The following is a 56,212-nucleotide window of genomic DNA, read 5'->3' on the forward strand; positions in this document are numbered from 1 at the left end:
GCACGCAATAGGCTTGCGAGCCGCCGTAGATGCGTGGGCGCGGCTGCCCGTCCGGGGGGAAGGCTGCGTTGTCCTCTCCGGCGTAAGGCATCCGCGTCATGGGCCGGTGGACGCCGAACGCGCCGAACAAGGCCGAGAAGAAGTCCTCCGCCAGCGCCTCCGTCGCGATCATGATGGCGATCAGGGTGATGACGCCGCCCAGTGCTATCCTGTTACGCTTGCTCATGCCCATGGCTTGCCCCCGGGGACGTGGCGCACTGCGCGATCATCCGCTGCTACAAACGCAGCACTGCCGCACCCGGTTCCCGCCTTGCGCATGGCCAGATTGTCGCTGTCAAGAATGACGCAAGACACATCTGCGCGATGGAACTTTTGCGGGCGCTCGCGGCTTATTTGCGCAAACTTGACGTGCGGAGACATCGTGCGACGGATTTTTGAATCGGAGCTCTAGTTGCGCGTGCTACCCAACGATCGTGCGCCGGCCAACGGCGACGCACGCGCGGCGCTGGCGGATCACGACACCAGGCCGTCGCCGATCATTCGGCGCACCGATCTCATCGCATATGTCCTGACCTCGCTGCTCGCCATCAGCGTCGTGGCCGTGCTTTACGTGGCCAAGGCGTTCTTCCTGCCCGTGGTCGCAGCGTTCGTGATCGGCACGATGTTGTCGCCGGCGGCGAACTTTCTCGAACGCCATCGCATTCCCCGCGCGTTATCGGCCGTTCTGATCGTGAGCTCGCTCGGCGCCGGCGTCACCTTCATTGTCGGGCTGATTTCCGCACCGGTCATGCAATGGACCGGGCGGTTGCCCGAACTCGCCGGTCTCCTCAAGGACAAGCTGCACATCTTCGATCGTCCGCTGGCGCTCTGGCACGAACTTCAAAGCATGCTCGGCGTCTCGAATGCCTTCTCGGCGGCGCCGTTCCAGATGCCGAAGCTCGACTGGGTGCAGCCGGCTTTGGAATTCCTGCCGCCGACCTTCACCGAATTCCTGGTGTTCCTGGCGACGCTGATTCTGTTCATCGCAAGCTGGCGCGACCTGCGGCGCGCGCTGGTGATGACCTTCACGAGTCACAACTCGCGCCTGCGCGCGCTTCGCGTCCTCAATGCCATCGAAGACCATCTCGGCGCCTACCTGATCACGGTGACGCTGATCAATATGGGCGTGGGCGCCGCGACCGGCCTGGTTTGCTGGGTCACCGGCATGCCCAATCCCGCGGGACTAGGCGCGCTGGCAGCAACGCTGAACTACCTGCCCATCATCGGGCCGGTCGCTATGTTTGCCGTGCTGGCCCTGGTCGGCGTGATGGCCATGCCGACGATTGGCAGCGGCGTGATCGCCCCCCTTGCCTTTGTCGGGATTGCGTTTCTCGAGGGCCATTTCGTTACGCCGACCATCATCGGGCGCCGGCTCGAATTGAATGCGCTCGCTGTTTTCCTATCGCTGGCCTTCTGGACCTGGCTCTGGGGACCAATGGGCGCGTTCCTCTCGTCCCCGCTTTTGATCGTGGCGCTGATCCTGCGCGATGATTTGTCCACATCGAGCTCGCCGCAACTGCCCTAAACCATCGCAAATGCATGCAAGTTTCGCTTCGGGAACTTCGACAATCGGCAAGCGTTTTTGTCTGAAGAGAAGATCATTCCGAAGGTGACGCATCGACGGAGAAATGGGAATGCAGGACATGATGGATAAGGCAAGCTACGAGCGCCTGGAGAAAGATATGGCGAAGGTCAAGGACGACATCAGCGACCTCGCCGAGCAAATCACCGACGCGCTCAACACCATTGCAGGCTCTGCGCGCAAGCAGGCGCGCAGCGGCTACAATCAGGCACGAGCCAACGTCGACCAGGTCGTCGGCGATATTTCCGAGCGCGGCAATGCAATGCTGAATGCCGCGCAGGATGCAGCCTCATCGGTCGAGGAAACACTGGAAGACGTCATCGCCGAGCGGCCGCTCGCCACGGTGGGCCTTGCGCTCGGGCTTGGCTTCCTGATCGGCGTGACGTGGCGCCGCTAGATGCGGTGAACCAAAGAAGCAGAAGCGGTGAGACACGCGATGCGGATGATCGAGGAACTGAAGGAATCCACCGGCGTCGCCATTAGAATGACGTCGCTCGCCGCGGCCATTGCGTTTGCCTTGTTCGTGACGATCTCGTTCTTATGCGCCGCCGCTTTCATCTACGTCTTGCAGACCAACGGCCTGGTTGAAGCCTGCCTGACGGGCGCCGCCATTTTCTTCATTGTCGCACTGGTCGGCATCATCGTTTATGCGATTCGAAAAAGTCAGAACCGGCATCACGCCGAGGAGACGGCGAAGTCTGCATTGCAAACGGCCCTCGCCGATCCCGTCGTCATCGCGGCCAGCATCCAGGCTGTGCGCGCGATCGGAGTCAAACGGCTGATCCCGCTTCTCGCCGTCGGTGGGGTGGCTCTGGGCTTGCTGGCTAACCGGCAGTCATCGCATCAGGCGCCGGCCGAATAGCGTTGAGATCTCAGGCGACGCAACGGCCTGGCTGCAGCCGTTTCGCGACTTCGGTCAGGACACTCACGACCGGCTCACACGCCACCATCAGCCTGCGCACGGCGGCGGGCCTTGCAGGCGCGTTAGAATTGGCGGCGGGAATGCGAACGAGGAAGGTCGTATCGGAAAAGGCTTCCAGCTGCAGTGAAATGGTTCGCGATGAGGCCGGGGAGCCGACCACGGCGGCGGTCCGGTCTGCCTTCGACCCGCGATTGACCGAAGGCGCACCTTCAGCCGACGCGGACAGGGATAATCCTTGAGTGGTTGGTGTGGAACTACCCGCGATTGGAGACTGGTCACGACCCCGGGCAAATCCGGCGGCGCCCGAAATGGCCGCGCCTGAAACCAGCGAGAGCGCGAGCGCGCCCGATATCCCCATGATCAGCCGTGACATTTTCCTGTCCCGCGCGGTCGGATTGACCTGTTGGCCCCTATTAACGCCGAGTTAACGCCAAAGGTTTCGTGGCGCCGCCGTCACGCCCGGAAAAAATCCGAAAAAAAGCCGGACCCGCTTGGAACGATCCATTGGGCCGAGAGTCATCCCGGCAGCCGGTTATCCCCCCTGCCCCATTGACCGGCGATGCGGGGCGCGGCTGTGGTGATGCCAGCCGCGCCCCCAATTTTTGGTCGCTTCCCGCCGATCGAAACCGGCGCCTCCGTCCGTTAGGAACGGAGAGGAATCGCTCACGTTCGAATCCTCGAACGTGCGCGCGAAGCTCGTGATCGGATCGACCGAACGCAGAAGGGCTCGCGCCGGCGCATTTATTCGGTGTGCGCCCATTGTCTCGACCTGTGCGAAAGGGCAAGCCACCCCGCAATGCTCGACCTCAATGAAACGGCGCATGCCGCCAGAGAGATTTGCGTAACGCTCGTGAGCTTTCGGTGCCCGATCTTGCAGACTGAAGGATAAGAGGCAGCGAGATGGATTCCCGCGCCAGGTTCGGCCTCTGGTACGTCATCGCCACGTTCATCGTGATCGCGCTTCTGCAAGGCTTCTACCAGGCCAACAAGCAAAGCTCGGCAATTCCCTACAGCGAGTTTCGGGCACTGCTCGATGCGAACAAGATCGACAAGGTCTGGGTCGCGCAAAACGACATTGAGGGCGTGCTCAAGCAGCCCGACAAGAACGGAACCAGGCGATTCAGCACGACACGGGTCGACCCGGCGCTGGCGGCCGAACTCGACAAGCACAAGGTCACCTATTTCGGCGAGGCACCGAACACCTGGCTACCGGACATTCTGTCCTGGATCCTCCCGACGCTGCTGTTCTTCGGCGTCTGGATGCTCGTCATCCGGCGTTTCTCCCAGCAGGGCGGCGGGCTGATGTCGATCGGAAAGAGCCGCGCCAAGATCTATGTCGAGAAAGATACCAAGGTCGCCTTCGCCGACGTGGCGGGCGTGGACGAGGCCAAGGAAGAGCTGAAGGAAGTCGTCGACTTCCTGCGCGATTCCAAGGCGTATGGCAGACTGGGAGCGCGCGCGCCGAAAGGCGTGCTGCTGGTCGGCCCGCCCGGTACGGGCAAGACCTTGCTCGCGCGCGCCGTCGCAGGAGAGGCAGGGGTCAAGTTCTTCTCGATCTCCGGGTCCGAATTCGTCGAGATGTTCGTTGGCGTCGGCGCAGCCAGAGTGCGAGATCTTTTCGAGCAGGCCCGCAAGGAAGCGCCGGCAATCATCTTCATCGACGAGCTCGATGCGCTTGGCGGGGTCCGCGGGGCCTATGCGTTTGGCGGTCACGCCGAAAAGGAGCAGACGCTCAATCAGCTCCTGGTGGAACTGGACGGCTTCGATCCGTCGATCGGCGTGATCCTGATTGGCGCAACCAACAGACCGGAGATTCTTGATCCCGCTCTGCTCCGGGCCGGGCGCTTCGATCGCCAGGTGCTGGTCGACCGTCCGGACAAGAAGGGCCGCATCGCGATTCTGCAGGTCCATATGAAGAAGGCCGTGCTGGCAACCAATGTCGATCCTGAAAGGATCGCGGAACTGACGCCCGGTTTCACCGGCGCCGATCTTGCCAATCTCGTCAACGAGGCGGCGCTGCTCGCAACGCGGCGTCGCGCCGACAGTGTCGAGCTGCGCGACTTCACCGCGGCTGTCGAGCGCATCATCGCCGGCCTCGAAAAGAGAAACCGGATCCTCATTCCGAAAGAGCGGCAGATCGTTGCCTATCACGAACTCGGCCACGCCATCATGGCGATGAGCCTGCCCGGCCAGGATCCGGTTCACAAGATATCGATTATCCCGCGCGGGATCGGCGCGCTCGGCTACACGATCCAGCGCCCCACCGAGGATCGCTTCCTGATGACGCAGGAAGAACTCGACAACCGGATGGCGGTCCTGCTTGGCGGTCGTGCGGCCGAACTGGTGTTCTTCCAGCATCTTTCGACCGGCGCGGCCGACGACCTCGTCAAGGCGACGGACATCGCGCGCAGCATGGTGCTGCGCTTTGGAATGGACCAGAAGCTCGGCCATGTCGCTTACGAGCGCGAGCGACCGCCCTTATTCACAAGCCAGGATCCCCGCAGCGGGCAGCCGCGCGAGTTCAGCGACGAGACGGATCGGCTGATCGACCACGCCGTTCGCGATCTGGTTGGGCACGCGCTGGAGCGAGCGGTCGCGATCGTGACCGCGAACCGCGCGGTTCACGAAAAAACGGCGGAGCTGTTGTTGCAGAAGGAAACGCTCGAGGAAGAGGACATCGAGGCGCTGCGTTCGCAAGTCGCTTCCGTCGATGCAGCAACCAATGCCGACCCTGACGACAAGACGAAACGCCGCTTTGCCTCAACGCGGCCGCAAGCTTAGAAGCCGGCGCCGGGCAATTGATCCGAGGGCAGCGACATCGTCGCGCGGCCGGAGGCGATCAGGCGCTGAGCTGCTCGACTTCCGCTTCGTCAGGACGGCCGACGAGCTCGGAATACTCCAGGATCGGATGCGGCCGCCCCATCAGATAGCCCTGAACTTCGTTGCAGGATTCGGCTGCGAGAAATTCGAGCTGATCCCTGGTCTCGACGCCTTCCGCCAGCACCGGCAGATTGAGGCCGTGCGCCAGGCCAATGACGGCGCGCACGATCGCCGCCGACTGCGGATTGCTTTTGATGTTGGAGATGAACGACTGGTCGATCTTGATCTTGTCAAACGGAAACGCCTGCAGATAAGACAACGACGAATAGCCGGTGCCGAAGTCATCCATGGCGATGCGGACGCCAAGCGCTTTCAGGCGGCGCAGGATCGAAAGGCTTCGGCCGAAGTCCTCCAGCATTACACCCTCGGTTATTTCCAGCTCCAGCCGGCCCGGCGCAAGGCCGGTCTCCAGCAGCACCGTGTGGACCAGCCCCGGAAGATCGCCGTGGCGAAATTGGATCGGTGACAAGTTGACCGCGATGTGGAGCGGATGGGCCCACCCCGCCGCCTCACGGCAGGCTTCGCGAAGCACCCATTCGCCAATTCTCATGATGAGGCCGCTCTCTTCGGCGACCGGAATAAAGGTCCCGGGCGAAACCATGCCGCGCATCGGATGGTGCCAGCGGATCAGCGCCTCGAAGCCGACGACCTCGCCATCGATCCTGGCGAGCGGCTGATAGTGCAGACGCAGATGGTTGTCTTCGATCGCGGATGCAAGATCGCGCTGGATCGCGCGCCGCTCGCGGATCTTGTTGTCCATGCCGATTTCGAAGAAGCGAGTCTTGCCGCGGCCGGCGGCCTTGGCGCGATAGAGCGCGGCATCCGCGTTGTTGAGGAGCGTCGTGGCGTCGACGCCGTCGGCCGGAAAGATCGCAATTCCGACGCTGATGCCGACGCGCAGATGCTGACCGTTCAGCTCGCGATCCGTTGCGACCGCCGCGTGAATACGCTCGGCGAGACTTTCGGCAAGCGCCGGCTGGTCGCCGTTCGGCGTGATGATGCAGAACTCGTCGCCGCCAAGCCGCGCCAGGTAGGCATCGCCGGCCAACCCGCTGAGCTGCGACGTCAGCTCACGCAGCAAATCGTCGCCGACCGCGTGACCGAACGTATCGTTGATCTCCTTGAAGCGGTCGAGATCGATGCTCAGCACCGCAAACGATTCCTTGCCCGCGACGGCAGCCTCGATGGCGGCGGCGAGGCGCTCGGTGAAGGCGGCGCGATTGGGCAAATCCGTCAAGGCATCGTGATGCGCCATGTGCTCGATGCGGGCCTGCGCTTCCTTGCGCTCGGTGATGTCTTCCGCAAGGCTCAGCAGATAACGCTGCTCGCCGGTCTCGTCGGGAATTGACAGATTCCTCGTGGTCAGGATGCGGGCGCCGTTGTGCCGTGTGCGCACCGTTTGCTCGGCGATGGTTTGCAGGCTTTGTGTGTGCAAGGCCTCGTCCGCAAGTGGAAACAGGGCCTCCGCTATTACCTTGTCTTCGTGCGTATTCCTGCCGATCAACTCGCCGCGCGCGATCCCGAAAATGACTTCCGCAGTCCGGTTGATGAGCACATAGCACCGATCCCGCGCGTCCTTGACCGCAACCGAGACCGGCATGTTCTCGATGATATTGTCGAGAAATTTTTGCGTGCGGCCGAGTTTGGCGTTTGACGCATCCAGCGCCTCAAGCTGGTGGAAATGCATTAGCGAGATCGTCAGACCCGCCAAAGCCAGCGCCAGGAAAAGCCCGAACCCGATGCCGAGGCTCTGCCACAAAATGGTGTGGAGGAAACCAGCCGCCGGAATGTCGATGACGAAGGCGCCCATCAGATCGTGGAGATGCCACTGCGCCTCGCCCTGGAGCGCATTGTGGCAACTGACGCAACTCTGCTCGTTGGCGAAAGTCGGATAGATGGTGCGAAACACCCGGTCGCCGTTGACGTCGAGCATTTCCGAAACGGGTTTTGGATTGGCGCTTTGCGCAAACGCCTCGATGGCCTGAGCCATCCGGGTGTCGCTCGGGGCCGTTGCAATCTCGCGGCCGGGCCGGCCGACCGAGGCCAGACGAAATTCGGAATTGTCGCGGTTCTGCTTGTTGAAGGCTTCGATCGCATGCGCCCGGAATGTCGCAGGGACGGGTGCGGTCTCCCCAAATTGCGAACGGAGCGCCGAGTAGTTGGTGACGAAGGCGTCGACCAGCTGGAGCGCCGTGATCTTTTCGCTGCTCTTGTGCTGAATGAACCAGTTCAGGCTGAGATAGTAGTATCCGCAGCTCACTCCGACCGACAGCACGGCGCAGATGGCCAGATGCACGAGAAAGCCGCGGCCGGATCGCGACCCCATGAATCGCCAGAATTGCGATAATTCGTTCATCCGCCATGCTCTCTTTTGTGGGCGGCGGATGATCCATCAAAGGGCTTAAAGAGACCTTTAGCCCACGGTTGCATGGTGAACGCAATGCCACCGTCAGGCACCGAAACGCTACAATTTCAGACAAATATGCGCGCTATACCCCTGGTGTCGCGATATGACACGGGACATTTACCTCGCGGCCGACCACCTGCCGCTCTTTTTCGGCACTCGCGGCAATTCCCGGACCAATTGAGGGGATTTTAAACCGGGCTTGTTTCAGCCGGTACCGGAACTGAATCGCCCGCCAGCAGGTTCTCATCTTCGTTCTTCGTCGTATCGGAGGTCGAGATGAAAAAGGCCGCGGCGCTTTTCGCTTTCGCCGTCTTGCTCAATCTCGGTGCTCCGCCTTCTTTCGGTCGGGAGCCGAAGTTGAACATCGAGGCGATCTGCAAGTCGCGAGAAGCCGACGCCAGGATGTTGCGATCGACTCCGGCGCAAAGCCGGGACGACTGTATGCATGACGAGGAAGCGGCGAAACAGCAGCTTGGCAGCCTCTGGACATCGACCTCAGCCTTCGTGCGGAACCGATGCGAATCCGATGCTCGTTCATTGGGCACGACGAGCTATCTCGATCTCCTCATCTGCGTTCAGATGGAGCAGGAGATGAAATCCGGCTACAAAAAGCGGTGAGGACGTTTTCCACTGCTTTCTGCCGCTAAGTTACGCGCAGAAACCGCGCAAATGCGGCGGTTGGCAAAAATGAATTCGCAACTGTTGCGCTGCGTTCCTAGACGGCGCGTCGCTCCTTATCATAGGTGATCGGTGCAGTGGCACGGCTTTGAGTCGCGCCGCTTGCGCGTATCCATTGCAACCGACAGGAGCGGTTCCATGGCCTCCAGTTCCGTGGCGGATGACACGGCTGCCTCCGTTATTCCCCTTATCCCGCTGAAAAAGAGGGAGAAGCGGACAACCCGGCGCGCCAAGACCACCCGCCAACGCAAAAGAAAAGCGAAAGTCGACGTCCCTGCCGATGCGGAGGACGAATATCCCGGGTCTGCGACAGCGCTTCCGTCAGAGTTCCTGATTCCGCCGGAGTTCTTGTCGGCCGAGCATGCCGTTTCGGAGCCTCCGCTTCCGGAATCGCTGGTGACGCCGTCACCGTCGGCTGAGACAAACGATGCGAGCGAGACTGCGAAAGAGACGATCAAACCGACCACGCCCTCGCGGAGGTCGCTCGCCGCTATTCTTCTGTCGATGTCAGCTGTTGCCCTTGCGGCTGTCGGCATCACCATCAACGGCTGGTTTGCGCGATCGTTGGGATCGAGCGACGTCGCAGGATGGCTGTTTCTTGCCGTTGGCGTCGCCGCCGATCTGGTCGCGCTCGTGATGCCGTCCTGCGCCGCGGCGCTGTGGCAGACAAGCCAGCGCGCCACCGCGCTTGTTGGTTGGAGCATCTGGCTCATGACATTCGTGTTCGCGGTCACCGCGGGTATCGGATTCGCTTCCACCAATATCAGCGACGTGACGACGGCACGGGCCTCGCGCGTCACGCCGGCGATCACGAACGCGCAAGGCGCGCTGACGGATGCAATGGCTGCGCGCGACCGCGAGTGCAAGAGCGGGGTCGGGAAATTCTGCCGGGAGCGCGAAGCCGTCGTCGCAGAACGCCGCCAGGTCCTCGATCAGGCCCAGGCCTCCGTCGGACAAACCGCGGACCCGCAGAGCGCGGCGGCCATCAAGCTCGTGATATGGGCGTCCGGCGGCATGCTGCGGCCGACGGCGGACGACTTCGCGATGCTGCGCCTCGTCCTGCTGGCGCTGTTGCCGCAGATCGGCGGCATACTGCTTCTGGTCGGGCGCCATTCCGCGCGCAAGTAAGCGAACCGGGCACACAATAAAAAAACGGACGCGCTTTTGGCGCGTCCGTTCGCTCTCCCTGGGAGTTGATTTTTGTCAGGCCATTTCTTGTCGGGCCCCTTTTTTATCAGGCTACTTTCGGCGAGCGGTTGCGCGAGTTGCGCTGGAAGAACAACGCCTGGCTCGCCACCGCCGACACCATTGCGGGCTGGAACGGCTTTGAGATCAGGAACGCCGGCTCCGGCCGCTCGCCGGTGAGGAAGCGTTCAGGATAGGCCGTGATGAACACCACAGGCACCTCGAACGTCCGCAGCAACTCGTTGACGGCATCCAGTCCCGAACTGCCGTCGGCAAGCTGAATGTCGGCAAGGATCAGGCCGGGCCGCTTGTTCTTGGCCAGCGCCACCGCATCGGTGTGGGTGCGCGCAACGCCGATCACGTGATGGCCGAGGTTTTTCACCAGGCTCTCGAGATCCATCGCGATGAAGGTCTCGTCCTCGATGATCAGCACATCGGTCGCGATTTCCGCGGCCATTTCGCGCCCTGCCGTGTCGGCGAGCTTGCGAGCCTCGGCCACATCGACATCGAGAATGAACGCAACCTCTTCCTCCGAAAAACCTTCGAGCGACAATAGCAGAAAGGCCTGACGCGGCAACGGTGTGATATTCGACAGCCGCCGCTCCGGCGGCATCGGCAACGTTGTGACGTCGGGGTCTTCGTTGATCGCGACCGAATTCCAGATTTGCGTGAAGAGGCGGAAAAGTCCGGCGCGCGGGCCGTGACTTTCGTCAAGCAAAGACTGGTCCTGAAGCAGGGCCTCGAGCATGGCGCCGACATAAGCGTCGCCCGAAGCCTGATTTCCGGTCAGCGCGCGCGCATAGCGGCGCAGCAACGGTAGGTGTTCGGCAACAAGCTGTGAACGGGACATCCCCACTCCATCTTTCCTGGGTCGAACCTTCGAGACGGGGGCCGACCGACACTCCCCTAGCCCATGACCTACGCATGGACTTACGAAAAGTTCCCAACCTTTAAGGAACTTTTATGCTGAGTTCGAATTAGGCCTTCACACGGGAAAAACCGCCGCATGGGCCATTTCGAGGATTAGCCGTGAAAATACAAAAGCTTAACACTCGGGGGAGCGCGGGTCAGGACATGAAAGAAGCAAAAAAGCAGGGCGGGCTGAATGCCGAGATTCAGTCCAGAATCGGCCACCAGCTGCGCGCCATGTATGACGATGTCGTCCGCCAAGGAGTCCCAGACCGCTTTGTGGATTTGATCCGCAGGCTTGATGTCCCCGAGGGTGGTCCCCACTTGGGGGATGCGGGCGAAAAAAATCACGGAGGGGAATAATGCCTCTCACCGATCAACTCCGCGACGACATCCTGGCGTCGGTCCCAAGTCTGCGCGCCTTTGCCATCTCGCTCTCCGGTAACGGCGATCGCGCCGATGATCTCGTGCAGGAAACATTGCTGCGCGCGCTTGCCAACATCGACTCCTTCCAGCCGGGCTCGAACCTGCCAGCGTGGCTGTTCACGATCCTGCGCAACCTGTTCCGCTCCGACTATCGAAAGCGGCGACGCGAGGTCGAGGACGCCGAGGGCAGTTATGCGAAGACCCTGAAGACCCAGCCGGCGCAAAGCGCTCATCTGGAATTCGAGGAATTCCGCAACGCGCTCGACAAGCTGCCGCAGGATCAGCGCGAGGCCTTGATACTGGTGGGCGCATCGGGCTTCTCCTACGAAGACGCCGCTGCGATTTGTGGTTGCGCGGTCGGCACCATCAAGAGCCGTGTCAACCGGGCACGCTCAAAACTCTCTGCGCTGCTCTATGTCGAAGGCGCTGAGGACTTCGGCCCCGATGAAACCGTGCGCGCCGTGATCGGCGGCAGCGGCTAGATCGGATCAGCGGACCGGCTTGAGCGGTGCGGAAAACTGCTCGGTCCGGTCCCTTTCCGACATGTCGACGACGGTCTCCATCGGGGCCGTCAATTCGTAGACATAGCTCACATCCGTAAAATATCGCTTCGACGTTCCGCCGAGGGCTTCCGGCGCGACGCGATCGAGCAGAATGAGGCCGAAATCGCTGTCGGCGCGACGGGTCGCCTCGCTGGTGTTGAATTCCTCCCAGCGGAAGTGAAACACGGTCTCCGGTTCTTCGCCGGTGACTTCCCAATGCGCGACGATGTGCGGGTGTTTGCCCACCAACGAAAGACCTTCGTCGGAATGAGAGGCCAGTTCGAAGAACAACAGCGACAGCGACTGCGCGGCGCGGGCGCTGACGACGATATCCGGACCGCTGATAGCGATCCGTTCGGCATGCGGTATCGCGCGAGCCTCGAACAATCCCTTGAGGTAGACGCCCTGCCACTGGCTTTCGCTGAGCAGCGAAACCACGTTCGACATCGCGTGAATGCGGCCGATCAGGAGTTCGCGCGCGCTGTCGATATCCGAACCATGACGCAGCGTTCGCGTCACGATCGACTGGATCACCGCGAGGATGTTCTTGACGCGATGGTTGAGCTCATCGATGACTGCGGTCAGACGCCGCTCAAAGCCGATGCGCACCTGGATTTCGCGGCTTAGCCGCAGGTTGTTGTAGGCGACATATCCAAACAGACCGCAGACGATTGCGGTGAGCGCGAGCCCGATGGCCGCCACGATCGCCGCCGTCTGCCGCGCGCGGTTCATCGCATTGGTTTTAGCGTAATAGGTCAGCGTCCAGTCGCGCCCGCCGAAAAACACTTTCCGGATCAAGACTGAACCTTGCGAACTGGCCGATCGCGAGACGACGCTGCCGCGCTCGGTTGCGATCAGCTCGTTATCGTCATTACGCGGATCCTTCAGAGCCACCGAGAACAGCGAGAGGTCGTCGTTGGTCAGCATCAGAGGGCCGAGTTCGTAAGAGAAGATTACGAAGCCGACGGGCTGCGTGCCGTTGTCCTGAAGCACCGGCGCGGCAAGGACAAGGCCCATCGGACCGTCCTTGCGCAACAGCGGCAGCGGATCAGACGCCACCGGCGTCAATTCCGACATCGCACTCGCCAGCATCGGACCGAGAATGGGATGCCGGTCCAGACTGCGACCGGCAAAGCTCATCGTTTCCGCATTGCGCGGCTCGACGTCCATCACCACGTCGACCGGTCCGGACACGGTAGAAGCCTGCAGCGGGTTATCGTCGAAACTGCGGATGGTCGAATTCGGAAATCCGGCATTGGCAAGTTCGGTATGTGCGGCCGAAAGCTCTTCCGGCTTGAGCCGCGCGACCCAACCTGCCACCACGAAATCGGTCTTGAACGCATAAATCGATGAGCGCAACGGCTGCAGCATGTTTGCCTTGATCACCGAAGGCGAACGGAAGAGGCCCGCCGACACGCGCGCCAGCAACTCGCGCTCGGTCAGGCGATCCTGGACCAGGCTCGCATGAACGTCGATCGCCCGCGCCAGTGCGATGCCGTCAACCGTCAATTCCTGTTCATGAACGCGATAGGCCGCAAGACCGGAGAGCAGGACCCCGATCAGTGCAATAAAACCGGTGATGAAGCCCAGCCGAACCACTCGTTCACTCAAAAAGAAGGCGTTGGCAAACCAACTGAAGAACCATCTGAGGGTGGCCCGGATGGCCAGAGATCGCAATGCAAGGACAGCGGACCAGTCTGCGGGAAAAAGTGGTATTCATTGATCGCAGGAACGGTTGCAGCTCTTGGGTTTAACACGGCGGGCAAAGTGGCCACCACGCAAAAGAGGTTAACGGCGTCGGAGAAAGTTAACCGCCGCAACCCCGATTTTGTTCCGTGAGCTGCCGCTGGCGGCAGCGCTTTGGTTAAGCCCGCGGCTTGAGCCCGCCCTTTGCTTCGATGAAGCCGATGATGCGATCGAGACCGTCGCTCTTCTTCAGATTGGTCATGACGAAAGGCCGCTCGCCCCGCATGCGCCTTGCATCGGTATCCATCTTGTCCAGCGATGCGCCGACATAGGGAGCGAGGTCGATCTTGTTGATGACGAGCAGATCGGAGCGGGTGATGCCCGGGCCGCCCTTGGACGGGATCTTGTCGCCCGCGGCAACGTCGATGACATAGATGGTCAGGTCGGCGAGCTCCGGCGAGAAGGTTGCAGCGAGATTGTCGCCGCCGGACTCGATCAACACGACGTCGAGGCCGGGAAATTTCGCGCGCATGTCGGCGACGGCTGCCAGATTCATCGAGGCATCCTCGCGGATCGCGGTGTGCGGACAGCCGCCGGTCTCGACGCCGGCGATACGATCCGGCGTCAGCGATCCCGATCGAACCAGGAATTCGGCGTCCCATTTTGTGTAGATGTCGTTCGTGATGGCCGCGATGTCGTAGCGCTCGCGCATCGACTTGCACAGCAAATCCATCAGCGCGGTTTTGCCTGACCCTACGGGGCCTCCGATGCCGACGCGAAGCGGGCCATGTGACTTGGACATTTGCGAATGCCTCTCCATCGTCGTCCCCGCGAAGGCGGGGACCCATATCCACCGTATTCAGTCGTACAAGCACGCTCGGGCCCCAGCCGACATAACCACACCGATTTGTGGTTATGGGTCCCGGCTCGCGCTCGCTTCACTCGCTTGGCCGGGACGACAGCAGAATAACACCATCATGACCGGAACAACCGCGTGTACTGCGCCTCATGCCGCATGCTGGCGAGGTCGGCGCGAAAGGTCGCGCTGCCGAGATCGTCGAGTGAGGCTTTGAGCGCGCGCGTTGCGGTCGCCGATACGACCGGCTCGAGCTCCACAAGCAGGCGCTGGCTATCGGTCTGCCCTAACGGCACGAGGCGTGCGCCGGCAGATATCCAGTTCGACACCACGGCATGGAGAAAAGCATGAACGGTCGGCGCAAGCGGAGTAGCGTGCGCGGCGCTGACAAGGCCAACCGCGACCGGATAGACGATCGCGACCTCGCAAACAGCAATCAGCCGGTCGAGCGGCGGCGAGTTCCATGCGGCGCGCGCAATCTCGATGAACGCCCTGCCCTGCGCCGTGGTTTCGAGATGACGTTCGCGCGACGTAGCGAAGGCGGATGCAAGCTCGGCGACCTCCGCGAGCAAGACGTCATCGCCGGACGAGGCGGCACGATGGGTCTGCGCTAGAAAGATGCCGTCACATAAACCAGCGCCGTCCGCGAGCATCGAGGCGAGCCAGTGACGCAGGGATGTAGCGTCGACGATATCGCCGGCTTCGACCGCCCATTCGATGCCGCTGGAATAGGAGAACGCTCCGACCGGAAACGAAGGCGAAAGCCATGTCATCAGCCGGTAGAGGCTGGCGGCTTCGCTGTCCGACAGGCCCGTCTGGCCGCTGCCCACCGGCTCATTTGCCTTCATGAGCATGGGAATGGCCGCAGCTGTGGTCGTGACCACAATGCTCGTCGTGATGATGATGGTGGTCGTGTTCGTGCGCATGGTCATGACCATGGCCGTGATCATGATCATGATCATGCGACGAATGACCGTGATCGTGATCATGCGCTTCGTGCGCCGCGTGCGCGTGACCCTCGGCATAAGCGCCGCCCTCGGGATCGAACGGCGCTTCGATCTCGATCACTCGCGCGCCCAATCCTTTGACCATCGCTTCGATGACGTGGTCGCGCCGGATTCGCAGTGCCTTTCCCATGATCTGCGTCGGCAGGTGACGATTGCCGAGATGCCAGCCGAGCCGCACCAGATGCTGCGGATCGTGACCGCGGATCTCCAGAAGCGGCTCCGCCGCGGCCACGACCTCGACCAGCCGGCCATCGTCGAGCACCAGCGCATCGCCGCCGCGCAATGCGACCGCATTCTCGAGATCGAGCAGGAATTCCAGCCCACGCGTGCCCGTCATCGCCATCCGCCGCCGGTGGCGGTCGTCGAAATCGAGCACGACTGTATCGGCTGCCGGCTCGCTCCAGCGATGGTGAGGCTTGACCTGCGTTGCGCGGATCATCTTCGGGTCCTCTAGAACTTCTCGACCTTGCCGTCGCTGATGATCTCGATCACGGTCGAGACCTTCAGCGGCGTCGAAATCTCGCGCCACTTCTTCATATGCGGCGCGCGGGCATGCGAATTAAGATCGTCACGGGCTTCCCAGCGCTCCACCACGACATAGACGTTCGGGTCGTGGATGCTGATGTGCCCCTCATAGGACAGGCAGCCTTTTTCCTTCAGCGTCTCGGCGATGCATTCCTTGTGGCCCGCAAGGAAGGCCTCACGGCCCTCAGGCTTCATATGCGTGGTGGCAATCACGTAGATCACGAAACGTCCTCCCGGCTTTTGTTCAGATCGCTTTTGAGGGCGCGACCTTAGTACATGAAGTAGCGCTGCGCCATCGGCAGCACTTCGGCCGGCGCGCAAGTGAGAAGCTCCCCGTCGGCACGCACTTCATAGGTCTCCGGATCGACCTCGATATCAGGCGTCGCGCCGTTATGGATCATGCTCTTCTTGGAAATCTTGCCACGGGTGTTTTGCACCGCATAGAGCTTCTTGGTGATCCCGAGCTTGCGCGCAAGGCCGCCAGTGACCGCGGCCTTCGACGTGAAGACCACCGAGGACGCGGTCAACGACTTGCCGAAGGCGGCGAACATCGGCTGGTAATGCACGGGCTGCGGCGTCGGGATCGAGGCATTCGGATCGCCCATTGGGGCTGCTACGATCGAGCCGCCTTTGATGATGCATTCGGGCTTCACACCGAAAAACGCCGGCGACCACAATACGAGATCGGCAAGCTTGCCTTTCTCAACAGAGCCGATCAGCTTCGAGACGCCATGCGCGATCGCGGGGTTGATGGTGTATTTGGCGATGTAGCGTTTGACGCGGAAATTGTCGTTGTCCTTGCCTTTGTCCTCTGGCAAGGCGCCGCGCTGCTTCTTCATCTTGTCCGCGGTCTGCCAGGTGCGGATGATGACTTCGCCGAGCCGGCCCATGGCCTGCGAATCCGACGACATCATCGAGAGCGCGCCGAGGTCGTGCAGGATGTCCTCGGCCGCAATCGTCTCCTTGCGAATGCGGCTTTCGGCAAACGCGAGATCTTCAGCAATCGAGGGATCGAGGTGGTGACACACCATCAGCATGTCGAGATGCTCGTCGATGGTGTTGCGGGTGAACGGCCGCGTTGGGTTGGTCGACGACGGTAGCACGTTCTTCAAGCCGGCAATCTTGATGATGTCAGGCGCGTGGCCGCCGCCGGCGCCCTCGGTGTGGAAGGCGTGGATGGTGCGGCCCTTGAACGCTTTCACCGTATCTTCGACGAAACCGGATTCATTCAGCGTGTCCGAATGCAGCATCACCTGGACGTCGTAATCGTCGGCGACCGAGAGACAGTTATCGATCGCGGCCGGCGTGGTGCCCCAGTCTTCGTGCAGCTTGAGCGCGCAAGCGCCGGCCTTGATCATCTCGACCAGTGCGGCGGGGCGCGACGCGTTGCCCTTGCCGGAAATACCGAGATTGACCGGAAAGGCGTCGAACGACTGGATCATGCGCCCCATGTGCCAGGGACCGGGCGTGCAGGTCGTGGCGTAGGTGCCGTGCGACGGTCCGGTCCCGCCACCCAGCATCGAGGTGACGCCGGACATCAGCGCGTGCTCGATCTGCTGTGGGCAGATGAAATGAATGTGGCTGTCAAAGCCGCCAGCGGTGAGAAGCTTGCCTTCACCGGCGATCACGTCAGTGCCCGGCCCAATCACGATGGTGATGCCGGGCTGAATGTCGGGATTGCCCGCCTTGCCAATCGCGGCAATCATGCCTTCCTTGATCGCGACGTCGGCTTTGACGATGCCCCAGTGATCGACAATCAGCGCGTTGGTGATGACGGTATCGGCGGCGCCTTGCTTGTTGGTGACCTGCGACTGGCCCATGCCGTCGCGGATAACCTTGCCGCCGCCGAATTTTACTTCCTCGCCATAGGTCGTGAGATCCTTCTCGACCTCGATGATGAGATCGGTGTCGGCAAGCCGCACTCTGTCGCCAGTGGTCGGGCCGAACATGTCGGCATAGACGGAACGTTTGATTTTCACGGACATGTCGTGCCCCAACCTTTACGTCTCGGAGAGCCTGTTATTGTCTACGTTCGCTTCGATGGCGCTTGCAGAGTTCAAGAAATTTGCTCGCGCTCTCAATGCCCGGTTTGAATTCCTCGTGAACCGCCGCGCGCGCCAGCTTGAACTCGATCACGCCTTCGCGCCCAAAGCGCTCGAATGCCTTGCGGTCTTCCTGTGCCTTGTGGTCTTCCTGAAGATTGAACTTGTATCGCCATCCATCGACGAACGAGTAGAACAGATCGATGGATGCCGTTTCCGGCTTCGCATCCGGCGCGACCTGGATCCAGGGAGTTTTGTCAGCTCGGATCGCGTCGGCCATCGCAATGCGAAGACTTTCCTTGGCTTCGCCTTCGATGCTCACGGCGCCTACCCCCTTCTTGCAGGAGAGCGAAGGAAGCCCGAAATCGTCTGATGGCTCGTCTGTACCGGAGATAAGCAGCAGCACTTCGTCACCCCGATCGAAAACCCGCCAGCGGACGTTCTCGTCTGCGGAAGATCCCGGATTTGAGCTCAGTACGACCGACGCGGCGACGATCCAGGCAACAGCAATGCGGGTTTCGCTTAAGCGAAAAGGCGTTCCTCTCGTCACTGGAGAAATCACAGCTTGCCCATCACATCGCCGCGGAAGCCGTAGATGGTCTTCTTGCCCGCGAGCGCGACGAGGTGCACCTCGCGGGTCTGGCCCGGCTCGAACCGCACGGCGGTGCCGGCCGCAATATCGAGCCGCATGCCGCGCGCCTTTTTGCGATCGAACTTCAGCGCAGGATTGGTTTCGAAGAAATGGTAATGCGAGCCGACTTGAATGGGCCGGTCTCCGGTGTTGGCGACCGAGAGCGTGACCGTCTTGCGGCCGGCATTGAGCTCGATCTCGCCGTCCTTGATGAAGAGTTCACCGGGAATCATTGACACGCTCCTACCTGATCGGCTCGTGGACGGTGACGAGCTTGGTGCCGTCCGGGAACGTCGCTTCCACCTGAATGTCGTGAATCATCTCCGGGATGCCGTCCATCACCTGCGCGCGGGTCAGCACCTGCGCGCCGGCTTGCATCAATTCGGCCACCGTGCGCCCGTCGCGCGCACCCTCGACAATGAAGTCGGAGATGATGGCGACCGCCTCGGGATGGTTGAGCTTGACGCCGCGTTCGAGGCGCCGTCGCGCCACCATCGCCGCCATTGAGATCAGGAGCTTGTCCTTTTCGCGGGGAGAGAGATTCATGCGAGCACTCTGATTGATCCTAAAACTAATTGAGCCAAAGCCGCGGCAACGCTGAACCGCTGACACAACCCAGCACCGCCATCATATCGGCGCGCAACTGGCCCGCATCTTGGGCACAGAAGCGGGCCATTGCAAACCCATTCCACGCGGAGACGCCGACCTCGCCACTGAACGTCTGTGAAATTTCACGAATACGCTCGACCAGAGCCTCATCGCCGGGCACGATCAGCGCGGTACCGATCGCGACGCCGCCCTTGGCGACCGCGGGCCTGCCGAGCTTTTCGCCGATATCGCCGTCGAGGTGGATGTTCTCGGCAAAAACCAGCCGGCCGCCACGAGAGAGCCGCCAGCGGTCGGCAAATTTGCCGGCCCGAATTCGCTCGCCCATGGCGGCGCGGCCAAACACCACGATTTCGCAGAGCAGAAGCGAGGCCTGCTCCGACAAATCGATCTCGAAGCGCCGGCGGATTCGCGCGCGATCGAACAGGATCGTCTCCTGCGGTAGCCATGACAAATGCGAGCGGCCTTCGGCTGCGAGCTTGACATTCAATTCAGCCGCAGCGCCCTCGGCGCGATAGATCTTCTCCGCCGCCGCCGTCGTAACGGTCAGCCTTGCATCGCTCCTGCAGGCGATATCGACGTCGAAGCGATCGCCGCCGGCGATGCCCCCCGCGGTATTGACCAGCACCGCCGAAAGCCCCTGATCTTCCGGCGAGGGAAAACGCACCCGCAACGATCCCGCCTCGAACTGATCGCGACGGCGCGTTACGCCTTCGTTGGCGGCCACATCAAATCGCACGATGCCGCTGGCCCGGTTGGCCGCGAAAATCGCCAGCCTCTCGCCTGTCGTATCGGTCTTCATCCGCCCAACCTAACCCAACGGCGGCGCCTTGTTACAATGCCATCTGACGGCTGATTTCGCCCGGGTCGAGGTGAGTTCGATCGCAGGCATATTTCACGGCGCCACGGTCCATCACCGCGAAATTGTCGCCGAGCTCGCAGGCAAAGTCGAGGTACTGCTCGACCAGCACGATCGCGATGTTGCCGAGGCTGCGCAGATAGGTGATCGCGCGGCCGATATCCTTGATGATCGATGGTTGAATACCTTCGGTCGGCTCGTCGAGCAGCAAGAGTTTCGGCCGCATTACCAGTGCGCGCCCGATCGCCAGCTGCTGCTGCTGGCCGCCCGAGAGGTCGCCGCCGCGGCGTCCCAACATCGATTGCAGTACCGGAAACAGCGAGAACACGTCATCGGGGATGTTGCGGTCCTCGCGCTTCAACGGACCGAAACCGGTCCTCAAATTTTCCTCCACCGTCAGCAGCGGAAAAATCTCTCTGCCCTGCGGCACGAAGCCGATGCCCTTGCGCGCACGCTCGTACGGCCTGAGGGCGGTGATGTCGGCGCCGTCGAAGGTGATCGATCCGGAGGAAATCGGATATTGCCCGACCATCGCGCGGAGCAGCGAGGTCTTGCCGACGCCGTTGCGCCCGAGCACGCAGGTCACCTTGCCGGGCTCAGCCGAGATCGAGACGCCGCGCAGCGCCTGCGCCGCGCCGTAATAGAGGTTGATGTTGTCGACCTTCAGCATGAACGCGAGCTCCATTTCCCGTGTCCCGCGCGCGGTGCAATACGGAGTAGTGCACCGCAGATGCGGGACCCACCATTGGTCCCGGTTCTACGGCGCACCATTTCGCTGCGCTCGTGCTGCGCCGTGCCCGGGACACGAAACTGAAATTGCGCTTCCATCCCTATCGTCCCAGATAAACTTCAACCACGCGCTCATTCGCCGAGACCTGATCGATGGTGCCTTCGGCCAGCACCGTGCCTTCGTGCAGGCAGGTCACCTTGACGCCGAGCTCGCGCACAAACGTCATGTCATGCTCGACGACCATCACGGTCTTGTGCTTGTTGATTTCCTTCAAAAGCTCGGCTGTCTGATGCGTTTCGACATCGGTCATGCCGGCGACCGGCTCGTCGACCAAGAGCAGCTTCGGATCCTGCGCCAGCAGCATGCCGATCTCGAGCCATTGCTTCTGGCCATGCGACAAGCTTCCCGCCAGCCGCCCCCGTGCGTCCTTCAAGCGGATGGTCTCCAGCACACGGTCGATCCGTTCGGCTTCGGCCCTGCTGCCGCGCCAGAACAGCGTGCCCTTGACGCTGTGATCGACATTGAGTGCAAGCAGCAGGTTGTCCTCGACAGATTGGCTTTCGAACACCGTCGGCTTCTGGAATTTGCGGCCGATCCCGAGTTCGGCAATTCGCGTCTCGTCGAGCCGCGTCAAGTCCGTGACGCCGTCGAACAGGACAACGCCTTCATCCGGCTTGGTCTTGCCGGTGATGATATCCATCATGGTCGTCTTGCCGGCGCCGTTCGGCCCAATCACGGCGCGCATTTCGCCGGGCTCGAGCGTCAGCGACAGGTTGTTGATGGCGTGAAAGCCGTCGAACGAGACGTGCACGCCGTCGAGATAAAGCAATGCCGAAGTGGCCCTGACATCCATCGCTCTCACTCCGCCATATGGGGTTCGCTGACACCGTCCTCGGCCGCCGCGCTCCCGGCGTTGTCAGTCATACGGTCGGCCTTCCGCGGCCCCCACCACGAATTGAAGGTGCCGACGATGCCCTTGGGCAATAGCAGCGTCACCAGGATGAAAAGCGCGCCGAGCATGAATAGCCAATAGGGCGCGAGCGGCCCCGAGGTGAAGTAGGTCTTGGCGTAATTGACCACGACCGCGCCAAGTGCAGCGCCGATCAGCGTGCCGCGGCCGCCGACGGCGACCCAGATCACGGCCTCGATCGAATTTCCGGGTGCAAATTCGGACGGATTGATGATGCCCACCTGCGGCACATAGAGCGCGCCAGCGACGCCGGCCATGCAGGCCGACAGCGTGAACACGAACAGCTTGTAGGACTCGACGCGGTAGCCGAGAAAGCGCGTGCGGGACTCGGCATCGCGCACCGCGATCAGCACCTTGCCGAGCTTGGAGGTGACGACCGCGCGGCAGATCAGGAACGCGACGATGATGGCGAGGCAACTCAGCGCGAAAAGTGCGGCGCGGGTGCCCTCGGCCTGCACGTTGAAGCCGAGAATGTCCTTGAAGTCGGTCAGGCCGTTATTGCCGCCGAACCCGAAATCGTTGCGGAAGAAGGCGAGCAGCAGGGCGTATGTCATCGCCTGCGTGATGATCGAGAGATAGACGCCGGTCACGCGGGAGCGGAATGCCAGCCATCCGAAACAAAAGGCGAGCAGGCCCGGCACCAGGACGACCATCAGCGCCGCGAACCAAAACATGTCGAAGCCGTGCCAGTACCACGGCAGCTTCGGGTAGTTCAGGAACACCATGAAGTCGGGCAGGATCGGGTTGCCGTAGACGCCGCGGCTGCCGATCTGGCGCATCAGATACATGCCCATGGCGTAGCCGCCGAGCGCGAAGAAGGCGCCATGGCCGAGCGAGAGAATGCCGCAATAGCCCCAGATCAGATCGATCGAGAGTGCGAGCACCGCGTAGCAGGCGTACTTGCCAAACAGCGCCACCAGATAGGTAGGCACCTGAAACACCGAGCCCGGTGGCAACAACAGGTTCGACAGCGGAATCAGAATGCCGCAGCCGGCAACCACCAGCACGAAAAGCGTCGCGCCGCGATCAAGCGAGCGCGTGAGGACGTGAGGCATCATGCTTCCACCGCCCGCCCCTTGAGCGCGAACAGGCCGCGCGGCCGCTTCTGGATGAACAGGATGATCAGGACCAGAATGGCGATCTTGCCGAGCACGGCGCCTGCGACCGGTTCGAGGAACTTGTTGGCGATGCCGAGCGTGAAGGCGCCGACCAGCGTGCCCCACAAATTGCCGACACCGCCGAACACCACGACCATGAAGGAATCGATGATGTAGCTCTGGCCGAGATTGGGACTGACATTGTCGATCTGCGACAGCGCGACGCCAGCAATCCCCGCAATGCCCGAGCCGAGCCCGAAGGTCAGCGCATCGACCCGCGAGGTCGCGATCCCCATGGAGGCCGCCATGCGCCGGTTTTGCGTCACCGCCCGCATCTCAAGCCCGAGCGCGGTATAGCGCAGCATCGCCAGCAGGATCGCGAACACCGCGAGCGTGAAGCAAAGGATCCACAGGCGATTATAGGTGATGGTGATCTGGCCGAGTTCGAAGGCGCCGCTCATCCAGGAGGGATTGCCGACTTCGCGGTTGGTGGGTCCGAACGCGGTGCGCACCGCCTGTTGCAGCACCAGCGAAATTCCCCATGTCGCGAGCAAGGTTTCCAGCGGGCGGCCGTAGAGGAAACGAATGATGGCGCGCTCGATCAGCACACCGATCGCGCCCGCGACAATGAAGGCGAGCGGAACGGCGATGAACAGCGAATAGTCGAACAGGCCGGGATAGCTGGTGCGAATGATCTCCTGCACGACGAAGGTGGTGTAGGCCCCGAGCATCACCATCTCGCCATGGGCCATGTTGATGACCCCCATGACCCCGAAAGTGATGGCGAGCCCGATCGCGGCCAGCAGCAGAACCGAACCGAGTGAAAGGCCATACCAGGCGTTCTGCACCGCCGACCAGACGGCGAGCCTGCTTTGGATCGAGGCGATCGCGCTCGCGATCGCGGTTGCCACCAAAGGCGGCTGGTCGCCGAGACCGGTCAGGAGCGCGAGCGCTTCCTGGTCGCCCCTCGCCTTGATCGTGGCGACGGCTTCCAGCCTGTCAGTATCGCTGGTGTCGGATTTATTGAGCAGGATCGCCGCGCGCGCCTCGGCGAACGCAGCCCTCACCGATTTGTTGGTCTCCTTCGCGAGCGCGCCTTCGATAACCGGCAGCGCGCTTTCCTCATGCGACTTGAAAACCGATTGCGCCGCCGCAATGCGCTTCGCCGGGTCCGGCGACAAAAGGGTCAGGCCGCCAAGCGCCGCCTCGACGCTGCGGCGCAAGCGGTTGTTCAATCGAACCTCGGCGGCGTTGTCCGGCAGCTTCTCGACTGCGGCCCCTGTCGCCGCATCGATGACCTTGCCGTCATCCTGGGTGATGTAGACCTTCTTGGTGTCGGGATCGGCTGACAAGCGGCCAGTCTGAAGCGCGCTGATGATGGGGAAGGCGAGCGGATTGCCCGACGTCGCAATCTCGCCGATCGCCTCGTCGGTATCGGAGAAGTCATCGTTGGCGAATTTGGCGACCGCATCCTCGAACGCGGCGGCAAACGCCGGCACGGCCATAACGACGATCAAGAGAACGGCAAGAGCGACCGAACGAAGACGGTCAAAGGCGTCAGCGACCACTGGAGCTCCGATTCCGAAGTTCGCAAGCTTTCGCGGCGCCTCTGATGCGAACTTCGGAATCAAGGGAGCTCCAGCAACTTATCGATTCAGTGCGGCTTTGAATTTGAAGTTCCTATGACGAACTTGCCGCGACATCGATAGGAACTTCAAATTCGCCGCACTGGATAACCCCAGCAGAGATAAATGGAAAGGCGGCGACTTGGCCGCCTTCCCGTCTTGCAGGCAGGTTCTAGCATGACCCGCCGGACAAACCGCGCCTTCTTGGAAAGGGCCGTTTGCCCGGGTCAGGTCGACCCTCGGAGATCAGGAGGACGAACCGAGGCACTTGTTGGTCTTGACGTTGAAGTTGCCGCACTTCTTGCCAACCCAGTCGCCGATCAGGTCCTTGGAGCCCTCGAGCTCCTTCGACCAGGCATCGCCGGGCACCAGGTCCTTGGTCTTGTACACGACGTTGAACTGACCATCGGCCTTGATCTCGCCGATAAACACCGGCTTGGTGATGTGGTGGTTGGGCAGCATCTTGGAGACGCCGCCGGTCAAGTTCGGCGCCTCGATGCCGGGAAGCGCGTCGATCACCTTGTCGGCGTCGGTCGATTTCACCTTCTCGACCGCCTTCACCCACATGTTGAAACCGATCACGTGAGCTTCCATCGGGTCGTTGGTCGTGCGCTTCGGGTTCTTGGTGTAGGCCTGCCATTCCTTGATGAACTTCTCGTTCGCCGGCGTCTTGATCGACTCGAAATAATTCCAGGCGGCGAGGTGACCGACCAGCGGCTTGGTGTCGAGGCCGGCGAGTTCTTCTTCACCGACCGAGAACGCGACAACCGGAATATCGGTCGCCTTGATGCCCTGGTTGCCGAGCTCCTTGTAGAAGGGAACGTTGGCGTCGCCGTTGATGGTGGAGACCACGGCGGTCTTCTTGCCGGCCGAGCCGAATTTCTTGATGTCGGCCACGATCGTCTGCCAGTCCGAGTGACCGAACGGCGTGTAGTTGATCATGATGTCTTCCTGGGCGACGCCCTTCGACTTCAGGTAGGCCTCAAGGATCTTGTTGGTGGTGCGCGGATAGACGTAGTCGGTGCCGGCCAGCACCCAGCGTTTCACCTTTTCTTCCTTCATCAGGTAGTCGACGGCAGGGATCGCCTGCTGGTTCGGCGCGGCACCCGTATAGAACACGTTGCGCTCGCTCTCCTCGCCCTCATACTGCACCGGATAGAACAGGATGCTGTTCAGCTCCTTGAACACCGGGAGCACGGACTTGCGCGACACCGAAGTCCAGCAGCCGAATACGACCGCGACCTTGTCCTTGGTGATCAGCTCGCGGGCCTTTTCGGCAAACAGCGGCCAGTTGGAAGCGGGATCGACGACCACGGCCTCAAGCTTCTTGCCGAGCACGCCGCCCTTCTTGTTCTGCTCGTCGATCAAGAACAGCACGGTGTCCTTCAGCGTGGTTTCGCTGATGGCCATGGTGCCGGAGAGCGAATGGAGAATGCCGACCTTGATTGTGTCGTCGGCGGCCTTCGCGTTCGAGAAGCCGGCGAGGCCAAAAACCAGTCCCGCAGCGGCCGCGAGCCACTGGCGACGGCTCAGTGCCGCGATGTTGTGCGTAATTTGTGTAGGCATGAAATGTCATCTCCCTGACGCAGGCGTTGACGCTTGCGAAACGGCCCCACGGCCGCCTCCGTTAACGGAATCGCAAGAACCATGCCACGCCCTTTCCTCGCAGTAAGCCAATGGCTTCATTAGAGAATTTGACCTTGCGGCTTGCGGAAGATGCACCGCCGACTATTTTTTATGCAGAAAAAATGTATGCGGTTTCTACAAACTGACCATTTTGTAGTCATTTTTGACGGCAACTGCGATTCTCGGCACAAAATTTTGGCAGCCGACGGGTTTTGTAGACCGGCCGGCAGCAAGTTCCTTGAGAGTTTTTCTTGCAGCGCCGAAGAAGATGCGCCGGCCGACCTTGAAAGTGCCGCCTTCCTGTTCCATATGCTTGTGGGAGACCCCGAATCATCGGGTCCGCGCGAGCTGCGTGTTCTTGGCCCTTGCGATACTGCAACGGCTTTTGGCTTGCCCCTTCAGCTAACAAGCACCGATGCCCCTATACACGCGGGTGTCTTTTGACCTCGCGCGCCGCCGGCCTCGACAGGCCGGGCGGCTGACGCCTTACAATGGAAAGTACCTATTTTGACCTCCTTTCAGGATTTCGGCCTTGCCGATCCCATTTCGCGTGCGCTTCGTGAAGAAAACTATCTGACGCCCACGCCCATCCAGGCCCAAACCATTCCCCTCGCACTCTCCGGCCGTGACGTGGTCGGCATCGCCCAGACCGGCACCGGCAAGACGGCAGCCTTCGCGCTGCCGATCCTCCACCGCATCCTGGCGAGCCGGACCCGCCCGCAGCCGAAGAGCTGCCGCGTGCTGGTGCTGAGTCCCACGCGAGAGTTGTCCGGACAGATCCTCGACAGCTTCAATGCTTACGGCCGGCACATGCGCCTGACCTCGGCGCTCGCCATCGGCGGCGTTCCGATGGGACGCCAGGTCCGCAGCCTGATGCAGGGCGTCGAGATCCTGGTGGCAACGCCAGGCCGCCTGCTCGATCTCGTGCAAAGCAACGGGCTGAAGCTTAACCAGGTCGAGTTCCTCGTGCTCGACGAGGCCGACCGCATGCTCGACATGGGCTTCATCAACGACATCCGGAAGATCGTCGCCAAGCTGCCGATGAAGCGGCAAACCTTGTTCTTCTCGGCGACGATGCCCAAGGACATTGCCGAACTCGCCGACGCGATGCTGCGGGACCCCGCGCGTGTCGCGGTGACTCCGGTCGCCTCGACGGCCGAACGCATCACCCAGCGGGTGATCCAGGTCGACCATTCGGCCAAGAGCGCGTTTCTCGCCGAGCTCCTGAAGCAGGAAGCGGTCGAGCGTGCGCTGGTCTTCACCCGCACCAAACACGGCGCTGACAAGGTGGTGAAGGGCCTCGCGCGAGCCGGCATTACCGCGGACGCCATCCACGGCAACAAGTCGCAAAATCACCGCGAAAGGGTTTTGGCGGCGTTCCGCACCGGCGCCATCCGCACGCTGGTCGCGACCGATATCGCGGCCCGCGGCATCGACGTCGACGGCGTCAGCCATGTGGTGAATTTCGACCTTCCCAATGTGCCCGAGACCTATGTCCATCGCATCGGCCGCACCGCGCGCGCGGGCGCCGAAGGCATCGCCATCTCGCTGGTCGCAGGCGGTGAGGAACTCGCGTATTTGCGCGACATCGAGAAGCTGATCCGCATGGCCTTGCCGAAAGAGGACCGCCGCACGCCCGGCCAGCGCGATGCGGCGCCGGCCCAGGCACACCATCGCGGCGGACGGCCTGCGCCCCGCGCGCATGCTACTCGCGCAAATGATGCGGGAGGAGGATCGAAAGGCCCTCGCCGACACCACCGCGGCGGTGATAATAATGGCGCTTCAAAAACCAACCGGAACGAGGTCAATCGGCAACAGCCGAACCGCCCCGCACATAGCGGGGGCAAGGCCGAAGGATTGCAGGGGGTCGCCTTCCTCTACCGCGAAAGCCGCCCGAAGAGCCAACCCAACCGCAACCAACGGTCGCGCTAATCGCCGATCGACCTGGAGAATACGATGGCTAAAGAAGAGCTGATCCAGTTCGAAGGACTGGTCACCGAAATCCTTCCCGATGCCCGCTACCGAGTTCAGCTCGACGCGGGACATGAGATCGTCGCCTATACCGCCGGCAAGATGAAGAAAAACCGGATCAAGACCCTGGCGGGCGACCGGGTGACGATCGAAATGTCGCCCTACGACCTCGAAAAGGGCCGGCTGATCTTCCGCCACAAGGACGAGCGTCCGGGCGGCGCAGGCGGCCCGCCCGGCGCCCAACGCGGCGCACCGCAGCGTGGCCAGTTCCGACGTCGATAAATATTGCCGCAATTTTGACGCATGAGAGGATGGTGTCGGCGCGCGCCACGCGTGGCACGCGCCCCTTCGGCACGACCAAAAATCGCGTGCGTTGAGGATTGTTTGAGGCGCTACTTTGGAATAATATGAGCTTATCGATTTTCGGCCGGACGACATTAGCTATCCACCGGTACAGCCGGTTTAGACGCTGACGACCCTTCCAAAAATTCGATCTCACCAGCCCGCGTTAGTGGGCTTCGTTATGTCTATCTTGAGAAGGGACTATCCCGTGAGCATGGGAACAGTGAAGTGGTTTAACGCAACCAAGGGCTACGGCTTTATCCAACCGGACGACGGCGGCAACGACGTGTTCGTGCACATCAGCGCTGTTGAACGCGCCGGCCTTGGAACACTGCGTGAAGGCCAGAAGATCAGCTACGAAATCGTCGCCGATCGCCGTTCCGGCAAGTCTTCCGCCGACAACCTGCGCGCAGCCGGTTAAATCCGCCGGCTCGCACCGAAGATCGCGCCGGCCGCGCCGCCAGCGCGATTTCGATTTGTGTGTAGGCAGATCTTGTACAAACAAGAAAGGCCGCGCTTGATGCGCGGCCTTTTTGTTTTGGAGAATGCTGAAGGGGCGGCGCCTGGACGCGCGCCAGCCTCATTCACCTATTTGTTGGTTCCGGCGCTGCTTGCGGCCTGGCTGCTCAAGCTTCCGGCCTGATCCATCGCGCCCTTGAAGTAGCTGTCGCCGTCGCCGAGCGTGACGCGGCGCTGACAGATCGGCATGCAGCTGTAGGATTCGCGATCGACCCCGCGATAGACAGTGATGAGTTGATCGGTCGGACCCTCGACCTGGATCTGGCGGTCGACGAGCACCTCGCCGGCGCGATCCATCGCAATGAAATTGGTGGCGCCGTAACCCTTGCCGGTCACGACCAGCACGCCGCCGGCTTGCAGCGCGACGTCCGCAATCAGCGGATTGCCGACGACGATAGTGGCGACACGGGCCGGCAGCTTCACGAGCCGGGCCTGATCGACATTCACCGAAATGGTATTGACTGAGGGTTCCGCCATGACCGCGAGCGGCCACATCAGCATTCCCGCCACAAGGGCGCGGAATGCGGAACGAACGGAAAAACGCAAGGACTGAGACGACATACGATACCCCGGGACGTGAACAAGCCGGCTTAAGCGATACGCAGCGGAACCGGCGCCCGACGGGGCAAATCTGACCTTAATTAGTGAATGAACTGCAAATGGAGGCAGGATTCGGACGGCCCCGCACGCCTACTGGCGAAAAGGGTAAGCGAGTTGCCCAACAATTTCGTTAGGAATGCGCGGATCGTCCGCACCGTAGTCCTGCGGCAGCCGACCTTCCGGCATCCGGAACGTGCCAAACATAATATCCCAGATCGGGAAGGTGCCGGCGAAGTTGGTATCGCCGCCTTCTTCCAGCGACGTGTGATGCCAGCGATGAAACACCGGCGTCGCCAGCACATATTTGAACGGCCCGAGCGTCCAGTTCAGGTTGGCGTGGACGAAGGCGGAATGGAAGGTGGTGAACGGGCCGACCCACAGCATGATATTCGGCGAGATGCCGGCCATCAGCAGGATGACATCCACCGCAATCGTTCCCAGGAACAGATTGACCGGATGGAAGCGTGCCGCCGAAATCCAGTCCAGTTCTTCCGACGAATGATGGATCGCGTGATACTTCCAGAACGCGCCGCCATGAAACAGCCGGTGCAGCCAGTAAAGCATGAAGTCCGATGCCGCGAGAAACAGCAGACCCTGGATCCAGAGCGGCAGATGCGACAGCGGACCATGCCCGTTGTCGTAGAACGCGATCAGATCGTCGGCGTCGTGGATGTTGAAGACGAAGCCCGCCCCGACCACCAGCAGGCCGATCCGCAACACCCGGGCAAACATCGGCACGAAGAACCAGTAGCAAACGTCGGTGACAATCTCCCGCTTGCGCCACCACGGCGTTCCGGGATTGCAGGCCCAGAAATGCGTCAGCACCGAAAACACGAGAGCCAGAACGATGGTGATCGGCACGACCTTGGCAATCGTGTCGCCAAGCATTTTGACCACTTCCATCGTTGGATTGAACATGACGGCCTCATTTCATCGATGGACCAAGGCGTACGCCTCGCCGCTTAAAGAGCCGTAAAATAAAGCGTCTCGCGCGCTCAACTCTCTCTAATGCGACGCGGCGGTGCACGCCGAATTGTTCGAAACCTCCGAGATCGGTTAATGCCAAATTTACTGTGCTCAAGAACAGCGCCGTTTGCAGCTTTTTGCGTACGCGAATTAACCGTGCCGAAATCGGTTCCCCCGTAGCGTGCGCCATGGTCACGGTGCTGAGAACGCCGGCGAGACCACAGTTAGTTCGACCAGCCACGTGTCACATGGAGTTACCTATGAAGAATCTGATTGCGCGTTTTGTGAAGGACCAGTCCGGCGCGACTGCCATTGAATATGGCCTGATCGCCGCTGGCATTTCGCTTGCCATTATCGCCGTCGTTAACGGCCTCGGCAGCAACCTGAACACCAAGTTCAGCACGATCAACTCCTCGCTGAAGTAAGCGTCGGTTGACTTTGGAAATTCAGGCCCCGGTTGATCCGGGGCCTTTTTTTCATCCATTCGCGAGTTGCGTAACATCATGCGTATCGTTCCGGCCGCGCCGGCTCCGGCAAGGCCGCCGTCAGTTCCGCCCGCTCGCGATCACGCCTCGTCGGCGACGATCGTCTGTGCCGCGCTGATGCTGGCGCTTGCCTTTCTCGCCTTCCGGATCGCCGGCCACTTCGGCCCGAAACCGTTTCCCGATTGTTCATTTATCGGCGATAGCGTCGAGGCCAGCTGTCCGACCCCATAAATCCGCGCGGGCTTACTCCTCCATGATCCTCGATCTCGCTCGCCTGATGTTCTTCCCGGCCCTGATGGCGTTCGCAGCCGCGAGCGACCTCTTCACGATGACGATCTCAAATCGAGTATCGCTGGCGCTGGCGGCGGGATTTTTCGTGCTGGCCTTCGCGAGCGGCATGGCTCCCTCGGTCATTCTGATGCACGTCGCGGCGGGCAGCATCGTGCTGGTGGCGGCTTTTGCCTGTTTTGCTTTCGGATGGGTCGGCGGCGGCGATGCCAAGGTGGCAGCCAGCGCCGCGCTCTGGTTCGGCTTTGCCCATCTCTTGAACTACCTGGTCTATGCCTCACTGTTCGGCGGGGCGTTGACGCTGCTATTGCTCCAGTTCCGGCAGTGGCCGCTTCCTTACGCTCTCGCAGGTCAAGCCTGGCTGCTCAAGCTGCACGCCAAGGAAAGCGGAATCCCCTACGGCATCGCACTCGCTGTCGGTGCCCTCGTGGTCTATCCGGAAACGGAGTGGATCAAGGCCGTCGACCTGACGCACCTCATGATCGGCTGATCGACCTGGTGCCCACCAGGCGGCGCTGGAGAGGTAAACTCTCATTAACGCGATTTAGATACGCCTCATTAACCATGCTTTGACGAATAACTGGTCAACTCCCGTTACGGCGGCGGAAGCGCCGCGGCGTAATTGTGGAAAGTGAAGCGTATGAATAGGGCACGCATTATTGTCCTGACCATCGCAATTGGCGCTGGCGGTGTCGCGGCCTATCTCGCAAGCGGATCGGATAGCAAACCGCCGCCTCAAGAGCCTGTCGCGCAGTTGCCGACCGTCGATGTTCTCGTGGCCAAAGCCGATATCAACCTCGGCCAGACAGTCACGCCCAACGAGATGCAGTGGCAGACTTGGCCGGCAGCCACGGCCAGCAGTGCCTTCATCCGCCAAAAGGACCGCCCCGACGCGATGAAGGAGATCACCGGCTCGATCGCGCGCTCGCCCTTTATCGCAGGCGAACCGATCCGCGAGCCGAAGCTGATCAAGGCCGAAGGGTCGGGCTTCATGGCCGCGATCCTGCCGCAGGGAATGCGGGCGATCTCGACGGAAATTTCCGCCGAAACCGGCGCCGGCGGCTTCATCCTGCCGAATGACCGCGTCGACGTGATCCTGACCCGGCGCGAGAAGAATCCGGACCCGAAAGCCTCCGGCGATCTCGTCGTTCCCGAGGTTATTTTTACCAATATCCGCGTGCTGGCGATCGACCAGGCGCCGAAGGAAAAGGACGGCCAGAACTCCGTCCTCGGCAAGACCGCTACGCTCGAGCTGAAGCCTGAACAGGTGCCGCTGCTGGCGGCCGCGCGCCAGGCCGGCGTGTTGTCGCTGGCCCTGCGCAGCATCGCCGACGTCAACCAGGTGGAAGTTGCGGTCGACGACCGTTCCCGCCAGCGCAGCAACATCAATGTGGTTCGCTACGGCGTCACCAGCTCTACGCAGGTTCAAAAGTGACCAAGGGACCAGACCTTATGAAGTGCGGGGAAAAGCAGCTTCCGATGCGAGCCCTTTGGGTCCGCGCCCTGTCGTGTTCCGCCGCGGCCGCGATGGTGCTCAATCCCGCTCTGATGCCGGCGATCGCTGCCGACTACCGCCCGGCTCCGCAGGTTGCTGCCGACGGCCAGATGAACGCACATTTCCTCTCGCTCGGCATCGGCAAGTCGATCGTGATCGACCTGCCGCGCGACATCAAGGACGTGCTCGTCGCCGATCCGAAGATCGCCAACGCGGTCGTGCGTTCGGCGCAGCGCGCCTACATCATTGGCGCGACCGTCGGCCAGACCAACATCGTGTTTTTCGATTCGGCGGGCCAGCAGATCGCGGCCTATGACATCGCCGTCAAACGCGATCTCAACGGCGCCCGCGCCGCGCTCAAGCAGATCATGCCGAATTCCGACATCCAGATCGACGGCCTCGGCGACAGCGTGGTCCTGACCGGGTCGGTGGCGACCTCGATCGAGGCACAGCAGGCGGGCGATCTCGCCGCGCGGCTGGCGGGCGGCACCGACAAGGTCGTCAACTCGATCGTCGTTCGCGGCCGCGATCAGGTGATGCTGAAGGTCACGGTTGCCGAAGTCGCGCGCTCGGTCATCAAGCAGCTCGGCATCGACCTCTCCGGCCAGTTCAACTACGGCACCGCCGTCGTGAACTTCAACAACGCGAATCCGTTCACGGCGAACGGCCAGCCGATCACCAGCAACTCGATCGTGTCCCAGTTCGGCAGCACCCCGTCGGTCAAAGCGACCTTGCGCGCGATGGAGAGCGCCGGCGTGACCCGAACGCTGGCCGAGCCGAATTTGACGGCGATCTCCGGTGAATCCGCAACCTTCATCGCCGGCGGCGAATTCCCGATTCCGACCGGCGTGACCTGTCAAACGACGGCCGCTGGCTCAGTCGGACAATGCGCGCCGTCGATCGCTTACAAGAAATTCGGCATCTCGCTCAACTTCACGCCGGTGGTGCTGACCGAAGGCCGCATCAGCCTGCACGTCATGACGGAAGTGTCGGAAGTCTCCCTTGACAACTCCATCAACATCACCGGGATCAACGTTCCTTCGATCAAGACCCGCCGTGCAGAGACGTCCCTCGAAATTCCGTCCGGAGGCTCGATGGCCATGGCCGGCCTGATCCAGGATCAGACCAAGCAGGCGATCAACGGTCTTCCCGGGCTTTCGCAGTTGCCGGTGCTCGGCACCCTGTTTCGCAGCCGCGACTTCCTGGACAGCAAGACCGAGCTGATGGTGATCGTGACGCCCTATGTCGTGCGCGCGGTCGCGCAAAAGGATCTGTCGCGTCCGGATGACGGCTTCGTCTCGGCATCCGATCCGCAGGCCGACCTGCTCGGCAACATCAATCGCATCTACGGCGTTCCCGGCCGCAACGAACCGGGCCAGAGCTATCGCGGCACCTACGGCTTTATCACGGACTAAGGCGGGACGAGGACGAGAGAATGATATCGAGGACACCCGTCGAATACCGGCGCGCTCTCCGCTTCGCGGGGGCGCTTCTGGGTCTCGCAACCGCGCTTGGCGCCTGCACGCATACCGATGAGGTCGTGACGACGACGGCGAGCATCCCCGATGACTATCGCCTCCGGCACCCGATCGCAATCCAGGAAGCCAATCGTTCGGTCGTGATCTTCGTTGGCCAGGCCCGTGGCGGCCTGTCGGCGGAGCAACGCGCCGACGTGATGGGACTGGCCCAGGTCTGGCTGCACGAAGGGACCGGCGCGATCGTGGCCGACGTTCCGGTCGGCACGCCCAATGCGAGGGCTGCCGCCGACGCTTTCCACGAAGCGCAGTCACTGCTTTCGGCGGCAGGCGTGCCGCCGCGCGGCGTCACCATGCATCAGTATCATCCTAGCGATCCGCGCCAGCTCGCGACGCTGCGGCTCAGCTATCCGAAAATCACCGCGGTGGCGGGCCCATGCGGATTGTGGCCCGAAGACCTCGGTCCCTCGATCAAGAACAAGGGCTATCTCGACAACAAGCCCTACTACAATTTCGGCTGCGCCTATCAGCGCAACATGGCTGCGATGGTCGATAACCCTGCGGACCTCGTGCAGCCGCGGCCGGAGTCGCCTGCCTATACCGTGCGGCGGACCGAGGGCTTCGATAAATATCGCAAGGGCACGAACACCGCGACCACCTACTCCGAGGCGGATAAGGCCAAACTCAGCGACACGGGCAAATGATCAGTTACGCGCGTCAGAACGAAGAAGCACAGTCGGAGACTGCTCCGCCACCGGCGGAAGACCACATCGCGCCCGCGCCACGGGTGTCGGTGCAGGCCTTCTGCGAAACGGTCGAAACCGCCGCTGCCGTGCAGTCGGCGGGCGAAGACCGCCGGCTCGGCAAGGCACATCTGAAGATTCAGATGGGCGGCATGGCTGCGGCGATCGAAGCCTATCGCACCGCGCCGACGCCGAACGTGATCATCCTGGAAACCGAGGGCCGCAACGATATCCTGAGCGGCCTCGACCAGCTCGCCACCGTGTGCGACGCGGGTTCGCGGGTGATCGTCATCGGCCGGATCAACGATGTCACGCTGTATCGCGAGCTGGTGCGCCGGGGCGTCAGCGACTACGTGATCGCGCCGATCAATCCGCTGGATGTGGTGCGCGCCGTCTGCGGGTTGTTCTCCTTGCCGGACGCCAAGGCGGTGGGCCGCATCATCGCCATCGTCGGCGCCAAGGGCGGTGTTGGCGCATCGACGGTCGCCCACAATGTGGCCTGGGCGATCGCGCGGGACCTGGCGCTGGATTCGGTGGTCGCCGACCTCGACCTCGCCTTCGGCACCGCAGGCCTCGATTACAACCAGGACCCGCCACAAGGCATCGCGGATGCGGTGTTCTCACCCGACCGGGTCGATACCGCCTTCCTCGATCGCCTGCTGTCGAAATGCACCGATCACCTCAGCCTGCTGGCGGCGCCGGCGACACTCGACCGCGTCTACGATTTCGGCGTCGAGGCCTTCGATGCGATCTTCGACACGCTTCGCACCACGATGCCGTGCATCGTTCTCGACGTCCCGCATCAATGGGCCGGCTGGACCAAGCGCGCACTGATCGCCGCCGACGACATCCTGATCGTCGCCGCGCCCGATCTCGCCAACTTACGCAACACCAAGAACATTTTCGATCTGCTCAAGTCCGCCAGACCCAACGATCGCGCGCCGCTTTACTGCCTCAACCAGGTCGGCATTCCCAAGCGGCCGGAGATCAATGCGGGTGAATTCGCCAAGGCGATCGAAAGCGATCCGATCGTGTCGATCCCGTTCGATCCCCAGATGTTCGGCGCGGCCGCCAACAACGGCCAGATGATCGCGGAGATTTCCGAAAACCATCGCAGTACCGAGATGTTCCGGCAGATCGCGCAACGGCTGACCGGCCGCGGCGAGACCAAAAAGCCGCGCGCTTCGTTCCTGTCACCTCTGATCGATAAACTGCGGGCAAAGTAATCTGACCCGTCTGGAGTAAAAGTCGTGTTTGGTAAGCGTAGCGGAGCTGATGATCCGAGGACCATGCGGCCGCCGGCGGCCGCGCCGGAGCCGTCCGCCGTTGCGACGGTCGCCCCGCGCGCACCGACTGCGCCGACCGTCGCTTCGCCGCCATTGGCGCCCGCCAAGCCGCAAGCGCCCCCGCCGCCGGCGGAGACGCGGAAATCCGACAACTATTACCAGGTCAAGGCGACGATCTTCGGCGCGCTGATCGAAGCCATCGACCTTGCCCAGCTTGCCAAGCTCGACGGCGAATCGGCCCGCGAGGAAATCCGCGATATCGTCAACGAGATCATCGCGATCAAGAACATCGTGATGTCGATTGCCGAGCAGGAAGAGCTGCTCGACGACATCTGCAATGACGTTCTCGGCTACGGCCCGCTCGAGCCGCTTCTGGCGCGCGACGATATCGCCGACATCATGGTCAACGGCGCCGGCACGGTTTACATCGAAGTCGCCGGCAAGATCCAGCGCACCGGCATCCGCTTCCGCGACAACCAGCAACTGCTCAACATCTGCCAGCGCATCGTCAGCCAAGTCGGCCGGCGCGTCGATGAATCCTCGCCGATCTGCGACGCCCGTCTCGCCGACGGTTCGCGCGTCAACGCCATCGTCCCGCCGCTGGCGCTCGATGGCCCCGCACTGACGATCCGCAAATTCAAAAAGGACAAGCTGACCCTCGACCAGCTCGTCAAGTTCGGCGCGATCTCGCCCGAGGGCGCGGAAATCCTGCAGATCATCGGCCGCGTCCGCTGCAACGTGCTGATCTCCGGCGGTACCGGTTCGGGCAAGACGACGCTGCTCAACTGCATGACCAACTATATCGACGATGAAGAGCGCGTCATCACCTGCGAAGACGCCGCCGAACTTCAGTTGCAGCAGCCGCATGTGGTGCGGCTGGAAACCCGCCCGCCCAATATCGAAGGCGAAGGACAGATCACCATGCGTGAGCTCGTCCGCAACTGCCTGCGTATGCGGCCCGAACGTATCATCGTCGGCGAAGTCCGCGGACCGGAGGCGTTCGACCTGCTGCAAGCCATGAACACCGGCCACGACGGATCGATGGGCACGCTGCACGCCAACAATCCTCGCGAAGCGCTTTCGCGCTGCGAATCCATGATCACCATGGGCGGCTTTTCGCTGCCCTCGCGCACCATCCGCGAGATGATCTGCGCTTCGATCGACGTGATCATCCAGGCCGCGCGCCTGCGCGACGGCTCGCGGCGTATCACGCACATCACCGAGGTGATGGGCATGGAAGGCGAAACCATCATCACCCAGGACCTCTTTCTGTTCGACATGGTCGGCGAGGACGCGAACGGCAAGATCATCGGCCGTCACCGCTCGACCGGTATCGGCCGGCCGCGTTTCTGGGAACGCGCGCGCTATTACGGCGAAGAGAAGCGGCTCGCAGCCGCCATCGACGCCGCCGAAGCCGCCCCGCCGAACTAACGGAGAGCGCCATGAAGATGCAAGTTCTAGCTATGGCCTTTCTCGCCACCGCCGCGATCGGCGGTCTCGCGTGGGTTTTTCTCTATCCGCTTCTGTCAGGAGAAAAAAAGGCGCAAAGCCGGCGCGCTTCCGTCGCCAAGGCCGAGCCCGTTGCCGCGCGGCAGTCGCAAAAGGAACAGCGCTCCCGCCGTGAACAGGTCGAAGGAACGCTCAAGGAGGCCGAAGCCAGGCGCGCCAAGGACTCCAAGGTCACGATGGCGACCCGTCTGACCCAGGCCGGGCTCGAGTGGACGCCACAAAAATTCATGATTATTTCCGGCGTTCTCGGCGTCGCGGCCTTCGCGCTCGTCATGCTGGTGGGCGGTGGCCTGTTAGGGGCCGCTGGCATGGCTTTCGCCGCCGGCTTCGGCCTGCCCCGCTGGTTGCTGAGCTTTCTGAAGAAGCGGCGCGAGAAGGCCTTCCTGCGCGCGCTGCCCGATGCCGTCGACGTCATCGTTCGCGGCATCAAGGCCGGCCTGCCGCTGTTTGAATCGCTCAAGGTCGTTGCGGCCGATTCGCCGGAACCGCTAAGGACCGAATTCAACGCCATCATCGAGACCCAGGCCATCGGCATGCCGCTCGGCGAAGCCTGCGGCCGCCTGTTCGAGCGGATGCCGGTGCCGGAAGCGAATTTCTTCGGCATTGTGATCGCGATCCAGCAGAAGTCCGGCGGCAACCTCTCCGAAGCGCTCGGCAATCTCTCCAAGGTGCTGCGCGACCGCAAGAAGATGGCCGAGAAGATTCAGGCGATGTCGATGGAAGCCAAAGCTTCCGCGGGCATCATCGGCTCGCTGCCCCCGATCGTCATGCTGCTCGTGTACCTGTCGACGCCCCAATACATCTCGCTGCTATGGACGCATCCGACCGGCCAACTGATGCTGGTCGGCTGCGCGATCTGGATGTCGATCGGCATCCTCGTAATGAAGAAAATGATCAACTTCGACTTCTGATGGTGCCGTATGATTAGCTTCCTGGTCGACAAGCTTCACGATGCCCATTTCATGACGATGCTGCTTGCCGCGATCGCGGCAGGCGCCACCGCCTACACGCTGATCATGCCGCTGTTCGCGGGCGAGGGGCTCGCCAAACGCATGAAGGCGGTCGCCAGCGAGCGCGAGCGGATCCGGGCGCGAGAACGCGACCGGCTCAACAAGAGCGAGAAGGTGTCGCTGCGGCAAACGCCGAAGCAACTCGTCTCCAGGGTTGTCGAAGACTTCAATCTCACCAAATACCTGGCGCAGGAGGCTGCGCGCGACAAGCTCACGCAAGCCGGCTACCGCGGTCAGGCGCCCTATATCACGTTCCTGTTCTTCCGCGCGATCGCGCCGATCGTGCTGTTCGTCGCCGCCATCCTCTATGTTTTCGTGATCTCGCATATGGAAAAATCGCTTCCGGTCAAGATCGGCATGTGCGTCGGTGCAGCCTGGCTTGGCCTGCAAGCTCCGATGCTGTTCCTGAAGAACGCGATTTCGAAGCGTCAGCTGTCGATCAAGCGCGCCTTTCCGGACGCACTCGACCTGCTTCTGATCTGTATCGAGTCGGGCATGTCGATCGAGGCTGCGTTCCGCAGGGTCAGCGTCGAGATCGTGACACAGTCGGTCGCGCTGGCGGAAGAATTCACGTTGACCACAGCGGAACTGTCCTACTTGCAGGACCGCAAGGTCGCGTACGAAAACCTTGCCAAGCGGACCGGCACCGAAGGCGTCAAATCGGTCTGTCTCGCGCTGCAGCAGTCGGAACGCTACGGCACACCGCTCGGCCAGAGCCTGCGCGTCATGGCGCAGGAAAATCGCGACATGCGCATGACCGAGGCCGAGAAAAAGGCTGCCGCCTTGCCGCCGAAACTGACGGTGCCGATGATTCTGTTCTTCCTGCCGGTGCTGTTCGTCGTCATTCTCGGGCCGACGGGCATCAAGATCGCCGCCATGCAGTAAGGTGATCGGGGCGCAACGCGCTCCGCAATCACAACCATCATTGCGGCATGCTCCCAACGGGTCGCGCGTACGCGCGCCCGATGGCAGGCTCCGGACCAGACCCTGAATTTTGAGATTCTCAGGTGCGCAACTGCGCACCATAGTTCGATGCGGAGTTTATCATCGGACCGGCCAATTGGGCCGGACCCGATGGCTCGCCCCGGAATGACCGCAAACGGCTACTCCGGACGGGTGAGCGAGGCCACAGGCAGTTTGCCCGCTCTGGCGGTGCGCGGATCGTCCTTGCGGCTCAGCATCTGCTTGAGATAGGCGACGTTGGCCGCGGCTTCCTCGGGAGGAAGATCGGCACGGACGATCTGTTCGGCTTCGGCGAAGCGGCCCTGGAGGCCGATCACCAGCGCCAGATTCTGCCGCACCCGCGCATCTGCCTTGCCGCTCGCATAGGCCTGGCGGAGCACTTCCTCGGCCTTGGGCAGGTCTTTTGACAGCATGTAGGACAGGCCGAGATTCGACAGCACCGAAGGCTCACCCGGCGCGATTTTCAGGGCGCTCGCGTAATAGCGGCGGGCTTCGTCATGACGGCCAAGCTGATCGAACGCGGTCCCCTCGACCGAGAGAATCCGCCAATCGGGATTCTCGGGCGAATGGGCGCGGCCGAGCACATCAAGGGCCTGCTGGAAGTTGCCGTTGTCGACCAGCGCCCGGCCATAGGCGGCAAGCAGCGCCTTGTCGCCGGGATGGGCGATGGTGGCCTGCTCCAGCATCGCGGCCGCCTGGCTGCGCTGTCCCGAGGCGCGCAGCGCCTGGCCATAGGCCAGCGCCGCTTCCGCACTTTTGGGATCGGCGCGATAGCGTTCGCCGGCGACTTCCGCCGCCTGATGCGGATCGGCTTCGGCGCTGGCGGTGGTCTTCGACGCGATTGATCCCGTGACGTCGGACATGGTCTGGCAGCCGCCCAGCCCGGCGGCGAAAATCGCCGTCACGGCCACGGATGCAAGAAGCCGGGCACGACTAGATCGCTGACGCATGGGGACAGGACTCACGGGTAGGCGGCGCATGACGCCGGATTTGACCCAGCAATAGTCTGTTAACCCTAATGCCGGGTTAATGCGGCCGCTTCTGCGACCGAAAGCAGGCAATCATGGCGCGCCCAAAAGCTGTTATTGGCCCGCCTCATTCCGGCTGGTTCAGCCGCCTATCTCATTGTAGAACTTCAACAAGCGCCAACGGCCGCTTGACCAACATTTCAACCCAAGAGCGCCAATGACCTCCGCGTTCGAGACCCGACCGGCAACACCGGCTGTTCCCATCACGTTCGTGACGAAGGCAACATGGGATGCGATCTCCGCCGATCTTGCCGAACCGGCGCGGCAATTCGCCCGCTCATCCGGATTTGTCGCCAAAGTGGGAGGGTATCTCGCATTGCCCGATGCCCGCGGCGAGATTTCGCACGTGGTCTTTGGGTTGGAAGACGACACCGCCAAATTCCGCGATCCCTTCAGGGCCGGCCAGTTGCCGGGCCTGCTGCCGCCTGGCGTCTATCGCTTTGCCAATGTCGCGCCCGACCATGCCCATCTCGCGACGCTCGCCTTCGCGCTCGGCGCTTACCGTTTTGGCCGATACCGGAAATCGGAAGCGCCTGAGGCCAAGCTGGTGCCGCCGGATGGCGTCGATATCGCCGACATCACGCGGATGGCGGAGGCTGCGGTACTTGCCCGCGATCTCATCAACACGCCGTCCAACGACATGGGGCCGGAAGAACTGGCGCTCGCGGCGCAACACCTCGCGCAGCGCTTCGATGCCAAATTCAGCTGCATCGTCGGCGAAGAGTTGACGCGGCAAAACTTCCCCTTGATCCACGCGGTCGGCATGGCCTCGCCCCGCGCGCCGCGCCTGATCGACTTCTCCTGGGGCGATCCGTCCCATCCCAAGGTGACTTTGGTCGGCAAGGGCGTGTGCTTCGACACCGGCGGGCTCGACCTGAAACCTTCCTCGAGCATGCTCTTGATGAAGAAGGACATGGGCGGCGCGGCCAACGTGCTCGCTCTGGCGCAGATGGTAATGGCGGCCAGCCTCAAGGTGCGGCTGCGGGTTCTCATTCCGGCGGTGGAGAATGCCGTCGCCGGCAACGCCTTCCGCCCGCTCGATATCTTCACCTCGCGCAAGGGCCTCACGGTTGAGATCGGCAATACCGACGCCGAAGGTCGACTGGTGCTGGCCGATGCGCTCGCGCTCGCTGACGAAGAGAAGCCTGACCTCTTGATTGATCTCGGCACGCTGACGGGCGCAGCGCGTGTCGCACTCGGTCCGGATTTGCCGCCGTTTTACACCAATGACGACCCGCTGGCCGAGGCGCTTTCGGCTTGCGCGAGACGAGAGAACGATCCGCTGTGGCGCCTGCCATTATGGCCGCCTTACGATAGCTGGCTCGATTCAAAAGTTGCTCATCTCAACAACGCACCATCGGGCGGCTTTGCCGGCTCGATCACCTGCGCGCTCTTCCTTCAACGCTTTGTCGAAGCGGCGAAGAGCTGGCTGCACGTCGATATCTTCGGATGGACGCCGAGCGCCAAACCGGCTCGCCCCGAGGGCGGCGAATGCCAGGCCGCGCGCGCCATCTATTGCCTGTTGAGCGATCGCTATGGACGCTGATCCGCGCGTTACGCCGGCAAGAGGCGACATTGCCGCAAAATATCTCGAAGGCAAGGTCAAGGCGGCGCGCTTTGTCGCCGGCGAGGAATTCGAAATCACGGCACCGCTCGCGCCCCTCCGTCGCGCGCCTTCCTCAGACGCAGAGGTGATGACGCAGGCTCTGAAGGGTGAACGCGTCACGATCTATGACCGCAACGATGAAGGCTGGGCCTGGGGTCAGCTCATCAGCGACGGCTATGTCGGCTGGCTCGCGGATCAGGCGCTAACAAGACCCACCGCGCCGGCGACCCACAAGGTCACAGCCTTGCTGACCTTTGCCTTTCCGGGACCGTCGATCAAGCTGCCGCCGGTGGAAACGTTGGCGATGGGAACGCAGCTCGCGGTCGCGCGCGATCAGGAGTCCTTCGCCGTGACGCGCGAAGGCTGGTATCTGCCGCGGCAGCATCTTGGCGCGTTCGATAGCCGGGCGCCGGATTTCGTCGCGGTCGCCGAGCAGTTCGTCGGCACGCCCTATCTGTGGGGCGGCAAAAGCGCCATTGGAATCGATTGCTCGGGGCTGGTTCAGGTCTCGCTGACCGCGGCGGGGACAGGTTGTCCGCGCGACAGCGACATGCAGCAGGACGGGCTCGGCCGCGAACTCGACCCGAAGGACATCAAAAATCTCAAGCGCGGCGATCTGATTTTCTGGAAGGGGCATGTCGCAATCGCGCGCGATTCCGACACCATCGTTCACGCCAATGCGCATCACATGATGACGGCGATCGAGCGCACGCAAGAGGTGGTCGCCCGCATCAAGGCCTCGGGCAGCGCGATATCAGCGATCAAGCGGCTGGATTGAGGTCGTCGCCGCCGGCGACCACGCATCACTGAAATAATCGACCATCATCCATGCCATTTACGAAATGGTACGATGCGCCGATGCGCGCTATTTGAAGTGTCGAAACGGAACGATTCCAAAATGCCTCACCTCACCGCTTTGCTCGGCTTTGCCCTTGTCGCCCTCGGCATGGTGCTGACGCCCGGGCCGAACATGATCTACCTGATCTCCCGCTCGCTCACGCAGGGACCTGCCGCCGGCATCGTCTCGCTCGGCGGCGTCGCGCTCGGCTTTGTGTTCTACATGCTGTGCGCGGCCTTCGGCATTACCGCGCTGCTGTTCGCCGTGCCCTACGCCTATGACGCGCTCCGCCTGTCCGGCGCGGCCTATCTGCTGTGGCTCGCCTGGCAGGCGCTCAAACCCGGCGGCCGTTCGCCGTTTCAGGTCAAGCCGCTGAAGGTCGACGGTCCGCGCAAACTGTTCGCGATGGGCTTCGTTACCAATCTCCTCAATCCCAAGATCGCGATGCTTTATCTGGCGCTGCTGCCGCAATTCATCGATCCCGCGCAGGGCAGCATCCTTGTGCAGTCGCTGGTGCTTGGCTCGATCCAGATCGTGATCAGCGTCAGCGTCAACGCCACGATTGCGCTCGCCGCCGGATCGATCGCGCGCTTCCTCGGCGCACGGCCGACCTGGCTATTGGTGCAGCGATGGTTGATGGGCACCGTGCTTGCCGGCCTTGCCGTGCGGATGGCGCTGGAAACGCGACGGGCGTGAGGCCCGCCTCCTCTTCCCGCTTGTGGCAGAGCTATCCGTTTACGCGGGGTACTTCTTATCTCTTCCCCTTGCCGGGAGAGATAGGAAGCACAGCCCACATCGGTAACAGCGCGAGACCCAGCAGCCCGCGTTGCAGTTTCCGGTTCACGTTTCAAACAGCGCCGTCATTGCGAGCGCAAGCCAACGGGTCGCGCGAATGCGCGCCCGATGACAGGCTCCGCAATCCAGTCTTCGGTTTTATTTTGCTGGATTGCTTCGTCGCTCCAGCGCAAAATTGCTGCGCAATTTTGTCGCGGGCTCCTCGCAATGACGAGTCCCTCTCAGGACATGCCTCCGCAGGCTCGCGGCATGGTTTGCCCGAGTTGCGAGAAAATCTTGTCCCTCGAAAGAACAGAGGGCGCAGGGAATGCCAGGTGATCAGGCTCACCCGCAGCCTCGTATGCGAAAGTAGAAAGCATACGAGTTAGTCACCACAGGTTCGCCGAACATCCCGGCATTCCCTGCGCAATGGTTTTAACGGCTTCCTTCGTGCTCTCTCTGGTGATCGGGCTTTCTTGTCACCATCCGCCGCGTGATGCGAAGCATCATCGCGACGTTGATGCCGGCGTCGAGGCATCAAGACCACACGACTTCGCCGTCCGCGACTTTCACCGCTCGTCTGGCGGCACCAGCGCGTCCATCGCATCCCGCCCTCAACGTTCGTGACGATCGCGAAACGCCCCTCTGACGAGGTGCGGGATGGCGCGGGCTTGTAGAGATGATTTGCCCGACGGGGTGAGCGAAATATTTTTCGCTAATGGCCTTGCGCCTCCGCGCAAATCAGCCGCGGCAAATTCACAATCAGAGGCCAACCCAGTTCGGTTCGAAGGTCGCAGCGGTTCGTGCCTTGTCAGCACAGTCACATCGCATTTTGACCCGATGCGGACTTTGACTTCTGGCAATTTTAACTTTTATCGGCCATCTATGTAGCCTAGCAGTTGAAACTGTCGCGCGCCTATGCTGCCGCGCTCGAGAATCTTTGTTGGGAGACCGTTGATGGCTCAAGAAAGTTCGAGGCCGCGTATCGGCGAGGGGCGCATCGGCAGTTCTCTCTGCGCCGCGATCGGTGTGCTCAGCGTCGCTGCGGTGATATGCCTGCGCTACCCCGCCTTTCTCACGACGCCTGAGCTGCGCGTCCATTACGACGTCGAGCTGCTCCGCCTCACGCTCGCGATCGCCATGGTCGTCGGCGCCTGGCTCGGCGTCATCGGGATCGTGCTTGGCGGCCCGCGGTTGAGCGCTGCGATCGGCCTCAGCGCGCTTTTTCTCGCCACGCTGCTCGGTGGGCCCTACGTGCCGACACCGGATTTTCTCCAGCCGCGCTTCTATTTCGGCCTCGACTGGCTGGTGCTCGATCTCTTCTTCACCGGCGCAGCATTCGTGCTGCTCGAGTGGACCTTCCCACGGGTGCGGCCGGAGCAGGGGCCGCTCAGCCCCGGCTGGAAGCTCGATCTCGCCTATTTCGGCGTCAACCACCTGCTGATCGGCGTCTTCCTGGTGGTCTCGACACATTTTGCCCATGACTATTTCGCCTGGGCGATCAGCCCGTCGCTGCAGGCGCATGTCGTGGCCCTGCCGGCGATCGTCCGCTTCGTGCTGGTGATTCTGGCAGCCGATGCAGTCGAATACGTCTCCCACCGCGCCTATCACGAGGTGCCGTGGTTGTGGCGAATCCATGCAGTCCATCATTCGCCGGAACACATGGACTGGCTCTCGGGATCGCGCCTCCATTTCTTCGAGCCATTGGCAACGCGCTCACTGGTGCTGGTGCCGATCGTCTTGCTCGGCTTCCCCCAAGACACGATCTTCGCCTATCTCATTTTCATCTCTGTGCAATCGGTGCTGATCCATTCGAACATCAAGATGGATATCGGCTGGCTGCGATACGTAATCGTCACGCCGCAATTCCATCATTGGCACCACGCGTCGGACGCCGAGGCCATCGACAAGAACTACGCGGCACACACACCGCTGTTCGATATGCTGGGCGGTACTTGGCACCTGCCCAAAGACCGCTGGCCGGTCAACTACGGCACGGTGAAGCCGATCCCCGGCGGCATGCTCGGCCAGTTCCTGCACCCCTTCGTCGGGCCGGTGAAGGAATTCCTCGAACATCGGAATCCATGAAGCGGCGTGTTCCGCTGTTGACAGCATGAGAGTCACAGCGTGTTCGCTCACTGAAGAAAATCGGGTGAGGTGCGGCTGAGGTCTGCTTGGCCCACAAGCGAAGTCAAGTTCGGCTCCGAAATGGTCTGCTTATCGGGGCCGAGCTGACGCTAATGACCTGACGCCCTGACGCTCTAAACGTCGTTCATGACCCGAAGCGGGCGTCTATCAATTCCTAAAGTTGTCGCGGGCAAAAGTCCTCAATCCAGCTTGGCGTCCATACCGCGCTTGACGCCCGGCCGCGCCATCAGCGTCTCGTACCAGCGCTTGACGTTGGGAAAATCGGCAAGATCCACCTTGTGGCGTGGATGGCGCCAGGCCCAGCCAAGAATCGCAAAATCCGCAACCGAGAGGGCGCCAGCGACAAATTCATGATTGGCCAGACGCCGGTCCAGCACGCCATAAAGCCTGATCGTCTCGGTCATATAGCGCTTGAGGCCATAGGCCCGATCGTGCTCGTTCTCCAGCGCAATGAAGTGGTGCACCTGCCCCGGAAACGGCCCGAAGCCGCCCATCTGCCACATCAGCCATTCATAGACCGGAATGCGCTCGGCGAGCGGCACGGGCAAGAACTTGCCGGTCTTTTCGCCGAGATAGAGCAGGATCGCGCCGGATTCGAACACGCTGACGCGCTTGCCGCCGGGCCCATCGGGATCGACGATGGCTGGAATCTTGTTGTTGGGGCTGATCGCCAGAAACGCCGCCGCCATCTGCTCGCCCTTGGAGATATTGACGGGAAAGACCTTGTAGGGCAGCCCCATTTCCTCCAGCGCAACGCTGATCTTGCGGCCATTCGGCGTATTCCAGGTGTGCAGTTCGATGGTCATTGCGGATTCCTTGGGCATTGGCGCGAAAGGCCGTCTGTAGCATCACCGGATAGGCCCGGAAACGGCCTCTCGTGCGGCATGCCCTGTTGACGGTGGGGGTTCCGCACCAGTGCGGTGGATTTGACATTCGCTCCAACATCGCCGCGAGCCCTCAGAGCGAATGCCAAATCCAAAACCGCACTGGAATCTTATATTTGCCAGGGCCCCTGTGGCTCTGACATTCGCAAACGAATCCGCTGTGAACTGGTGCGAATGTCAGAGCCGGGGCACTGGAATTGGGGGCCGTCCACGCATAGATTGCGCCACCCGAACTGGAGATCCCTGTTGTCCAAATCCGCTTCCCGCGCCCGCCTCGTCGAGATCATTCGCAAGCGCTCCTTCGGACGCGGCGAGATCACATTGGCCTCCGGGCGCAAAAGCGATTTCTACTTCAACCTCAAGCCGACGATGCTGGACCCCGAGGGCGCCGCGTTGCTGGCCGAATTGACCTATGAGGCGCTCAAGGACGACGGTCTCGACTATATCGGCGGGCTGGAGATGGGCGCGGTCCCGCTGGCCGGGGCGGTCGCCCAGATCTCCTGGCTCAAGGGCCATCCGATCGCGGCCTTCTTTGTCCGCAAGAAGCCGAAGGAACACGGCGCGCGGCTTGCGGTCGAAGGCCTCGCCAGGAACGAGAGCCTGCAAGGCAAGCGCGTTGTGATCGTCGAGGACGTCACCACGACCGGCGATTCAGCGCTGAAGGCGGTCGACGCCGTGCGCCACGCCGGCGGCGAAGTCGTTCTGGTGCTGACCATGGTGGACCGCCAGGAAGGCGCCGTCGAAAATTTTGCGCAGGCCGGCCTGCCCTTCCGCTGGCTGTTCCAGGCGAGCGAGTATCTGAAAGACTGAAGCTCGCCGACCACGAGGCTGCACTTTCTTTTGCCTCATTGCTGCCTCGCTCAATCCCTCGTTTACCAACACACACTAATGTCGACAGCGCCGGGCAATAATCTGTTCTGGCGTTAAGATTTGCTATCCGGTGGAGTAAGCGTTGCGTAACGAGTTGACCGATCAGCGCCGTCGGCGCCGCAAAACTTCCGTTGCCGCTTTTGTCCTTGCCGGCATTCTCGCCCTTGTGTCGCGCGAAGCATCCGCCGAAGGGCTGTTTGACCTGTTTTTCGGCGGCCTTCAGAAGCAGCATCAGAGCTCACAGGCGAACTTTTTCGCCGATCCAAATCAGCAAGCGGCGCCGCCGCGGCCGGTCGCCTCAAGCAGCGGTCCCGCCTTTTGCGTGCGAAGCTGCGACGGCAAGTATTTTCCGCTGACACGAAGCAACGCCTCGCCGGTTCAGATGTGTCAGGCGTTTTGCCCGGCAAGCCCGACCAAGGTTTTCTACGGCAGCAACATCGACAGCGCCACCAGCGCGACCGGCGAGCGCTATGCCGATAGCGAAAACGCGTTTGCCTATCGCAAGGCGTTGCGCGCCGATTGCACCTGCAATGGCCGCGATGCCGCCGGTCTCGCGCCGGTCGATCTGACGCTGGATGCCTCGCTGCGCGCCGGCGACGTGGTCGCAACCACCGACGGGCTCGTCGCCTATTCCGGCATCAAGATCGGCAACAACGTCAGTCCGGAATTCATTCCGGTCGCTTCCTATCCCGGCCTTACGGCGGAGGTGCGCGCACGCCTCGGCGAGATGAAAGTGGCGCCGGTTGCCGCCGATGCGCTCAGCGGCGAAACCCTGACCGCAAGCGATGTCACCGCCTCAATCACGCCGGCGCCGAAGCCAGTGCGGCGCGACAAGCACGCCGCATCGAATTGACGGATTGTATTCAAGCCGTCATTCCGGGGCGCACGCAGTGCGAACCCGGAATCTCGAGATTCCGGGTCTGGTGCTACCGCACCATCCCGGAATGACAGCATCTATAACTCACCGCCCGACAATCACGCCGATGACGTTCGGCGCGGCGCGATATTTTTCCTCGATTTGCGCCCGCGCCGCTGTGCGGTTTTCCGGCGTGAGCAGGCCGCGCTTCTCGGCCAAGATCATCCAGCAGTAGCCCCACCAGTCGGTCAGCATGCCGTCATCGTCGACGAGGTCGTAGCCTTGTTCGGCCGCGAAGATGCGCGCATGCGCCTCATCGAGCGAATCCAGGAAGACGTGGTCCTCGTCGGAGAACAGATCGTCGCTGATGTCGTCGGTGGTGTAACCCCAGACCGAGTGGCAGACGGCGTTGAATTCCCGGTCGATGGCGTCGTCATCGACGAGCTGACGGCGGGAGGTTTTATGCAGGCGCGACAGCGATCGTGCGAAGTCGGCGATGCGTGTCAGGGCGAATTGATCGAAGGCGATGGTGGACATGTAGTCCTCGGCAAGCTCGATAGACCATAGATGTTGTGTCGGCGATGTCTCGAATCACTATGATATATCAAACACTTGCTAAAGTGTTCTTAATTCGTTCCATGGCGCCAAAGCGACCCGCTCCACGCTGCCCTTAAGTAGTGGCACTTGAAACGGAGCACCAAATGCGACGAAACGAGATCATCCGGAAAGCCATCGAACTTGGGCGCATGCGTGGCTTTGTCACCTTCGACGAGCTCAATGAGCTATGCCCATCGGACACGATGGCGCCAGAAGACATCGAAGGCATCTTGGAGGCGCTCAGCGACGAAGGCATAAACGTCGTGGAGGGCAACTAGGCCCCGCAACGAGCGTGTGGCCTTCGCCGGGACGACGACTGATGGGCCTTTTGGGCATCAAGTAGACGAACGAATAAACATACTCGAGGATGACTAGGCAGGGCCGCGGTGGGCGGCTTAAGTGGAACCCGGCCCGGTCCTTGCATGAAAACTGTGCATACCTAGTTGCCGCGAGCCCCCGGTTTCGATCCCGGTGCAAGGTGCGGTATCCTAGGGTTTGGTTGCGGGATTCTGAATTTGGCTGAGCCGTCACATCCAGTGCATCCGCCGGCGCCGGCTCAGCCCATCGATGAGCTGGCGCTGTCGGAAATCAAGAGCGCGATCCTTGCCAAGCTTCGCCTTGCCATCGGCAAGGACGCCGGCATGGCCACCAGGCGCGACTGGTACAAGGCGGCGGCGCTGGCGCTGCGCGACCGCATCGTGCATCGCTGGCTCGCCGCCGACAAGCAGAGCTACGACGCCGGGCGCAAGCGCGTCTATTATCTCTCGCTCGAATTCCTGATCGGCCGTCTCTTCACCGACGCCTTGAACAATATGGGGCTATTGACGGTGTTCGAGGCGGCGCTTGGCGACCTCGGCGTCGATCTGTCGGACTTGCGCAAATGCGAGCCGGATGCGGCGCTCGGCAATGGCGGCCTGGGACGGCTTGCCGCGTGCTTCATGGAAAGCATGGCGACGCTTGGCATTCCTGCGATCGGCTACGGCATCCGCTACGACTTCGGCCTGTTCCGCCAGATCATCAACAATGGCTGGCAGCAGGAATATCCGGACGAGTGGCTGAGCTTCGGCAACCCCTGGGAATTTCAGCGGCCGGAAGTCGTCTATCACATCCATTTCGGCGGCGGCGTCGAACACGTCGACGACAAGGGCCGCGACCGCGCCATCTGGCATCCGGCGGAGACCGTGCAGGCCGTGGCCTACGATACGCCGATCGTCGGCTGGCGCGGGCAGAACGTCAACGCGCTCCGCCTGTGGTCGGCACGCTCGCCCGACCCGCTCCGCCTCGACGTTTTCAACACCGGCGACTACATCGGCGCGGTCGCTGAGGAAGCGCGCGCCGAATCGATCTGCAAGTTTCTCTATCCGAACGACGAAAGCCCGGCGGGCCGCGAACTTCGTCTGCGACAGGAATATTTCTTCGTGTCGGCGTCGTTGCAGGACCTCGTCAAACGACACATGGAAGCCGACGGCCAGTTGCGCAGCCTGTCGCAAAAGGTCGCGGTGCAGCTCAACGATACCCATCCGAGCCTCGCCGTCACCGAGCTGATGCGCATTCTCGTCGATCTGCACAATTTCCGCTGGGACGAGGCGTGGAAGATCACGGTCGCGACGTTCTCCTACACCAATCATACGCTGCTGCCGGAAGCGCTCGAGACCTGGCCGGTCGAATTGTTCGAGCGGCTGTTGCCGCGGAATCTCGAGATCATCTACCGCATCAATGTCGGCCATCTCGCGCTCGCCGAGGAACGCTGCCCCGGCGACATCGATTTCCGCGCCTCGGTCTCGCTGATCGACGAGAAATCCGGACGGCGGGTGCGGATGGGCCAACTGGCTTTCGTTGGGTCGCACCGCATCAACGGCGTTTCGGCGATGCATTCCGACCTGATGAAGGAGACCGTGTTCCACGATCTCAACCACCTCTATCCCGGCCGCATCACCAACAAGACCAACGGCATCACCTTCCGCCGCTGGCTGATGCTGGCCAATCCAAAGCTGACGGGCCTGTTGCGCGAGGCCTGCGGCGAGGCCGTGCTCGACGATCCGAGCCGGCTGCAGTTGCTTGAGAAGAGCGCCGGGGACGCCGCATTTCAGGATCAATTTCGCAACGTCAAACATCACAACAAGATCGCGCTGGCGCGCCTGATCGGCGAGAAAATCAATATCAAGGTCGATCCGACGGCGCTGTTCGACGTCCAGATCAAGCGTATCCATGAATACAAGCGGCAACTGCTCAACATCGTCGAGGCGATCGCGCTCTATCACGCGATCAAGGACGATCCGCAGGGCAACTGGGTGCCGCGTGTCAAGATTTTCGCCGGCAAGGCCGCAGCGAGCTATCGCTACGCCAAGCTCATCATCAAGCTGATCAACGACGTCGCCGAGGTCGTCAACAACGATCCTGTTATTGCCGGCCGGCTAAAGATCGCGTTCCTGCCTGATTACAATGTCAGCCTTGCCGAAGTGATCATTCCGGCCGCCGATCTCTCCGAACAGATTTCGACCGCCGGCATGGAGGCCTCCGGCACCGGCAACATGAAGCTCGCGCTCAATGGCGCGATCACCATCGGCACGCTGGACGGCGCCAATATCGAAATCCGCGATCACGTCGGCGCGGAGAACATCGCGATCTTCGGTATGGAAGCGGGCGACGTGATGATACGGCGCAAGCAGGGGCTTGACGCTTCCGACGTGATCCGCGCCTCACCATCGCTCGCGCGCGCGATCAACGCCATCGGCGGCGGCGAATTCTCGCCCGATGATCTCCATCGCTTCGAATCGATCGCCCACGCGCTGCGTCACCTCGATCATTACATGGTGAGCGCGGACTTCGATTCCTATTATGCTGCGCAGCGCGGCATCGACGCCCGCTGGCAGGCGCAAGCCGCGTGGACGCGGGCGTCCATCCTCAACGTCGCGCGAATGGCCTGGTTCTCATCCGACCGCACCATCGCCGAATACGCCGAGGACATCTGGAACGTTCCGGTGAACGGGCGCGGGCAACTCGAAAAGCTCCGCGCCGAAGGCTGAAGCCGCCCGTCGCGCCGGTCTTATTCCCGGACGACGTCGCCGTCAGCCGCCTCCAGCTTGAACGCGGCGGCAAACAGTGCGCGGGTATAGTCGGTCTGCGGGTGCTTGAACAAATCAGCCGCCTGCCCCTCCTCCACCACCTTGCCGTTGCGCATCACGATCAGATGGCTTGCCAGCGAGGCCACCACGCGCAGGTCATGCGAGATGAACATGTAGGTCAGATCGCGCTTGCGCTGCAATTCGCGCAACAGATCGACCATCTGGGCCTGAAACAGCATGTCGAGCGCGCTGGTCGGCTCGTCCAGCACGATGAAGCTCGGCTCCAGCACCACGGCGCGCGCGATCGAGATGCGCTGGCGCTGGCCGCCGGAAAATTCGTGCGGATAGCGAAATCGCGTCGCCGGATCGAGGCCGACATCGCGCAGCGCGCGGATCACGCGCGCTTCGCGGTCGGCGTCCGAAAGCGATTTCTGGTGCACGGTCAGGCCTTCGGCGACGATATCGCCGATCGACATTCGCGGGCTGAGCGCTCCGAACGGATCCTGGAACACGATCTGCATGTCGCGCCGGAAAGGCCGCATCTGCTTGAAGCGCAGGCCCTGGATCTTGTTGCCCAGAAACACGATCGGACCATCTGACGAAATCAGCCGCAACAGCGCCAGGCCGAGCGTGGTCTTGCCGGAACCGGACTCGCCGACAACACCGAGCGTCTCTCCCTTGCGCACCTTCAGACTGACGCCATCGACGGCCTTGATATGCCCGACGGTCTTTCGCAGCAGGCCTCGCTTGATCGGAAACCAGACCTTCAGATTGTCCGCCGAGATCACGACCGGCGAAGCAGGCCGCGGCGGCGCCGGGTCGGGCTTGGGTTCGGCGGCAAGCAAAGCGCGGGTATAGGGGTGCTTGGGCTCGGTGAAAACCTGCTCGACGGGCCCCTGCTCGACGATCTTGCCGTTGTTCATGACACAGACGACGTCCGCAATACGCCGCACGATGCCGAGGTCATGGGTAATGAACAACAGGCTCATGCCGAGCCGTTTGCGGATGTCGGCGAGCAGCGCCAGGATTTGCGCCTGCACCGTGACGTCGAGCGCGGTGGTCGGCTCATCGGCAATCAGAAGATCGGGCTCGTTGGCAAGCGCCATCGCAATCATCACCCGCTGGCGCTGGCCGCCGGACAGTTGATGCGGATAACTTCCGAGCCGGGTTTCCGGATCGGGAATGCCGACCTGCGTCAACAGCTCGAGCGTGCGCTCCCGCACCATCCGTCCGCTGATATCGTTGTGAAGCCGCAGGTTCTCGCCGATCTGCGACTCGATCGTATGCAACGGGTTGAGCGAGGTCATCGGCTCCTGGAAGATGATCGAGATGTCGTTGCCGCGAATGCTTCGCATGTCGTGTTCCGGCAACTTCAGGAGATCGCGTCCGTTGAACAGGATGCTGCCGGAGGGATGCGACGCATTCGGATAGGGCAGAAGCTTCATGACCGACAACGCGCTGACGGATTTTCCCGAACCGGACTCGCCGACCAGCGCCACGCACTGGCCACGCCTGATCGAAAAGGAAATGCGGTCGACCGCGGTCGAAGCTCCGCCCTGATGGCGAAACGCCACCGACAGTTCGCGAACATCGAGCAAGGGCTGGTTGATGGCGTCCATGGCTTCGCTCACCTGAACGTCTTGCGCGGATCGAAGGCGTCGCGCACCGCCTCGCCGATGAATATCAGCAGCGACAGCATGATCGCCACCGCAAAGAACCCGGTGAAGCCGAGCCACGGCGCCTGGATGTTGGCCTTGCCCTGCGACAGCAATTCGCCGAGCGAGGGTGAACCGGGCGGCAGGCCAAAACCGAGGAAGTCGAGCGCGGTGAGCGTCATCACCGACGACGAGACGATGAACGGCAGGAAGGTCATGGTCGCGACCATGGCGTTCGGCAGCAAATGGCGGAACATGATCACGGCATTGGAAACGCCGAGCGCGCGCGCCGCCTGGATATATTCGAAATTGCGGCCACGCAGAAACTCCGCACGCACGAGGCCGACCAGCGAGACCCAGGAAAACAGCGCCAAAATGCCGAGCAGGACGAAAAAGCCGGGCGGCAGCACCGCGGATATGATGAGGAGGACGTAAAGCTCGGGAATCGAATTCCAGATTTCGATGAAGCGCTGGAAACCAAGATCGATCCAGCCGCCGAAATAGCCCTGCACGCCCCCGGCCGCGACCCCGATGACCGAGGAAATGATGGTCAGGCAGAGACCGAACAGCACGGAAATCCGAAACCCGTAGATCAGGCGCGCGACCACGTCGCGGCCCTGGTCGTCGGTGCCCAGCCAGTTGTATTCGAGATCGCGACAGCCATTGAGGTGCTTCTTCTCCACGACGTCCTTGCACTGCGCTTCCGTCAGCATCCAGGTCGGCGGCGACGGCGCCGGCGTCGGCAGATCGCGGTTGAGCGTATCGTAGGAATAGCGGACCAGCGGCCAGACGATGGTGCCACCCTTGTCCGCAATCAGCTTCTGCAGATAAGGATCGCGATAATCGGCTGCCGTCTCGAAGTCGCCGCCGAAGGTCGTCTCCGGATAGGAGACGAAAGCCGGCCAATAAAGATGGCCATCATACTTGATCAAAAACGGCCGGTCGTTGGCGATCAGCTCGGCGAACAGCGAGACCAGGAACAGCAGCATGAAGATCCAGAACGACCAGTAACCGCGCCTGTTCGACTTGAAATTCTCCCAGCGGCGGCGATTGAGCGACAATGGCCGCACGCCATCACCCGCAATCGGCTTAGCCGCGCCGAGCGAGCCTGGCGTCTTTGTTTCGGGCGGCGGCGTGGTGATCGTCATCAGACCTCCCGCGCCTCGAAATCGATCCGCGGATCGACCCACATATAGGTGAGATCGGAGACCAGATTCACCGCCAGGCCGACCAGCGAGAAGATGTAGAGCGTTCCGAACACCACAGGATAGTCGCGGTTGAGCACGCTCTCGAACGAAAGCAGGCCGAGCCCGTCGAGCGAGAAAATCGTCTCGATCAGGAGCGCGCTCGAGAAGAAGGCGCGAATGAACGCGCCGGGAAAGCCCGCGATCACGATCAGCATTGCGTTGCGGAAGATGTGGCCATAAAGCACCTGGTTCTCGCTGCAACCCTTGGCGCGCGCGGTCATGACATACTGCTTGCGAATTTCGTCAAGGAACGAATTCTTGGTCAGAAGCGTCATGGTCGCAAATGCGCTGAGCGACATCGAGATCAGCGGCAAAGTGAGGTGCCAGAAATAATCGATGATCTTCCAGTACCAGGGAAACTGCGACCAGCCATCCGATGTCAGGCCGCGCAGCGGAAACAGGTTGAGGAACGATCCGCCGGCAAACAGGATGATCAGAAGGATGGCAAACAGGAAGCCCGGAATCGCAAAGCCGATGATGATCACCGCCGAGGTCCAGGTGTCGAAGGGCGAGCCGTCCTTCACCGCCTTGCGAATGCCGAGCGGAATCGAGATCAGGTAGGTGATCAGCGTCATCCACAGGCCGAGCGAGATCGAAACCGGAAGCTTCTCCTTGATCAGCTGAATCACACTGATGTCGCGGAAATAGCTCTTGCCGAAATCGAAGCGGGAATAATTCAGGACCATCAGCGCAAAGCGTTCCGGCGCCGGCTTGTCGAAGCCAAACTGCTTTTCCAGGCTCTTGATGAAATCGGGATCAAGCCCCTGCGCGCCGCGATATTTCGAATTGACGGCTTCACCGGCAGCGCCGCCCGGACCGGTGGGACGGAAATCGCCACCGCCGCCGGAGATGCGCGACGTCGCGCCGGTGTCGGAGCCTGTGAGTTGCGCGATCACGCGCTCTACCGGTCCGCCCGGTGCGAATTGCACCACCACAAAGGCGACGAACATGATTCCGAGCAGGGTCGGAATCATCAGCAGGATACGGCGGGCGATATAGGCGCTCATGACTTATTTCGCCTGATCTGACTTCGCGGCCTTTGCGGCATCGTACCACCAGATTTCCGGAACGCCGGCGCGGGAGGCGTAACGCGGCAATTTTTCCGGATGGTCGAAAATGTCCCAATAGGCCAGCTTGTGCGTGTTGGCGTACCATTGCGGAA

The 56,212-nt window shown here is 61.9% G+C and carries 57 protein-coding genes and 2 pseudogenes (1 of these 59 cut by a window edge); 31 read left to right on the top strand and 28 right to left on the bottom strand.

The window, feature by feature from the left end; all coding sequences use genetic code 11:
• Window positions 1–226: pseudogene (locus tag VFB05_RS00220) on the bottom strand (hypothetical protein); the annotation flags it as partial.
• A gap of 225 nt (window positions 227–451) precedes the next feature.
• Between VFB05_RS00220 and VFB05_RS00225 the strand changes: the two are divergent.
• From VFB05_RS00225 to VFB05_RS00235, 3 genes are all read left to right on the top strand, one after another.
• Window positions 452–1,564, top strand: a complete 1,113-nt coding sequence (locus tag VFB05_RS00225; protein ID WP_325007468.1) for an AI-2E family transporter — start codon at window positions 452–454, stop codon at window positions 1,562–1,564.
• 118 nt (window positions 1,565–1,682) lie between these two features.
• Entirely contained in the window at window positions 1,683–2,018 is a 336-nt protein-coding gene (locus VFB05_RS00230; RefSeq protein ID WP_325007470.1) for a DUF883 domain-containing protein, read from the top strand.
• A 39-nt stretch (window positions 2,019–2,057) separates the two neighbouring features.
• Window positions 2,058–2,483, top strand: a complete 426-nt coding sequence (locus VFB05_RS00235) for a hypothetical protein (RefSeq protein ID WP_325007472.1) — start codon at window positions 2,058–2,060, stop codon at window positions 2,481–2,483.
• A gap of 10 nt (window positions 2,484–2,493) precedes the next feature.
• On the opposite strand, the gene VFB05_RS00240 is transcribed toward VFB05_RS00235, so the two are convergent.
• Complete coding sequence (locus tag VFB05_RS00240; protein WP_325007474.1) at window positions 2,494–2,916, bottom strand: hypothetical protein; 423 nt, start codon at window positions 2,914–2,916, stop codon at window positions 2,494–2,496.
• A gap of 527 nt (window positions 2,917–3,443) precedes the next feature.
• On the opposite strand from VFB05_RS00240, the gene ftsH reads away from it, so the two are divergent.
• The gene (ftsH, locus tag VFB05_RS00245) at window positions 3,444–5,324 is read left to right on the top strand and encodes an ATP-dependent zinc metalloprotease FtsH (RefSeq protein ID WP_325007476.1); all 1,881 of its coding nucleotides are present in this window, start codon (window positions 3,444–3,446) and stop codon (window positions 5,322–5,324) included.
• 58 nt (window positions 5,325–5,382) lie between these two features.
• On the opposite strand, the gene VFB05_RS00250 is transcribed toward ftsH, so the two are convergent.
• On the bottom strand, window positions 5,383–7,779 hold the full coding sequence (locus tag VFB05_RS00250; RefSeq protein WP_325007478.1) for an EAL domain-containing protein: 2,397 nt from the start codon (window positions 7,777–7,779) through the stop codon (window positions 5,383–5,385).
• A gap of 239 nt (window positions 7,780–8,018) precedes the next feature.
• Window positions 8,019–8,150, bottom strand: a complete 132-nt coding sequence (locus VFB05_RS00255; RefSeq protein ID WP_325007480.1) for a hypothetical protein — start codon at window positions 8,148–8,150, stop codon at window positions 8,019–8,021.
• Window positions 8,151–8,187: 37 nt separating this feature from the next.
• Between VFB05_RS00255 and VFB05_RS00260 the strand changes: the two genes are divergently transcribed.
• Window positions 8,188–8,448, top strand: a complete 261-nt coding sequence (locus VFB05_RS00260; RefSeq protein WP_325007482.1) for a hypothetical protein — start codon at window positions 8,188–8,190, stop codon at window positions 8,446–8,448.
• 198 nt (window positions 8,449–8,646) lie between these two features.
• Window positions 8,647–9,636, top strand: a complete 990-nt coding sequence (locus tag VFB05_RS00265) for a hypothetical protein (protein ID WP_325007484.1) — start codon at window positions 8,647–8,649, stop codon at window positions 9,634–9,636.
• Window positions 9,637–9,742: 106 nt separating this feature from the next.
• On the opposite strand, the gene VFB05_RS00270 is transcribed toward VFB05_RS00265, so the two are convergent.
• A complete protein-coding gene (locus tag VFB05_RS00270; RefSeq protein ID WP_325007486.1) occupies window positions 9,743–10,543 on the bottom strand; it encodes a response regulator in 801 nt (266 codons plus the stop codon).
• A 224-nt stretch (window positions 10,544–10,767) separates the two neighbouring features.
• Between VFB05_RS00270 and VFB05_RS00275 the strand changes: the two genes are divergently transcribed.
• Together VFB05_RS00275 and VFB05_RS00280 are read left to right on the top strand one after the other, a co-directional pair.
• Window positions 10,768–10,965 carry a NepR family anti-sigma factor gene (locus tag VFB05_RS00275; protein WP_325007488.1) on the top strand — a complete coding sequence of 66 codons (198 nt, stop codon included), beginning with the start codon at window positions 10,768–10,770 and terminating at the stop codon, window positions 10,963–10,965.
• A complete protein-coding gene (locus tag VFB05_RS00280; protein ID WP_298107563.1) occupies window positions 10,965–11,510 on the top strand; it encodes a sigma-70 family RNA polymerase sigma factor in 546 nt (181 codons plus the stop codon). Before VFB05_RS00275 ends, VFB05_RS00280 begins: the two co-directional genes overlap by 1 nt.
• 6 nt (window positions 11,511–11,516) lie before the next feature.
• Here the strand turns inward: VFB05_RS00280 and VFB05_RS00285 are convergent, their stop codons facing one another.
• The 6 genes from VFB05_RS00285 to ureC form a co-directional block, all read right to left on the bottom strand.
• Entirely contained in the window at window positions 11,517–13,169 is a 1,653-nt protein-coding gene (locus VFB05_RS00285; protein WP_325007492.1) for a CHASE domain-containing protein, read from the bottom strand.
• Window positions 13,170–13,434: 265 nt separating this feature from the next.
• Entirely contained in the window at window positions 13,435–14,058 is a 624-nt protein-coding gene (gene ureG, locus VFB05_RS00290; RefSeq protein WP_325007494.1) for an urease accessory protein UreG, read from the bottom strand.
• A 173-nt stretch (window positions 14,059–14,231) separates the two neighbouring features.
• Entirely contained in the window at window positions 14,232–14,966 is a 735-nt protein-coding gene (locus tag VFB05_RS00295; protein ID WP_325007735.1) for an urease accessory protein UreF, read from the bottom strand.
• A complete protein-coding gene (locus VFB05_RS00300) occupies window positions 14,947–15,558 on the bottom strand; it encodes an urease accessory protein UreE (RefSeq protein ID WP_325007496.1) in 612 nt (203 codons plus the stop codon). The genes VFB05_RS00295 and VFB05_RS00300 overlap by 20 nt, the downstream gene beginning before the upstream one ends.
• Before the next feature lie 11 nt (window positions 15,559–15,569).
• The gene (locus VFB05_RS00305; protein WP_325007498.1) at window positions 15,570–15,866 is read right to left on the bottom strand and encodes a putative quinol monooxygenase; all 297 of its coding nucleotides are present in this window, start codon (window positions 15,864–15,866) and stop codon (window positions 15,570–15,572) included.
• A 47-nt stretch (window positions 15,867–15,913) separates the two neighbouring features.
• Window positions 15,914–17,629, bottom strand: coding sequence for an urease subunit alpha (gene ureC / locus VFB05_RS00310; RefSeq protein WP_325007500.1), 1,716 nt, complete (start codon window positions 17,627–17,629; stop codon window positions 15,914–15,916).
• 55 nt (window positions 17,630–17,684) lie between these two features.
• Here ureC and VFB05_RS00315 point away from each other — a divergent pair, with 55 nt between their 5' ends.
• Complete coding sequence (locus VFB05_RS00315; protein WP_325007502.1) at window positions 17,685–18,059, top strand: hypothetical protein; 375 nt, start codon at window positions 17,685–17,687, stop codon at window positions 18,057–18,059.
• A 185-nt stretch (window positions 18,060–18,244) separates the two neighbouring features.
• Here the strand turns inward: VFB05_RS00315 and VFB05_RS00320 are convergent, their stop codons facing one another.
• From VFB05_RS00320 to urtA, 8 genes are all read right to left on the bottom strand, one after another.
• On the bottom strand, window positions 18,245–18,550 hold the full coding sequence (locus VFB05_RS00320; RefSeq protein WP_072817588.1) for an urease subunit beta: 306 nt from the start codon (window positions 18,548–18,550) through the stop codon (window positions 18,245–18,247).
• A 10-nt stretch (window positions 18,551–18,560) separates the two neighbouring features.
• Window positions 18,561–18,863, bottom strand: coding sequence for an urease subunit gamma (locus VFB05_RS00325; protein WP_028349318.1), 303 nt, complete (start codon window positions 18,861–18,863; stop codon window positions 18,561–18,563).
• Between the two features lie 25 nt (window positions 18,864–18,888).
• Window positions 18,889–19,725 (bottom strand): urease accessory protein UreD, encoded by an 837-nt coding sequence (locus VFB05_RS00330; protein ID WP_325007508.1) that lies wholly within the window; start codon window positions 19,723–19,725, stop codon window positions 18,889–18,891.
• 31 nt (window positions 19,726–19,756) lie between these two features.
• Window positions 19,757–20,452 (bottom strand): urea ABC transporter ATP-binding subunit UrtE, encoded by a 696-nt coding sequence (urtE, locus tag VFB05_RS00335; RefSeq protein WP_325007737.1) that lies wholly within the window; start codon window positions 20,450–20,452, stop codon window positions 19,757–19,759.
• A gap of 160 nt (window positions 20,453–20,612) precedes the next feature.
• On the bottom strand, window positions 20,613–21,374 hold the full coding sequence (urtD, locus tag VFB05_RS00340; RefSeq protein ID WP_325007510.1) for an urea ABC transporter ATP-binding protein UrtD: 762 nt from the start codon (window positions 21,372–21,374) through the stop codon (window positions 20,613–20,615).
• Window positions 21,371–22,540, bottom strand: coding sequence for an urea ABC transporter permease subunit UrtC (urtC, locus tag VFB05_RS00345; protein ID WP_325007513.1), 1,170 nt, complete (start codon window positions 22,538–22,540; stop codon window positions 21,371–21,373). Before urtC ends, urtD begins: the two co-directional genes overlap by 4 nt.
• Complete coding sequence (gene urtB / locus VFB05_RS00350) at window positions 22,537–24,084, bottom strand: urea ABC transporter permease subunit UrtB (protein ID WP_325007739.1); 1,548 nt, start codon at window positions 24,082–24,084, stop codon at window positions 22,537–22,539. The genes urtC and urtB overlap by 4 nt, the downstream gene beginning before the upstream one ends.
• Window positions 24,085–24,450: 366 nt before the next feature.
• A complete protein-coding gene (gene urtA / locus VFB05_RS00355; RefSeq protein WP_325007515.1) occupies window positions 24,451–25,770 on the bottom strand; it encodes an urea ABC transporter substrate-binding protein in 1,320 nt (439 codons plus the stop codon).
• 186 nt (window positions 25,771–25,956) lie between these two features.
• Between urtA and VFB05_RS00360 the strand changes: the two genes are divergently transcribed.
• From VFB05_RS00360 to VFB05_RS00375, 4 genes are all read left to right on the top strand, one after another.
• Complete coding sequence (locus VFB05_RS00360) at window positions 25,957–26,274, top strand: hypothetical protein (protein WP_325007517.1); 318 nt, start codon at window positions 25,957–25,959, stop codon at window positions 26,272–26,274.
• 63 nt (window positions 26,275–26,337) lie between these two features.
• Complete coding sequence (locus VFB05_RS00365; protein ID WP_325007520.1) at window positions 26,338–27,762, top strand: DEAD/DEAH box helicase; 1,425 nt, start codon at window positions 26,338–26,340, stop codon at window positions 27,760–27,762.
• Between the two features lie 24 nt (window positions 27,763–27,786).
• On the top strand, window positions 27,787–28,083 hold the full coding sequence (gene infA / locus VFB05_RS00370; protein WP_325007522.1) for a translation initiation factor IF-1: 297 nt from the start codon (window positions 27,787–27,789) through the stop codon (window positions 28,081–28,083).
• 268 nt (window positions 28,084–28,351) lie between these two features.
• Window positions 28,352–28,564 (top strand): cold-shock protein, encoded by a 213-nt coding sequence (locus tag VFB05_RS00375; RefSeq protein ID WP_002714433.1) that lies wholly within the window; start codon window positions 28,352–28,354, stop codon window positions 28,562–28,564.
• Between the two features lie 167 nt (window positions 28,565–28,731).
• Here the strand turns inward: VFB05_RS00375 and VFB05_RS00380 are convergent, their stop codons facing one another.
• Together VFB05_RS00380 and VFB05_RS00385 are read right to left on the bottom strand one after the other, a co-directional pair.
• Complete coding sequence (locus VFB05_RS00380) at window positions 28,732–29,223, bottom strand: pilus assembly protein N-terminal domain-containing protein (RefSeq protein ID WP_414643121.1); 492 nt, start codon at window positions 29,221–29,223, stop codon at window positions 28,732–28,734.
• Between the two features lie 129 nt (window positions 29,224–29,352).
• Window positions 29,353–30,180 carry a sterol desaturase family protein gene (locus VFB05_RS00385; protein ID WP_325007540.1) on the bottom strand — a complete coding sequence of 276 codons (828 nt, stop codon included), beginning with the start codon at window positions 30,178–30,180 and terminating at the stop codon, window positions 29,353–29,355.
• Between the two features lie 308 nt (window positions 30,181–30,488).
• On the opposite strand from VFB05_RS00385, the gene VFB05_RS00390 reads away from it, so the two are divergent.
• The 10 genes from VFB05_RS00390 to VFB05_RS00435 all read left to right on the top strand — a co-directional run bounded on the left by VFB05_RS00390 (window position 30,489) and on the right by VFB05_RS00435 (window position 39,404).
• Window positions 30,489–30,653 (top strand): Flp family type IVb pilin, encoded by a 165-nt coding sequence (locus VFB05_RS00390; protein WP_325007542.1) that lies wholly within the window; start codon window positions 30,489–30,491, stop codon window positions 30,651–30,653.
• A 78-nt stretch (window positions 30,654–30,731) separates the two neighbouring features.
• Window positions 30,732–30,944, top strand: coding sequence for a hypothetical protein (locus VFB05_RS00395; RefSeq protein ID WP_325007544.1), 213 nt, complete (start codon window positions 30,732–30,734; stop codon window positions 30,942–30,944).
• Window positions 30,945–30,966: 22 nt separating this feature from the next.
• The gene (locus VFB05_RS00400; RefSeq protein ID WP_325007546.1) at window positions 30,967–31,491 is read left to right on the top strand and encodes an A24 family peptidase; all 525 of its coding nucleotides are present in this window, start codon (window positions 30,967–30,969) and stop codon (window positions 31,489–31,491) included.
• A gap of 150 nt (window positions 31,492–31,641) precedes the next feature.
• A complete protein-coding gene (cpaB, locus tag VFB05_RS00405) occupies window positions 31,642–32,436 on the top strand; it encodes a Flp pilus assembly protein CpaB (RefSeq protein WP_325007548.1) in 795 nt (264 codons plus the stop codon).
• A gap of 17 nt (window positions 32,437–32,453) precedes the next feature.
• A complete protein-coding gene (locus VFB05_RS00410; protein ID WP_414643123.1) occupies window positions 32,454–33,911 on the top strand; it encodes a type II and III secretion system protein family protein in 1,458 nt (485 codons plus the stop codon).
• 20 nt (window positions 33,912–33,931) lie between these two features.
• Window positions 33,932–34,675 carry a CpaD family pilus assembly protein gene (locus tag VFB05_RS00415; RefSeq protein ID WP_325007552.1) on the top strand — a complete coding sequence of 248 codons (744 nt, stop codon included), beginning with the start codon at window positions 33,932–33,934 and terminating at the stop codon, window positions 34,673–34,675.
• Entirely contained in the window at window positions 34,672–35,940 is a 1,269-nt protein-coding gene (locus tag VFB05_RS00420) for an AAA family ATPase (RefSeq protein ID WP_325007554.1), read from the top strand. Before VFB05_RS00415 ends, VFB05_RS00420 begins: the two co-directional genes overlap by 4 nt.
• Before the next feature lie 24 nt (window positions 35,941–35,964).
• Window positions 35,965–37,431, top strand: coding sequence for a CpaF family protein (locus tag VFB05_RS00425; protein WP_325007556.1), 1,467 nt, complete (start codon window positions 35,965–35,967; stop codon window positions 37,429–37,431).
• An 11-nt stretch (window positions 37,432–37,442) separates the two neighbouring features.
• A complete protein-coding gene (locus VFB05_RS00430; protein ID WP_325007558.1) occupies window positions 37,443–38,420 on the top strand; it encodes a type II secretion system F family protein in 978 nt (325 codons plus the stop codon).
• Between the two features lie 9 nt (window positions 38,421–38,429).
• Window positions 38,430–39,404, top strand: coding sequence for a type II secretion system F family protein (locus tag VFB05_RS00435; RefSeq protein WP_325007560.1), 975 nt, complete (start codon window positions 38,430–38,432; stop codon window positions 39,402–39,404).
• 218 nt (window positions 39,405–39,622) lie between these two features.
• Here the strand turns inward: VFB05_RS00435 and VFB05_RS00440 are convergent, their stop codons facing one another.
• A complete protein-coding gene (locus tag VFB05_RS00440) occupies window positions 39,623–40,432 on the bottom strand; it encodes a tetratricopeptide repeat protein (protein WP_325007563.1) in 810 nt (269 codons plus the stop codon).
• 235 nt (window positions 40,433–40,667) lie between these two features.
• Here VFB05_RS00440 and VFB05_RS00445 point away from each other — a divergent pair, with 235 nt between their 5' ends.
• From VFB05_RS00445 to VFB05_RS00460, 4 genes are all read left to right on the top strand, one after another.
• Window positions 40,668–42,056, top strand: a complete 1,389-nt coding sequence (locus tag VFB05_RS00445) for a leucyl aminopeptidase family protein (protein WP_325007565.1) — start codon at window positions 40,668–40,670, stop codon at window positions 42,054–42,056.
• Window positions 42,046–42,894, top strand: a complete 849-nt coding sequence (locus VFB05_RS00450) for an NlpC/P60 family protein (RefSeq protein WP_325007567.1) — start codon at window positions 42,046–42,048, stop codon at window positions 42,892–42,894. Before VFB05_RS00445 ends, VFB05_RS00450 begins: the two co-directional genes overlap by 11 nt.
• A 120-nt stretch (window positions 42,895–43,014) precedes the next feature.
• The gene (locus VFB05_RS00455; protein WP_325007569.1) at window positions 43,015–43,650 is read left to right on the top strand and encodes a LysE family translocator; all 636 of its coding nucleotides are present in this window, start codon (window positions 43,015–43,017) and stop codon (window positions 43,648–43,650) included.
• Window positions 43,651–44,685: 1,035 nt separating this feature from the next.
• Window positions 44,686–45,816: a sterol desaturase family protein gene (locus VFB05_RS00460; protein WP_325007572.1), complete on the top strand. Its 1,131-nt coding sequence runs from the start codon at window positions 44,686–44,688 to the stop codon at window positions 45,814–45,816.
• A gap of 239 nt (window positions 45,817–46,055) precedes the next feature.
• Here VFB05_RS00460 and VFB05_RS00465 read toward each other — a convergent pair whose 3' ends face one another.
• Window positions 46,056–46,682, bottom strand: a complete 627-nt coding sequence (locus VFB05_RS00465; protein WP_325007574.1) for a glutathione S-transferase family protein — start codon at window positions 46,680–46,682, stop codon at window positions 46,056–46,058.
• 324 nt (window positions 46,683–47,006) lie between these two features.
• Here VFB05_RS00465 and pyrE point away from each other — a divergent pair, with 324 nt between their 5' ends.
• Window positions 47,007–47,570 (top strand): orotate phosphoribosyltransferase, encoded by a 564-nt coding sequence (gene pyrE, locus VFB05_RS00470; protein ID WP_325007576.1) that lies wholly within the window; start codon window positions 47,007–47,009, stop codon window positions 47,568–47,570.
• A 142-nt stretch (window positions 47,571–47,712) separates the two neighbouring features.
• Window positions 47,713–48,483, top strand: coding sequence for a DUF2865 domain-containing protein (locus VFB05_RS00475; protein WP_325007578.1), 771 nt, complete (start codon window positions 47,713–47,715; stop codon window positions 48,481–48,483).
• 108 nt (window positions 48,484–48,591) lie between these two features.
• On the opposite strand, the gene VFB05_RS00480 is transcribed toward VFB05_RS00475, so the two are convergent.
• Window positions 48,592–49,023, bottom strand: a complete 432-nt coding sequence (locus tag VFB05_RS00480) for a hypothetical protein (protein WP_325007580.1) — start codon at window positions 49,021–49,023, stop codon at window positions 48,592–48,594.
• Between the two features lie 164 nt (window positions 49,024–49,187).
• Here VFB05_RS00480 and VFB05_RS00485 point away from each other — a divergent pair.
• Window positions 49,188–49,352: pseudogene (locus VFB05_RS00485) on the top strand (RNA polymerase sigma factor region1.1 domain-containing protein); the annotation flags it as partial.
• Window positions 49,353–49,598: 246 nt separating this feature from the next.
• Entirely contained in the window at window positions 49,599–52,109 is a 2,511-nt protein-coding gene (locus VFB05_RS00490; RefSeq protein ID WP_325007584.1) for a glycogen/starch/alpha-glucan phosphorylase, read from the top strand.
• Between the two features lie 20 nt (window positions 52,110–52,129).
• Here the strand turns inward: VFB05_RS00490 and VFB05_RS00495 are convergent, their stop codons facing one another.
• The 4 genes in view from VFB05_RS00495 to VFB05_RS00510 are tightly spaced (at most 8 nt apart) and all read right to left on the bottom strand, a layout consistent with a single transcriptional unit that may run on beyond the window.
• On the bottom strand, window positions 52,130–53,767 hold the full coding sequence (locus tag VFB05_RS00495; RefSeq protein WP_325007744.1) for an ABC transporter ATP-binding protein: 1,638 nt from the start codon (window positions 53,765–53,767) through the stop codon (window positions 52,130–52,132).
• Window positions 53,768–53,775: 8 nt separating this feature from the next.
• Entirely contained in the window at window positions 53,776–54,951 is a 1,176-nt protein-coding gene (locus VFB05_RS00500; RefSeq protein ID WP_325007586.1) for an ABC transporter permease, read from the bottom strand.
• Complete coding sequence (locus VFB05_RS00505; RefSeq protein WP_325007588.1) at window positions 54,951–56,057, bottom strand: microcin C ABC transporter permease YejB; 1,107 nt, start codon at window positions 56,055–56,057, stop codon at window positions 54,951–54,953. Before VFB05_RS00505 ends, VFB05_RS00500 begins: the two co-directional genes overlap by 1 nt.
• A gap of 3 nt (window positions 56,058–56,060) precedes the next feature.
• A protein-coding gene (locus tag VFB05_RS00510; protein ID WP_325007590.1) for an extracellular solute-binding protein crosses the window boundary here: on the bottom strand, window positions 56,061–56,212 show its end. It continues 1,717 nt past the right edge of the window; 152 of the gene's 1,869 nt are visible here — the last part of the coding sequence; the start codon falls outside the window, past its right edge; its stop codon occupies window positions 56,061–56,063.

This window comes from Bradyrhizobium sp. (assembly GCF_035652035.1).
Lineage (GTDB): Bacteria > Pseudomonadota > Alphaproteobacteria > Rhizobiales > Xanthobacteraceae > Bradyrhizobium.

Excerpts from the sequence above, each read along its gene's own strand:
- VFB05_RS00395 (WP_325007544.1), top strand. The coding sequence starts at position 30,732 with ATGCGTATCGTTCCGGCCGCGCCGGCTCCGGCAAGGCCGCCGTCAGTT.
- urtE (WP_325007737.1), bottom strand. The coding sequence starts at position 20,452 with ATGCTGAAGGTCGACAACATCAACCTCTATTACGGCGCGGCGCAGGCG.
- VFB05_RS00380 (WP_414643121.1), bottom strand. The coding sequence starts at position 29,223 with ATGTCGTCTCAGTCCTTGCGTTTTTCCGTTCGTTCCGCATTCCGCGCC.
- VFB05_RS00465 (WP_325007574.1), bottom strand. The coding sequence starts at position 46,682 with ATGACCATCGAACTGCACACCTGGAATACGCCGAATGGCCGCAAGATC.
- VFB05_RS00505 (WP_325007588.1), bottom strand. The coding sequence starts at position 56,057 with ATGAGCGCCTATATCGCCCGCCGTATCCTGCTGATGATTCCGACCCTG.
- VFB05_RS00250 (WP_325007478.1), bottom strand. The coding sequence starts at position 7,779 with ATGAACGAATTATCGCAATTCTGGCGATTCATGGGGTCGCGATCCGGC.
- VFB05_RS00265 (WP_325007484.1), top strand. The coding sequence starts at position 8,647 with ATGGCCTCCAGTTCCGTGGCGGATGACACGGCTGCCTCCGTTATTCCC.
- VFB05_RS00460 (WP_325007572.1), top strand. The coding sequence starts at position 44,686 with ATGGCTCAAGAAAGTTCGAGGCCGCGTATCGGCGAGGGGCGCATCGGC.
- VFB05_RS00330 (WP_325007508.1), bottom strand. The coding sequence starts at position 19,725 with ATGAAGACCGATACGACAGGCGAGAGGCTGGCGATTTTCGCGGCCAAC.
- urtA (WP_325007515.1), bottom strand. The coding sequence starts at position 25,770 with ATGCCTACACAAATTACGCACAACATCGCGGCACTGAGCCGTCGCCAG.
- infA (WP_325007522.1), top strand. The coding sequence starts at position 27,787 with ATGGCTAAAGAAGAGCTGATCCAGTTCGAAGGACTGGTCACCGAAATC.
- VFB05_RS00445 (WP_325007565.1), top strand. The coding sequence starts at position 40,668 with ATGACCTCCGCGTTCGAGACCCGACCGGCAACACCGGCTGTTCCCATC.
- VFB05_RS00320 (WP_072817588.1), bottom strand. The coding sequence starts at position 18,550 with ATGATTCCCGGTGAACTCTTCATCAAGGACGGCGAGATCGAGCTCAAT.
- VFB05_RS00430 (WP_325007558.1), top strand. The coding sequence starts at position 37,443 with ATGAAGATGCAAGTTCTAGCTATGGCCTTTCTCGCCACCGCCGCGATC.
- VFB05_RS00500 (WP_325007586.1), bottom strand. The coding sequence starts at position 54,951 with ATGACGATCACCACGCCGCCGCCCGAAACAAAGACGCCAGGCTCGCTC.
- VFB05_RS00270 (WP_325007486.1), bottom strand. The coding sequence starts at position 10,543 with ATGTCCCGTTCACAGCTTGTTGCCGAACACCTACCGTTGCTGCGCCGC.
- VFB05_RS00400 (WP_325007546.1), top strand. The coding sequence starts at position 30,967 with ATGATCCTCGATCTCGCTCGCCTGATGTTCTTCCCGGCCCTGATGGCG.
- VFB05_RS00385 (WP_325007540.1), bottom strand. The coding sequence starts at position 30,180 with ATGTTCAATCCAACGATGGAAGTGGTCAAAATGCTTGGCGACACGATT.
- VFB05_RS00300 (WP_325007496.1), bottom strand. The coding sequence starts at position 15,558 with ATGATCCGCGCAACGCAGGTCAAGCCTCACCATCGCTGGAGCGAGCCG.
- cpaB (WP_325007548.1), top strand. The coding sequence starts at position 31,642 with ATGAATAGGGCACGCATTATTGTCCTGACCATCGCAATTGGCGCTGGC.
- VFB05_RS00360 (WP_325007517.1), top strand. The coding sequence starts at position 25,957 with ATGCGGTTTCTACAAACTGACCATTTTGTAGTCATTTTTGACGGCAAC.
- urtB (WP_325007739.1), bottom strand. The coding sequence starts at position 24,084 with ATGGCCGTGCCGGCGTTTGCCGCCGCGTTCGAGGATGCGGTCGCCAAA.
- VFB05_RS00435 (WP_325007560.1), top strand. The coding sequence starts at position 38,430 with ATGATTAGCTTCCTGGTCGACAAGCTTCACGATGCCCATTTCATGACG.
- VFB05_RS00240 (WP_325007474.1), bottom strand. The coding sequence starts at position 2,916 with ATGTCACGGCTGATCATGGGGATATCGGGCGCGCTCGCGCTCTCGCTG.
- VFB05_RS00450 (WP_325007567.1), top strand. The coding sequence starts at position 42,046 with ATGGACGCTGATCCGCGCGTTACGCCGGCAAGAGGCGACATTGCCGCA.
- VFB05_RS00415 (WP_325007552.1), top strand. The coding sequence starts at position 33,932 with ATGATATCGAGGACACCCGTCGAATACCGGCGCGCTCTCCGCTTCGCG.
- VFB05_RS00295 (WP_325007735.1), bottom strand. The coding sequence starts at position 14,966 with ATGCTCATGAAGGCAAATGAGCCGGTGGGCAGCGGCCAGACGGGCCTG.
- urtC (WP_325007513.1), bottom strand. The coding sequence starts at position 22,540 with ATGATGCCTCACGTCCTCACGCGCTCGCTTGATCGCGGCGCGACGCTT.
- ureG (WP_325007494.1), bottom strand. The coding sequence starts at position 14,058 with ATGTCCAAGTCACATGGCCCGCTTCGCGTCGGCATCGGAGGCCCCGTA.
- ftsH (WP_325007476.1), top strand. The coding sequence starts at position 3,444 with ATGGATTCCCGCGCCAGGTTCGGCCTCTGGTACGTCATCGCCACGTTC.
- VFB05_RS00275 (WP_325007488.1), top strand. The coding sequence starts at position 10,768 with ATGAAAGAAGCAAAAAAGCAGGGCGGGCTGAATGCCGAGATTCAGTCC.
- VFB05_RS00480 (WP_325007580.1), bottom strand. The coding sequence starts at position 49,023 with ATGTCCACCATCGCCTTCGATCAATTCGCCCTGACACGCATCGCCGAC.
- VFB05_RS00325 (WP_028349318.1), bottom strand. The coding sequence starts at position 18,863 with ATGAATCTCTCTCCCCGCGAAAAGGACAAGCTCCTGATCTCAATGGCG.
- VFB05_RS00440 (WP_325007563.1), bottom strand. The coding sequence starts at position 40,432 with ATGCGTCAGCGATCTAGTCGTGCCCGGCTTCTTGCATCCGTGGCCGTG.
- VFB05_RS00315 (WP_325007502.1), top strand. The coding sequence starts at position 17,685 with ATGGCGCTTGCAGAGTTCAAGAAATTTGCTCGCGCTCTCAATGCCCGG.
- VFB05_RS00455 (WP_325007569.1), top strand. The coding sequence starts at position 43,015 with ATGCCTCACCTCACCGCTTTGCTCGGCTTTGCCCTTGTCGCCCTCGGC.
- VFB05_RS00230 (WP_325007470.1), top strand. The coding sequence starts at position 1,683 with ATGATGGATAAGGCAAGCTACGAGCGCCTGGAGAAAGATATGGCGAAG.
- VFB05_RS00390 (WP_325007542.1), top strand. The coding sequence starts at position 30,489 with ATGAAGAATCTGATTGCGCGTTTTGTGAAGGACCAGTCCGGCGCGACT.
- VFB05_RS00410 (WP_414643123.1), top strand. The coding sequence starts at position 32,454 with ATGAAGTGCGGGGAAAAGCAGCTTCCGATGCGAGCCCTTTGGGTCCGC.
- ureC (WP_325007500.1), bottom strand. The coding sequence starts at position 17,629 with ATGTCCGTGAAAATCAAACGTTCCGTCTATGCCGACATGTTCGGCCCG.
- VFB05_RS00235 (WP_325007472.1), top strand. The coding sequence starts at position 2,058 with ATGCGGATGATCGAGGAACTGAAGGAATCCACCGGCGTCGCCATTAGA.
- VFB05_RS00280 (WP_298107563.1), top strand. The coding sequence starts at position 10,965 with ATGCCTCTCACCGATCAACTCCGCGACGACATCCTGGCGTCGGTCCCA.
- VFB05_RS00495 (WP_325007744.1), bottom strand. The coding sequence starts at position 53,767 with ATGGACGCCATCAACCAGCCCTTGCTCGATGTTCGCGAACTGTCGGTG.
- VFB05_RS00420 (WP_325007554.1), top strand. The coding sequence starts at position 34,672 with ATGATCAGTTACGCGCGTCAGAACGAAGAAGCACAGTCGGAGACTGCT.